The sequence below is a fragment of the Hyphomonas sp. UBA4494 genome (genome assembly GCF_002388935.1).
Taxonomy (GTDB): Bacteria; Pseudomonadota; Alphaproteobacteria; order Caulobacterales; family Hyphomonadaceae; genus Hyphomonas.
The window spans coordinates 1-54502 of the sequence record NZ_DGNK01000031.1 but is presented as its reverse complement, the minus strand read 5'-3'; the positions used below and the strand labels follow the sequence as shown (position 1 = coordinate 54502).

62 protein-coding genes and 1 tRNA gene (1 of these 63 cut by a window edge) are annotated in these 54502 nt (G+C 57.2%); 34 read left to right on the top strand and 29 right to left on the bottom strand.

The window, feature by feature from the left end; all coding sequences use genetic code 11:
- The 3 genes in view from B2P82_RS11925 to B2P82_RS11915 are tightly spaced (each overlapping or abutting the next) and all read left to right on the top strand, a layout consistent with a single transcriptional unit that may run on beyond the window.
- Window positions 1-322, top strand: partial view of a FliM/FliN family flagellar motor switch protein gene (locus B2P82_RS11925; protein WP_206991614.1) — the 3' portion only. Its footprint begins 2 nt before the window's first position; only the last 322 of its 324 coding nucleotides appear in the window; the start codon is cut by the window's left edge — 1 of its three bases falls inside, at window position 1; it ends in the stop codon at window positions 320-322.
- Window positions 306-1088 carry a flagellar type III secretion system pore protein FliP gene (fliP, locus tag B2P82_RS11920; protein ID WP_206991613.1) on the top strand — a complete coding sequence of 261 codons (783 nt, stop codon included), beginning with the start codon at window positions 306-308 and terminating at the stop codon, window positions 1086-1088. Before B2P82_RS11925 ends, fliP begins: the two co-directional genes overlap by 17 nt.
- Complete coding sequence (locus tag B2P82_RS11915) at window positions 1085-2203, top strand: FliG C-terminal domain-containing protein (RefSeq protein ID WP_290497166.1); 1119 nt, start codon at window positions 1085-1087, stop codon at window positions 2201-2203. Before fliP ends, B2P82_RS11915 begins: the two co-directional genes overlap by 4 nt.
- Before the next feature lie 42 nt (window positions 2204-2245).
- Here B2P82_RS11915 and B2P82_RS11910 read toward each other — a convergent pair whose 3' ends face one another.
- From B2P82_RS11910 to B2P82_RS11890, 5 genes are read right to left on the bottom strand one after another with little or no spacing between them, the layout of a single operon-like run.
- On the bottom strand, window positions 2246-3358 hold the full coding sequence (locus B2P82_RS11910; protein ID WP_242517422.1) for a flagellar basal body P-ring protein FlgI: 1113 nt from the start codon (window positions 3356-3358) through the stop codon (window positions 2246-2248).
- Window positions 3359-3360: 2 nt separating this feature from the next.
- Entirely contained in the window at window positions 3361-4341 is a 981-nt protein-coding gene (locus tag B2P82_RS11905) for a flagellin (protein WP_290497164.1), read from the bottom strand.
- Between the two features lies 1 nt (window position 4342).
- The gene (gene flgK / locus B2P82_RS11900) at window positions 4343-5791 is read right to left on the bottom strand and encodes a flagellar hook-associated protein FlgK (protein WP_290497163.1); all 1449 of its coding nucleotides are present in this window, start codon (window positions 5789-5791) and stop codon (window positions 4343-4345) included.
- A gap of 28 nt (window positions 5792-5819) precedes the next feature.
- Window positions 5820-7130: a flagellar hook protein FlgE gene (locus B2P82_RS11895; RefSeq protein WP_034814647.1), complete on the bottom strand. Its 1311-nt coding sequence runs from the start codon at window positions 7128-7130 to the stop codon at window positions 5820-5822.
- A 45-nt stretch (window positions 7131-7175) separates the two neighbouring features.
- Entirely contained in the window at window positions 7176-8030 is an 855-nt protein-coding gene (locus tag B2P82_RS11890; RefSeq protein ID WP_290497161.1) for a flagellar motor protein MotB, read from the bottom strand.
- Window positions 8031-8198: 168 nt separating this feature from the next.
- Between B2P82_RS11890 and B2P82_RS11885 the strand changes: the two genes are divergently transcribed.
- From B2P82_RS11885 to B2P82_RS11850, 8 genes are read left to right on the top strand one after another with little or no spacing between them, the layout of a single operon-like run.
- Window positions 8199-9116, top strand: coding sequence for a FliM/FliN family flagellar motor switch protein (locus tag B2P82_RS11885; RefSeq protein WP_290497160.1), 918 nt, complete (start codon window positions 8199-8201; stop codon window positions 9114-9116).
- 41 nt (window positions 9117-9157) lie between these two features.
- Entirely contained in the window at window positions 9158-10024 is an 867-nt protein-coding gene (gene motA, locus B2P82_RS11880) for a flagellar motor stator protein MotA (RefSeq protein WP_206991607.1), read from the top strand.
- Window positions 10024-11769 carry a hypothetical protein gene (locus B2P82_RS11875; protein WP_290497159.1) on the top strand — a complete coding sequence of 582 codons (1746 nt, stop codon included), beginning with the start codon at window positions 10024-10026 and terminating at the stop codon, window positions 11767-11769. The genes motA and B2P82_RS11875 overlap by 1 nt, the downstream gene beginning before the upstream one ends.
- Window positions 11769-12482 carry a flagellar hook-basal body complex protein gene (locus B2P82_RS11870; protein ID WP_290497158.1) on the top strand — a complete coding sequence of 238 codons (714 nt, stop codon included), beginning with the start codon at window positions 11769-11771 and terminating at the stop codon, window positions 12480-12482. The genes B2P82_RS11875 and B2P82_RS11870 overlap by 1 nt, the downstream gene beginning before the upstream one ends.
- 28 nt (window positions 12483-12510) lie before the next feature.
- Entirely contained in the window at window positions 12511-13296 is a 786-nt protein-coding gene (flgG, locus tag B2P82_RS11865) for a flagellar basal-body rod protein FlgG (protein WP_034814657.1), read from the top strand.
- Between the two features lie 4 nt (window positions 13297-13300).
- Entirely contained in the window at window positions 13301-13708 is a 408-nt protein-coding gene (gene flgA, locus B2P82_RS11860; protein WP_051607784.1) for a flagellar basal body P-ring formation chaperone FlgA, read from the top strand.
- Window positions 13705-14415 carry a flagellar basal body L-ring protein FlgH gene (locus B2P82_RS11855; protein WP_034814660.1) on the top strand — a complete coding sequence of 237 codons (711 nt, stop codon included), beginning with the start codon at window positions 13705-13707 and terminating at the stop codon, window positions 14413-14415. Before flgA ends, B2P82_RS11855 begins: the two co-directional genes overlap by 4 nt.
- Before the next feature lie 9 nt (window positions 14416-14424).
- The gene (locus B2P82_RS11850; protein WP_290497157.1) at window positions 14425-14976 is read left to right on the top strand and encodes a flagellar basal body-associated FliL family protein; all 552 of its coding nucleotides are present in this window, start codon (window positions 14425-14427) and stop codon (window positions 14974-14976) included.
- 45 nt (window positions 14977-15021) lie between these two features.
- Here B2P82_RS11850 and B2P82_RS11845 read toward each other — a convergent pair whose 3' ends face one another.
- Window positions 15022-15690, bottom strand: a complete 669-nt coding sequence (locus B2P82_RS11845) for a flagellar hook assembly protein FlgD (protein WP_290497156.1) — start codon at window positions 15688-15690, stop codon at window positions 15022-15024.
- 12 nt (window positions 15691-15702) lie between these two features.
- A complete protein-coding gene (locus tag B2P82_RS11840) occupies window positions 15703-16986 on the bottom strand; it encodes a flagellar hook-length control protein FliK (protein ID WP_290497155.1) in 1284 nt (427 codons plus the stop codon).
- Window positions 16987-17253: 267 nt separating this feature from the next.
- Between B2P82_RS11840 and B2P82_RS11835 the strand changes: the two genes are divergently transcribed.
- From B2P82_RS11835 to B2P82_RS11810, 6 genes are all read left to right on the top strand, one after another.
- Window positions 17254-17574: a hypothetical protein gene (locus tag B2P82_RS11835; RefSeq protein WP_290497154.1), complete on the top strand. Its 321-nt coding sequence runs from the start codon at window positions 17254-17256 to the stop codon at window positions 17572-17574.
- On the top strand, window positions 17567-17950 hold the full coding sequence (locus B2P82_RS11830; protein ID WP_290497152.1) for a hypothetical protein: 384 nt from the start codon (window positions 17567-17569) through the stop codon (window positions 17948-17950). Before B2P82_RS11835 ends, B2P82_RS11830 begins: the two co-directional genes overlap by 8 nt.
- A gap of 145 nt (window positions 17951-18095) precedes the next feature.
- Window positions 18096-19673, top strand: a complete 1578-nt coding sequence (locus B2P82_RS11825; protein ID WP_290497151.1) for a flagellin family protein — start codon at window positions 18096-18098, stop codon at window positions 19671-19673.
- A 65-nt stretch (window positions 19674-19738) separates the two neighbouring features.
- Entirely contained in the window at window positions 19739-20128 is a 390-nt protein-coding gene (locus tag B2P82_RS11820) for a flagellar biosynthesis regulator FlaF (protein WP_206991598.1), read from the top strand.
- Entirely contained in the window at window positions 20128-20562 is a 435-nt protein-coding gene (locus tag B2P82_RS11815) for a flagellar biosynthesis repressor FlbT (RefSeq protein WP_034814676.1), read from the top strand. The genes B2P82_RS11820 and B2P82_RS11815 overlap by 1 nt, the downstream gene beginning before the upstream one ends.
- Window position 20563: 1 nt before the next feature.
- Window positions 20564-21406: a DUF1217 domain-containing protein gene (locus B2P82_RS11810; RefSeq protein ID WP_290497150.1), complete on the top strand. Its 843-nt coding sequence runs from the start codon at window positions 20564-20566 to the stop codon at window positions 21404-21406.
- On the opposite strand, the gene B2P82_RS11805 is transcribed toward B2P82_RS11810, so the two are convergent.
- Window positions 21403-22725: a FliI/YscN family ATPase gene (locus B2P82_RS11805; protein ID WP_290497149.1), complete on the bottom strand. Its 1323-nt coding sequence runs from the start codon at window positions 22723-22725 to the stop codon at window positions 21403-21405. The genes B2P82_RS11810 and B2P82_RS11805 overlap by 4 nt on opposite strands.
- An 82-nt stretch (window positions 22726-22807) precedes the next feature.
- On the opposite strand from B2P82_RS11805, the gene B2P82_RS11800 reads away from it, so the two are divergent.
- From B2P82_RS11800 to B2P82_RS11765, 8 genes are read left to right on the top strand one after another with little or no spacing between them, the layout of a single operon-like run.
- Window positions 22808-23170, top strand: coding sequence for a flagellar biosynthesis protein FlgB (locus B2P82_RS11800; RefSeq protein WP_242517420.1), 363 nt, complete (start codon window positions 22808-22810; stop codon window positions 23168-23170).
- 3 nt (window positions 23171-23173) lie between these two features.
- The gene (locus B2P82_RS11795; protein WP_290497148.1) at window positions 23174-23557 is read left to right on the top strand and encodes a flagellar basal body rod C-terminal domain-containing protein; all 384 of its coding nucleotides are present in this window, start codon (window positions 23174-23176) and stop codon (window positions 23555-23557) included.
- An 11-nt stretch (window positions 23558-23568) separates the two neighbouring features.
- On the top strand, window positions 23569-23865 hold the full coding sequence (gene fliE / locus B2P82_RS11790; RefSeq protein WP_290497147.1) for a flagellar hook-basal body complex protein FliE: 297 nt from the start codon (window positions 23569-23571) through the stop codon (window positions 23863-23865).
- Window positions 23866-23880: 15 nt separating this feature from the next.
- Window positions 23881-24144 (top strand): flagellar biosynthetic protein FliQ, encoded by a 264-nt coding sequence (locus B2P82_RS11785; RefSeq protein ID WP_034814684.1) that lies wholly within the window; start codon window positions 23881-23883, stop codon window positions 24142-24144.
- Between the two features lie 7 nt (window positions 24145-24151).
- Window positions 24152-26230 carry a flagellar biosynthesis protein FlhA gene (locus tag B2P82_RS11780; protein WP_290480170.1) on the top strand — a complete coding sequence of 693 codons (2079 nt, stop codon included), beginning with the start codon at window positions 24152-24154 and terminating at the stop codon, window positions 26228-26230.
- Window positions 26230-26985 carry a flagellar biosynthetic protein FliR gene (locus B2P82_RS11775; RefSeq protein WP_051607787.1) on the top strand — a complete coding sequence of 252 codons (756 nt, stop codon included), beginning with the start codon at window positions 26230-26232 and terminating at the stop codon, window positions 26983-26985. The genes B2P82_RS11780 and B2P82_RS11775 overlap by 1 nt, the downstream gene beginning before the upstream one ends.
- Before the next feature lie 8 nt (window positions 26986-26993).
- A complete protein-coding gene (locus tag B2P82_RS11770; protein ID WP_290497146.1) occupies window positions 26994-28079 on the top strand; it encodes an EscU/YscU/HrcU family type III secretion system export apparatus switch protein in 1086 nt (361 codons plus the stop codon).
- Complete coding sequence (locus tag B2P82_RS11765; protein WP_290497145.1) at window positions 28076-28411, top strand: hypothetical protein; 336 nt, start codon at window positions 28076-28078, stop codon at window positions 28409-28411. Before B2P82_RS11770 ends, B2P82_RS11765 begins: the two co-directional genes overlap by 4 nt.
- A gap of 23 nt (window positions 28412-28434) precedes the next feature.
- Here B2P82_RS11765 and B2P82_RS11760 read toward each other — a convergent pair whose 3' ends face one another.
- A complete protein-coding gene (locus B2P82_RS11760; RefSeq protein ID WP_290497144.1) occupies window positions 28435-29508 on the bottom strand; it encodes a GGDEF domain-containing protein in 1074 nt (357 codons plus the stop codon).
- A gap of 267 nt (window positions 29509-29775) precedes the next feature.
- Window positions 29776-29852: transfer RNA gene (locus B2P82_RS11755), tRNA-Arg, on the bottom strand.
- Between the two features lie 93 nt (window positions 29853-29945).
- Here B2P82_RS11755 and B2P82_RS11750 point away from each other — a divergent pair.
- Window positions 29946-30713, top strand: a complete 768-nt coding sequence (locus tag B2P82_RS11750) for a thermonuclease family protein (protein WP_290497143.1) — start codon at window positions 29946-29948, stop codon at window positions 30711-30713.
- Here the strand turns inward: B2P82_RS11750 and B2P82_RS11745 are convergent.
- Window positions 30710-31597, bottom strand: coding sequence for an RNA polymerase factor sigma-32 (locus B2P82_RS11745; RefSeq protein WP_034814695.1), 888 nt, complete (start codon window positions 31595-31597; stop codon window positions 30710-30712). The two genes, B2P82_RS11750 and B2P82_RS11745, sit on opposite strands and share 4 nt — an antisense overlap.
- A 201-nt stretch (window positions 31598-31798) precedes the next feature.
- On the opposite strand from B2P82_RS11745, the gene B2P82_RS11740 reads away from it, so the two are divergent.
- A complete protein-coding gene (locus B2P82_RS11740; RefSeq protein ID WP_034814697.1) occupies window positions 31799-32272 on the top strand; it encodes an MmcB family DNA repair protein in 474 nt (157 codons plus the stop codon).
- 5 nt (window positions 32273-32277) lie between these two features.
- Entirely contained in the window at window positions 32278-32715 is a 438-nt protein-coding gene (locus B2P82_RS11735; protein ID WP_206991576.1) for a hypothetical protein, read from the top strand.
- Here the strand turns inward: B2P82_RS11735 and tkt are convergent.
- Window positions 32712-34688 carry a transketolase gene (gene tkt, locus B2P82_RS11730; RefSeq protein WP_290497142.1) on the bottom strand — a complete coding sequence of 659 codons (1977 nt, stop codon included), beginning with the start codon at window positions 34686-34688 and terminating at the stop codon, window positions 32712-32714. The genes B2P82_RS11735 and tkt overlap by 4 nt on opposite strands.
- A gap of 101 nt (window positions 34689-34789) precedes the next feature.
- Here tkt and B2P82_RS11725 point away from each other — a divergent pair, with 101 nt between their 5' ends.
- The 4 genes from B2P82_RS11725 (at window position 34790) to B2P82_RS11710 (ending at window position 36247) form a co-directional block, all read left to right on the top strand.
- Window positions 34790-35071 carry a DUF4164 family protein gene (locus B2P82_RS11725; RefSeq protein ID WP_290497141.1) on the top strand — a complete coding sequence of 94 codons (282 nt, stop codon included), beginning with the start codon at window positions 34790-34792 and terminating at the stop codon, window positions 35069-35071.
- Complete coding sequence (locus B2P82_RS11720; protein WP_034814708.1) at window positions 35064-35372, top strand: cell division protein ZapA; 309 nt, start codon at window positions 35064-35066, stop codon at window positions 35370-35372. Before B2P82_RS11725 ends, B2P82_RS11720 begins: the two co-directional genes overlap by 8 nt.
- A gap of 79 nt (window positions 35373-35451) precedes the next feature.
- Entirely contained in the window at window positions 35452-35664 is a 213-nt protein-coding gene (locus tag B2P82_RS11715) for a twin transmembrane helix small protein (RefSeq protein WP_034814710.1), read from the top strand.
- Between the two features lie 10 nt (window positions 35665-35674).
- Window positions 35675-36247 carry a cob(I)yrinic acid a,c-diamide adenosyltransferase gene (locus B2P82_RS11710; RefSeq protein ID WP_206991574.1) on the top strand — a complete coding sequence of 191 codons (573 nt, stop codon included), beginning with the start codon at window positions 35675-35677 and terminating at the stop codon, window positions 36245-36247.
- Here B2P82_RS11710 and B2P82_RS11705 read toward each other — a convergent pair.
- From B2P82_RS11705 to argH, 6 genes are read right to left on the bottom strand one after another with little or no spacing between them, the layout of a single operon-like run.
- Window positions 36244-37206, bottom strand: a complete 963-nt coding sequence (locus B2P82_RS11705) for an MBL fold metallo-hydrolase (protein ID WP_206993289.1) — start codon at window positions 37204-37206, stop codon at window positions 36244-36246. The genes B2P82_RS11710 and B2P82_RS11705 overlap by 4 nt on opposite strands.
- A 54-nt stretch (window positions 37207-37260) precedes the next feature.
- Window positions 37261-40023, bottom strand: a complete 2763-nt coding sequence (locus tag B2P82_RS11700) for a DUF4175 domain-containing protein (protein ID WP_290497140.1) — start codon at window positions 40021-40023, stop codon at window positions 37261-37263.
- On the bottom strand, window positions 40002-41276 hold the full coding sequence (lysA, locus tag B2P82_RS11695; protein ID WP_290497139.1) for a diaminopimelate decarboxylase: 1275 nt from the start codon (window positions 41274-41276) through the stop codon (window positions 40002-40004). Before lysA ends, B2P82_RS11700 begins: the two co-directional genes overlap by 22 nt.
- Window positions 41277-41279: 3 nt before the next feature.
- A complete protein-coding gene (locus tag B2P82_RS11690; protein WP_290497137.1) occupies window positions 41280-41543 on the bottom strand; it encodes a hypothetical protein in 264 nt (87 codons plus the stop codon).
- 10 nt (window positions 41544-41553) lie between these two features.
- The gene (lptM, locus tag B2P82_RS11685; RefSeq protein ID WP_034814721.1) at window positions 41554-41784 is read right to left on the bottom strand and encodes an LPS translocon maturation chaperone LptM; all 231 of its coding nucleotides are present in this window, start codon (window positions 41782-41784) and stop codon (window positions 41554-41556) included.
- A gap of 6 nt (window positions 41785-41790) precedes the next feature.
- Entirely contained in the window at window positions 41791-43194 is a 1404-nt protein-coding gene (gene argH, locus B2P82_RS11680; RefSeq protein ID WP_242517418.1) for an argininosuccinate lyase, read from the bottom strand.
- A 33-nt stretch (window positions 43195-43227) separates the two neighbouring features.
- Here argH and B2P82_RS11675 point away from each other — a divergent pair, with 33 nt between their 5' ends.
- Window positions 43228-43812 carry a TlpA family protein disulfide reductase gene (locus B2P82_RS11675; protein ID WP_290497134.1) on the top strand — a complete coding sequence of 195 codons (585 nt, stop codon included), beginning with the start codon at window positions 43228-43230 and terminating at the stop codon, window positions 43810-43812.
- On the opposite strand, the gene B2P82_RS11670 is transcribed toward B2P82_RS11675, so the two are convergent.
- The 3 genes from B2P82_RS11670 to rpmE all read right to left on the bottom strand — a co-directional run bounded on the left by B2P82_RS11670 (window position 43801) and on the right by rpmE (window position 45522).
- Window positions 43801-44565: a hypothetical protein gene (locus tag B2P82_RS11670; RefSeq protein ID WP_290497133.1), complete on the bottom strand. Its 765-nt coding sequence runs from the start codon at window positions 44563-44565 to the stop codon at window positions 43801-43803. The genes B2P82_RS11675 and B2P82_RS11670 overlap by 12 nt on opposite strands.
- An 85-nt stretch (window positions 44566-44650) precedes the next feature.
- Window positions 44651-45139, bottom strand: coding sequence for a thermonuclease family protein (locus tag B2P82_RS11665; RefSeq protein WP_290497132.1), 489 nt, complete (start codon window positions 45137-45139; stop codon window positions 44651-44653).
- 164 nt (window positions 45140-45303) lie between these two features.
- Window positions 45304-45522, bottom strand: coding sequence for a 50S ribosomal protein L31 (rpmE, locus tag B2P82_RS11660; protein WP_034814727.1), 219 nt, complete (start codon window positions 45520-45522; stop codon window positions 45304-45306).
- Window positions 45523-45679: 157 nt separating this feature from the next.
- Here rpmE and B2P82_RS11655 point away from each other — a divergent pair, with 157 nt between their 5' ends.
- Window positions 45680-47512 (top strand): ABC transporter transmembrane domain-containing protein, encoded by a 1833-nt coding sequence (locus B2P82_RS11655; protein WP_290497131.1) that lies wholly within the window; start codon window positions 45680-45682, stop codon window positions 47510-47512.
- Window positions 47513-47517: 5 nt separating this feature from the next.
- Here B2P82_RS11655 and B2P82_RS11650 read toward each other — a convergent pair whose 3' ends face one another.
- The 8 genes from B2P82_RS11650 to B2P82_RS11615 form a co-directional block, all read right to left on the bottom strand.
- Complete coding sequence (locus B2P82_RS11650) at window positions 47518-47676, bottom strand: hypothetical protein (RefSeq protein ID WP_198019785.1); 159 nt, start codon at window positions 47674-47676, stop codon at window positions 47518-47520.
- A gap of 71 nt (window positions 47677-47747) precedes the next feature.
- A complete protein-coding gene (locus B2P82_RS11645) occupies window positions 47748-49244 on the bottom strand; it encodes a flavin-containing monooxygenase (protein WP_290497130.1) in 1497 nt (498 codons plus the stop codon).
- Window positions 49245-49342: 98 nt separating this feature from the next.
- On the bottom strand, window positions 49343-50161 hold the full coding sequence (locus B2P82_RS11640) for an inositol monophosphatase family protein (RefSeq protein ID WP_034814734.1): 819 nt from the start codon (window positions 50159-50161) through the stop codon (window positions 49343-49345).
- 8 nt (window positions 50162-50169) lie between these two features.
- On the bottom strand, window positions 50170-50736 hold the full coding sequence (efp, locus tag B2P82_RS11635; RefSeq protein ID WP_034814737.1) for an elongation factor P: 567 nt from the start codon (window positions 50734-50736) through the stop codon (window positions 50170-50172).
- Between the two features lie 118 nt (window positions 50737-50854).
- On the bottom strand, window positions 50855-51535 hold the full coding sequence (thiE, locus tag B2P82_RS11630; RefSeq protein ID WP_290497128.1) for a thiamine phosphate synthase: 681 nt from the start codon (window positions 51533-51535) through the stop codon (window positions 50855-50857).
- A gap of 26 nt (window positions 51536-51561) precedes the next feature.
- On the bottom strand, window positions 51562-51795 hold the full coding sequence (locus B2P82_RS11625) for a DUF1272 domain-containing protein (protein WP_300420576.1): 234 nt from the start codon (window positions 51793-51795) through the stop codon (window positions 51562-51564).
- Window positions 51796-51800: 5 nt separating this feature from the next.
- Window positions 51801-53909: a M3 family metallopeptidase gene (locus B2P82_RS11620; protein WP_290497127.1), complete on the bottom strand. Its 2109-nt coding sequence runs from the start codon at window positions 53907-53909 to the stop codon at window positions 51801-51803.
- Window positions 53910-54014: 105 nt separating this feature from the next.
- Window positions 54015-54502 (bottom strand): beta/alpha barrel domain-containing protein (locus B2P82_RS11615; RefSeq protein WP_524537551.1); only part of this gene is annotated, 488 nt, incomplete at its 5' end.

The window sequence follows — 54502 nt, the reverse complement described above, 5'->3', positions numbered from 1 at the left end:
GGCTATTCCCGAAATGACGCCTTCGGACGAAAACATGATTGAGCAGGATGAGGCCTTGCCGGGCGGCAAAGTCTATCGATCCATCTATAACGTTCCGGTCAATGTGATCGTCTCCATCGGCCAGAAGCGTCTGACCGTTTCTGAAATACTGGATTTGAAACCGGATTCCGTGATCGCGCTCGCAGCGCGCATAGAAGACCCTGTATCTCTTTCGGTAGACAACCGGCTCATCGCGCGAGGCGAGTTGATTGAGACGGAGGAGGGTGGTTTAGGCGTAAAAATCACGGAGATCGCGGAGGATCCCGATGCTAAGGGGACTTGAACACCTGCCGCGATTTGCTGGCGGCTTGTTCATACTAATTCTCCTGTATGCGCTTTCCGGCGCAGCTTACGCGCAATCCGTTGATCCAGCTCAGATAACCATTCCGGATGGATTCCTTGGGAATGGCGGCGAGGGCGGACTCAGCGGCTCTGTCGTACTACTGCTTGTTCTGGTGACAGTGCTCAGTCTGGCGCCAGGCATCGCCATGATGGCGACCTGTCTGCCATTCATGATCATTGTCTTTTCATTTCTGCGTCAGGCCATCGGCGTACAGCAAGCGCCTCCAAACATGCTCATTATGGCGCTTGCCATGTTCCTCACCTTCTTCGTCATGGAGCCAACCTTCATGGAAGCATGGTCTTCAGGCATCTCTCCATACATGGAGGGTACAATTGACGAGGGACAGGCCTGGACGGCCGCGACAACGCCTTTCCGTGAATTCATGACGGCCCGTGTCGATCCAGAAACCATCCCTGTTCTTGCCGATGCGGTGAACCGCCCTGTGGTGGAAGGGGAGGAGCCAACATTCGCTCTGCTTTCGACGGCATTCATGTTGTCCGAGATCAAGCACGCATTTCAGATCGGCTTCGTAATTTTCCTGCCATTCCTTGTTATTGATCTGGTCGTCTCATCTGTTCTGATGGCAGTCGGCATGATGATGGTGCCGCCGACCGTGGTTTCGCTTCCTTTTAAGGTTGGATTCATAGTTCTGGCGGATGGCTGGTTGAAGATAACGGAAGCACTTTTGCGAGGATATGCCGGATGAGTTCGGTCGTAGAGTTGAAACAACCGACCCAAAGGCAGGCTGTAGCCAGAACAGGGCCACAGACTGGTTCCTCGCGCATTGCGGGTCTGACGCGTGCACAGAAGGCTGCTGTGGTCATTGCCATGCTTGGTGAAGCCGAGGCACGTCCCATCGTTGAGCGTCTTGATGACCAGACCATGGCCCAGGTTGCTGCTGCGTTGGAAACGGTTTCCAAACTTCCTCGGGAGCAGCTTGTTGAGATTGCAATCGACTTCCTGAAAGAATTGCGCGCCGCGAGCGGTTCGTTCTCCGGAGGACAGGACAAGGCTCGTGAAGTCATCGCGAACATCCTCGATCAGAAACGCTATGATCAGATATACGGTACTGGCGAGCCACAACAGGAAGTCGTGGTGGAAGAGGTTGGCGATACCTGGGAGCGGCTTGAGAATTATGATGCGCAACAGGTCGCAACCTATTTTCTGACACTGACCCCCAATATCATCGCGCTAATCCTGCGCCGATTGGATGTCGCTGCGGCATCGGAAATTGTCGGCTTTCTGGGTGAGGAGCAACTGGACCCGGTGGTCGGTCATCTGGTCGAGGATGAGGCGCCAGACCCGGAAATCTATTCCGTGCTTGCCCACATGGTCGAGATTGAATTGCTGAACAATACTGAAGCTGGTCCGGGCGCAACCGAAGATACGGCTCACTTGGAATCCATTGGTGAAATGCTCAGCCTTGTCCCGAGCGACAAGCGTGATCGGATCATGGCCTTCCTCAGTAGCGAGCATGAAGGCAAGATGAAAAGCATCGAGCGCGTCATGTTTACCATCAGCAGCCTGCCGGAAATATTGCCCCGAGAAGCTGTTGCAATTGTATTCCGGGAACTTGGCGAAGAGACAATGGTCCAACTCCTTGCAAGTCTCCGCGAGGGTGGATCGGAAGTTTCGGATTATTTGCTCGGCAACATCTCGTCGCGCTTGGCGGACCAGTATCGCCTACAGCTCGAAGACGTGGGAAAAATATCTGCTGAGAAGGGCGAGAAGCTCCAACGTCAGTTCCTGATGTCCCTAATGACCCTCAAGCGGGAAGGGGCGATCAAGGTCGGCAAGCCTGAAGAAGACGAGGCCGAGTAGGGCCTGACACGAATAAGTTCCTGTCCAACTTGTCTTACCAGTTCAACGGATGATCAGGTCTGCGTGAAGGGCGCCCGCTGCTTTCATTGTGCGAATGATATCGGCAGTTTCCTGAGGCGTAACCCCTAGCGCATTCAGCCCAGATATCAACTCTGAGAGTGACACGTTTGGGTTCAGCATCGCAATATTCTTACTGCCGGTCTGGCCGATTGTGATGCGTGAGCGGGGCAGGGCGATGGACTCGCCTCGCGCAAACGGATTCGGCTGGGACACAACGGGGCTTTCCACCACCTTGATAGAGATGTTGCCCTGAGCAATCGCAACTTTGGAAATGGTGACATCCTCGCCAAGTACGATCGTACCGGATTTCTCATCAATCACTATTCGCGCCGGCACAGACACGCTGACGGGCAAGTTTTCGATATCTGCGAGGATACGGGAGGGCGTCCCATTGATCCCGCGAAGGTCCAGATCAATCGTGCCAGGATCACGAGTATAGGCGATCTGGGCACCATAGGCCGAGTTGATGACGTCTTCGATGCGGGCGGCTGTCGTGAAATCCGGATCGCGCAGGGCGAGTGTCAGGCTCTCGCGGTCATTGAAGTCATAGCCGATTTCACGCTCGATGCGGGCCCCATTCGGGATGGCGCCTGCTGTCGGCGTACCACGCGTTTCGCGTGCGGCGGCGGCTTGAACATCAATACCGGAGACGATGATGCTACCTTGAGCGACTGCATAAACTTCATTGTCTGCGCCCTTCAGGGGCGTGAGGATCAGGGTGCCGCCCTCAAGGCTCTTGGCGTCTCCGATCGAGGCGACCGATATGTCTATGGTCGATCCATTACGTGCAAAGGAGGGTAGCGTGGCTGTCACAAGAACAGCTGCGGCATTGTTGGGCTTGATATCCTCACCTTGGACATTCACGCCAAGGCGCTCAAGCATGTATGTCAGCGAGTCTTCTGTGAACGGTGAGTTTCGAACTGAATCGCCCGTGCCATTGAGGCCGACCACGATACCATATCCGATAAGATCGTTTTGCCGCACGCCTTCAACATCGACGATATCCCGAAGGCGGGTTTGCGCATCGGCAGGGGCGGAACCCCCGAAGAGACCAAAGCAGAGCGCGGCGATGAGGAGTGTTTTCCGAAGCATCATTTTTAGCCCAGATAATTCAGGAGTGACAGTTGGGACAGGCGGGCAGTAATCAGATAAGACGCTTCCAACGTCGTCTGCAGCGATTGCAGCTCCGTTGCGGCTTCATACTGGTCTCGCGCAGTCAGATCGTTGAATGACGCAGTCAGTAGTGTTTCTTCCGTGTCGAGCGTTTTTTGTTCGATCGCATTCCGCTCTTCATATACGCCGAGATCTGCCCGTAGATTGGTGATTTGCGTTTCGCTCGACGACAGGCTCAGAGATGTCTCCTGAACAAGCGTTTTGTAACCGTCCAAAGAGGCGAGTGGGCCATCCGGACCCGAGATTGCCAATACGGTCAAATCTCTGATGAGCGACTTGATTGCGTCATTATCTGCGGTAACGCTCTCCGGGTCGGACGCGGTCGTGCTGCCTTGGTAGATATTCTGTAACCAACCGCCTGTTGGCGAGGTAAAATAGTCATCTAGCTGAGTCGCGAAGTCGGCACTGTCGGTTGCGCTATCCGCAATCAGCTCGATGTCAGCCAAAAGTGCGGACTGATCGGAAAAGGGAAGTGTGGATGTAGCGTCTCCTGCGAAGAGGAAGCGGTCTCCATATCGCGCATTCAGAGACGAGAGCGACGCGGACAGGGCGGCCTTTGCGTCCCGTGCTGCAATACCCACATCTGTTTCATGCTCGCCGCCGATAGCGCTCAGCATGTTTGCGGCGATGCCACTTGAACTCTCTTGAACCGTGCCCAGGCTTGTTTGGATCAGCGACAGTCGGCTCGCGCGCAGGTTGAGGACTTCGCGATCAGTTGAGATGTCTGCCAGCGCCTTCTGACCAAGCATGGCCTTACCGATCCGGCCGGATAGATGAAGCGTAAGGTCCTCATATCGACCCGTCGTGGCCTCTGTCGATGTTTTGCCGATCTGGGTCCGCAATTCAGAAATGTGCTGACCGAGGCTGGCAGTCATCAGGCCGGAGGAAATAGAGAAGCGGTCCATATCAGATCTCCATCAGCTTCTGCATCATCTGGTTCGCAATCTCGATGACCCGGGCGTTTGCTGCATAGGCCTGTTCGATTGCTAGCAGGTCCTGCATCTGACTATCGATATCGACACCGGTCTCAGACAATTCGGCCTCAATCAGTAGGTCGTGCTGAGTGGATGCCGAAGAAAGCACTGATTCGTGAGAGATACGGGTTTGTCCGGTGAGTGACGCAACATGTGCAACCAATTCGGTTGCAGAGAAGCCGCCCTGGATACCGTTCGAATTCATCGATTGTATTTTGGTGAAGGCGTTGGACATAGCCGAAAGAATGGAGTTGTCTCCGGGCGGGCCCTCAACTGCGGCGCCGATGCCATCCCTCAATCGCCAAAGGCTACCGCCTTGGGCCGGGTCAACTTGGGCGTTCAGGTCGATGCGACCAGCGAGACCCGGATCGCCCGGCGTGCCTGTGTCGACAAACAGGCCGAACTCGCCGGGTACTTTTGTCGGATCGATCGAGTCATCGGACAAGCGGGTCACAAGATCGTTGGCGATCGTATCGAGTTGGGCCCCAAAATTTGGAAGGTCTGTGTCGCGCAAGGTGAAGAGCGCGCCGAACATACCACTCGATATGGCGGCGTAACTGGACGCACCGGGCGTCAGTTCCTGCCCATTCACCGAGAGGCCCGAAAGTGCACCATTGTCCAGTGTCATATCCGCGCCAAATGAATTGGCGGGCGAGAATTCCAATTGCTTGGCAGTTCCCGCAACGAGGTAGACGCCTTCGACAGTTATGACGTCCACAACGCCACCATCGCGCGGAATCGCTTCGATCGGCAGATATTCTGCGATTGTATCAAGTGTTCTGTCGCGGTCATCCATCAGTGCGGCGGCCTGGGATGTCGAGCGGTCCATGCCCGCCAGCAAACCGTTGAGTTCTTCGACCTGTTTCAGCGCGGCATTTACGACGTTCACGCCGTCTGCGATCTCGCGATCAGCTTCCGAGCGTTGCTGGCTGACCAGTTGCGAGAGATTGTTCAACTCCGTCACAACAGCATTGGCCGAGTCCAGCAAAGCAGCCAGTTGGGTGCTGGACTCCGGAGAAGTGACCGAGGCAGACAGGGCCGCCTCAAACTTGGAAAACTTGCTGAAAAGCCCGGTGCCTTCAGCGTCATCCCCTATGCGGGATGAGAGCACCTGCCATGTGCTGGCCATTAGGCTGGACTGTGCAACATCGCTGGAAATGCTTCGACGCTCTGCAGAGAGCGCAGAATCGGCAGAGCGCGAAATGCCTGAAGCGGCCACGCCGCTGGTGCGGCCGCCAAGCAAAGTTTCGCCCACCAGCACAGACCGCCGGACATAGCCCGGCGTTGATGCGTTTGCGACGTTCGTGGCGACAATGTCGGCCCGAAGGCCAGATACCTTCAGGCCGGATTGTGCTGCGTTGATGGCGTGGGAAATACTCAAAGCAGAGCTCGCCTGTCAGAGTTTCGGATCAGCGCTTCAGATTGGTTGTCTCTTGTAGCATCTCGTCGACCGTCTGCACGATCTTCGCGCTGGAAGAGTAGGCGCGCTGTGTTTCGATCAGGTCAGTAAGCTCCGCAGCGATATCGGTTGTGGATTCCATAAGGGCGTAGCCCTCGATGCTGCCCACCGGCCCGGTCCCAGCGTCCCAGAGGTACAAATTTCCGCTTTCAGCAGAAACACGAAAGGCCTGACCGTCCAATGCCTTCAGTCCGTTCATGTTCGGAACATCACCAACCGGGATCTGGTAGAGGGTCCGGCGGAAGCCGGTATTGTAGATGGCTTGCAGATAGCCGTTCTCGTCAATCTCAACGGACTGAAGGTCACCGATGGGTGCCCCGTCCTTGCTAACCGAAGTTGGTGAGAAGTTGGCGGAGAGCTGAGTGATACCCGCGCTGTCATTCGGTCGGCCGATGAATACCTCGACATCACCGTGGGGCAGATTCAGCGTTACGGTGCCGGTCGTATCATCATAGGTCGCACCGTTGGACGCGGTGACACCACCGGTGTCGATACGGCCGCCATTTACAGCGCTGTCGGAGAAGTTGACGGCCAGATCGCCAATCGAAACGGCCGGGTCGCCTGCGCTATCGAATATCTCCACCGACCAGGCATTGCTTGAGCCTGATGCGGGAACGTTCGGGCTGAATTCCAAAGACAATGTTTGGGCCCGGCCCAGATTGTCGAAGTACTCTATCGGCAGAGTGTAGCTCTCACCCGTTCCACCAGCTGTAGTAGCATCGGCCGGAAGGTTGATGCCGAGTTCGATGCGCGATGTTGGGGAGGCAGTATACTGGGATGCCGCAATGTTGACAGGCTCAAGGTCGGTACCGCTATTACGGCTGACATTGCCGATTTCACCGTCGGAGTTCGCAGGCCAACCAAGCAGGAAGAGCCCGCTCTGCGTCCGGAGGTTTCCGCTTTCATCTGCGTAGAATGAGCCCGTTGGAAGCATCATCAGGCTGCGCTCCGACGAAAGCGAATTCACGCCTGTATTGTCCGTAACCGGAACTAAACCGCGGCCCGAGACCGCAAGGTCGGTTGCGTTGCCCGTAGAGATGAGTGATCCGGTTGCGGCAATGTCCTTGAAGGCCGTAACCCGGACGCCGCCTGCGGCGTAAGCAGAGGACTGCTGTTGCAGAACCATGCTTGAAAAATCAACTTGACTTCGCTTGTAGCCGTAAGTTGATGAGTTAGCGATATTGTCAGAAATGGCGGAAAGACGGCTTGAATTTGAGTTCAGCCCCATCACGCCCGCATTCAGGGATGAAGAAATGCTCATGGTCGACTCCTACGACAGATGTACTCTATCACTGGAGCGGATTTGTTAATAAGCAGATAACCTTGATTCATCTTTGGACTGGCCGTCTGTCAGGATGATGATCGATATCCTTCGGTTTTGGGACGCCGAAGGATTTTCCGGAGCGAGTGGATCAGTATCGGCCCGGCCGGAGACCTCGCGTAACCGTGATGGCATCATGCCTTTTTCGAGCAGAAGCTTGCGGATGACGTTGGCCCTGTCGGTGGACAGGTTCCAATTGTCGTAGTTCGCATCCAGACGGTATTGCAAGCTGTCGGTATGGCCAACAATCTTGATGTCATTACGAAACGCGTCAAGCGAACCGGAAATCGACGCCAGCAATTCCTTAAGCAGGGGAGTGGGGTTGCTGTTGCCAACGGCGAACAGGGGGGAACTATCCGAGTCAATCACTTCGAGCACCATGCCTTCAGGAGACATCTTGATCATCAAGTGCTCGGAAAGCTGTTTGGACTTTTCGCCCAGTTCTTGTCTGAGGTTTTGGAGATTCTGTGCGACTTCTTCCTTGCTGGCGCCGGACTGGGCTTCTTTTCTAGGTGAGTCGACAGTTTGTTGGCGCGTGCCGCCCGTGCCCATCTTGGCGTAAGTGTCTTCGGTGAACATGGAAGAACCGTTCAGTCCATCAGATCCACCGCCTGAGATCCGGCTGATCGGGATAGTCGGGTTGAAATAGTCGGCAATACCTTTTCGCTGATCTTCCGTGGTTGCGTTTAGCAGCCACATTAGCAGAAAGAACGCCATCATCGCGGTGACAAAGTCAGCATAGGCAACCTTCCAGGCGCCACCATGGTGACCGTCACCTTTGACCACCTTCTTGCGCTTGATGATGATAGGTTGCGTATTTGTCGATTTAGGATCGACCATTTGGTGTCCGCCCTGTGTTCAAGAATGTCCGTAGTAACAGGGCGAAATCAAATTACGGATAATCCCGGACGGCCGTTTGATGCGGTCTTGGTAACTATTCAGCAACCAAATTACTGAATTCCTACCAACGGAACTGGTATTCATATTTGCGGGTGTCTTGTGTCTTCTGTGCTGCAGAAAAAGATAGAAGCTGCGGGAGGCTTACCTCCCGCTGTCCGGCTGTGCGACGCGCTCTGGGCAACGTTATCTTCTGCGATCGGCCACTGGGCCAAGGATGTTTACGGCTTAACCATCATTCCATCCATTTCTAGTCAGAAAGTCCTAACGGGTAGCCAACCTGCCCAATCTTTTGAGGGGTCATATGCGTTTGTCTCTGTTTCGGAGGCTGTCGGTCCGGTTGTGGCCGTCGCAATCAACTCTATGGGTGCCCGCAAGTATGCGGCAACGCGGTTGCGTCAGGATGCAAGTACTCTGAAGAGCGCCCCGGACCTGTTTCTGCGGCTTATGTCCGAACATGCTGCGCGCGGATTATGGTCCCGAGTCGTCGCTTCGGCGACGCAGCAAGCGACCGCCAGCCCACCTCATCTCGCCGATTTCTCTGCCTCCGGTGACACATTCAGTCAAGACATCACGTACTTGAGCGTCGTCTATACGCTTGGCGGTGATGGTGGTGAAGACAGCTGGTTGATGGAAGGCGGTGACGATGCGCCAGAGATTCAGCTGGTCTTGAAGATGGATGACGTAAAAAAGCTTGTCCGCACACTTCAGGAGCGTGTGGAGCCAAAGACCGCTCCTGATGAGACTGGTCGGGATGTCCTGCGGGAGCGGATGCGGAGCACGACGGTCGTGCTCGATGCTGTGCTGGAATCCATGCCGATGACGATTGGCGAATGTTCACAACTGGAAGTGGGGCAGGTGATCACGCTACCAAATGCCAAGATGGACAAATTGGTTCTGAGCGCGGACACGGTCAGCGGCTCTTTGCCCATTAGTCAGGGCGAATTAGGTGCTTGGAAAGGTTTCAGAGCGCTCAAGTTGCGTTCGCCGGTTCCGGAAGACGTCATCAGAGAAATTGCGGAAATTTGAATCAGTCCCCGTGTCAGCGGAGGAATCGAAGGAGTTTGTAGGTGAACGCAATAGCAGGTCTGGTTGTCACGGTGGTGATGGTCTTCGGCGGGTATATGCTTGCTGGCGGACATCTGGATATCATCATGCATTCGCTTCCGTTCGAGATGATGATGATCGGTGGAGCAGCCACAGGTGCCTTTCTTGCCGGCAATGACATGACCACGATCAAGCATGCTGGTGGGGACATGGTCGCCGCATTTGCAGGACCCAAATGGAAGAAGTCGGACTATCAGGACCTGCTGTGTCTGATGCACGAACTTCTTAATGTCTTGAAGAAGAATCCAGTGGATATCGAGACGCATATCGAAGCTCCGCAGGACTCTGATATTTTTGCCAAATACCCCAAGATTCTGAAGGACAAGCGCGCGATCGAGATGATCTGCGACACCATCCGTTCCATGATCATGAACTTCGACAATGTGCATCAGGTAGAAGAGCTTCTGGAGAAGCAGCTGGACAGCCTGATCGAAGAGAAATTGCACGGATCGCACGCCCTGCAGAACATGGCCGATGCCTTGCCTGCCCTGGGGATTGTTGCGGCAGTTCTCGGCGTTATCAAGACGATGGCATCCATCGACAAGCCACCGGAAGTTCTGGGCGGCATGATTGGCGGCGCGCTTGTTGGTACCTTCTTGGGCGTTTTTCTCGCCTATGGCATCGTCGGACCATTCGCGACACGTGTGAAACATATTCGGCTGGAAGAACATAATTTCTATTCAATGATTGGTGAGGTCCTTGTGTCGAACCTCCACAAAAACCCGGTCAATATCTGTGTCGAAGTGGCCCGTCGCCACGCACCGACGCGGGTACGCCCATCGTTCAATGAAGTGGAAGAAGCGATCCGGGGGTTAAAGCAGGCCGCGTGATGACGAGTCGCCTCTCCTTGCTAGCCGGGCTCGCCTTGATGGCGGGCTTTTCGGCGTTTGCTGAAGCGCCCGAAACAGCGGAAGATGCCGGGCGTGCGACCGAAGCAGATGAGCTTTCCGTGAATTTTCGAGAGTTCGTTGATGAGGCGATAGGGGAGGGATTGTTGACGCCGGCAGATCAGGCGCCGGTCTCCGCGTCCGCGCCCTCGGAGCCTACGCAATTGTTTCGCGGCCGGTTGTCGCCGACCGACGCTGCTGCGCCGGTAGAAGTCGATTCAGCCTGCATCAGCGACGCCGTCCTCGACCTTCAGGCTTTTGAGGAGTTCTCGACCTACGAACATTTCCTGAATTGGCGTGCTGAGCAGGTTGCCACGGGCATTAGCCTGACGCCAGCAGACGTGGCCATGGCGTATGTATCGATAGGTCTTTATGCTGAGGGGCGCCTTCAGGTGTCGGGGATGGAAGACACTGATAGTCGCTACATCCGCAATCTGTCTCGCCTGCTCGAGGACGGTTCGGTGCCTGACATCGAGCTGTTCGAGCAGGTCGCGGCCTGCAACATGTATGGTGACATCTGGTTGTCGCTTGCGCGCCTGTCGCTGCTCGACGAGAAAGGCGTGGATCTTCTGGACCTCAATCTCATGAGCTATCGGCGGTTGCCGTACCGGCTCAAGGTACGCACGGCCTCATTGGCAATCCCTTCTCTTGATCGCATGGGAAAAACCCTCCTTTCAGAGAAACTGATGGCGGATTTTTCGGCAGAAGAAATCAGACGGTCGCAGCGCCTGGCGTTTACCCGCGCGATGATTGACATGAACCAGGGCGGCATCGAGCGAGAGCGCCAGCTTCGAGAATTCCTCAATGTTCCAGAATTGCGTTCCGAGACAGCAGCCGTCCTCATGCGGCATGGCTTGCCGGTTGAGGCGAGCTTGCAGGACGAACTTGTTGGTGATCTCCTGAAGAATGTCCAGCAACTGCCGCGAGGATCAGATGTTCGCGCAAGTCTGGAGACGATGCTGAAAGGTCCTGGAGAAATTTCTGATTACGAAATGATCTCCGAACTTGCTGAGCTTCCTGCCATGCAGGACCCTGAAACACGCAAACTCTTGGGGAATCAGCTGGCCGCCCGTCTCCAGAAGGATTTTGAAGGTGCCGATCGTCTTGCCAGCCTGGCGGCGATGAGCGCCGTGGGGGAGAATGAAGACATACTTTCTGGCAATTCTGGTCACGATCAGATCGTCGAGTCTGCCGCCCGATTCGCAGGAAATATTGGCCTTTTGAGCGTCATGACAGCCTTGTCGGAAGACATTCCTGACAGCGAAGGCCTCACATCGGAACGGGCAGCCCTGGCCTTCCGCATGCAGGATTTCGCGAGTTTGCGAGATCTCACACAAACCCGATCTGACAATCCCGATGTTATGCGTCTTGCTGCCATGGCTGCTGTGCTGACCAACGACCGGGCCTGGCTCGCCAAAGTTGCCTCGAGAGTTGTGTTGGACACGCCAACCGTGGTCGACCTCATTGAAACAGATGCCGCTTCCGGCAATTGGATCCTACCGGCGGCAGTCTATTCAGCTGCAGAGCGGATTACTCAGGAAGACTATCGGCCGCGTATTGATGCCGTTCTCGCTTTGAAGTTTGGCAAGGCCGAACCGAGGCTCCAGCGTATCAAGTTGAGTGAGATTCCGGAACATCTCGGTCAAATCAGCGCGGCGCTAAATTCGAATTTTCAGGAGATGCCCTGATGTCTAATGCGATCTATGCGGCTCTGACCCGACAAGATGGTCTGCTTCGAGAGATGCAGGTAATTGCCAATAATATGGCGAACTCCAGCACAACTGGGTTCAAGTCCAACCATGCCATTTTTGCGGAGCACATTGCTGCCGTAGGCGACCAGTCTGAGAGCCTGTCCATGGGCAGCCTTGCCGGGCATAATTTCGACCTTTCCCAAGGCGGAATGAAGCATACGGGCGGTCAATTCGATCTCGCCATTCATGGAGACGGATTCTTTGTTCTTGATACGCCGGCCGGCGAACGTCTCACCCGCTCTGGGGCTTTCCAACTGTCAGCAGAGGGCAACCTTGTTGACGCCTTTGGCCACCAGGTCCAAGGGGCCGGCGGCGGAGCGATCGCGATCCCGCAGGAAGTTACCAGAGTTTCAATTGCTCCCGATGGTACCCTTTCGTCTGGCGAAGAAATATTGGGGCAGGTTGCGGTCGTCATGCCCGATGGCGAACTCAATCAAGAGGGCGGCACCATGTTTGCAGCTCCGAATGGTCATCAGCCAATCGAAGAGCCCTCAGTGATCCAGGGCACGCTGGAACAATCCAATGTATCCTCAATCCTCGAAGTATCTCGCTTGATTGAGGTGCAGCGCGCTTATGAGGCTGGTCAGACACTGATCGAGAAAGAAGACGATCGGATCAATCAATTGATCAAGACGATACGCCAGCTGTGAAGCTGGCTTAGAACCGTAGGGGAATGAAATGAAGTCATTGCAGATCGCCGCGACAGGAATGGCCGCTCAACAGATGCGCGTCGAAGTCATTTCGAACAATATCGCCAATATGAGCACGGCGGCCTATCGCCCGCGCACCGCCGAGTTCTCGGACCTCATGTACCAGCAACATCTTACGCCAGGCACGATCACGTCGCAGGTTGGTACCGTCGTTCCGGCGGGTATCCAGCTGGGTACCGGCGTAAAGCCTTCATCGGTGTCCATGGAAATCACTCAGGGAAGCCTCCGCCAAACGGGCGCGGAGCTTGACCTTGCGATTGACGGAACGGGCTTTCTTGAGATCACGCTGCCGTCTGGAGAGTCTGCCTATACGCGGGATGGCAAGCTGAACCGAAGCGCCGAGGGTGAGATCGTCACAATGGATGGATTCCCGCTGGCAGATGGCTTGGTCATTCCGGAGAATGCGCGAAGCGTTGCCATCAGCCGAGATGGCGAGGTGGTAGCCTATTTCGACGATGGATCTGACGGTCAGGCCATTGGGAACATCTCGCTTGTCCGCTTCATCAACGAAAAAGGCCTCGAGGCCATGGGCGACAACATGTTCCGAGAAACCGAAGCCTCCGGTCCGGCTAACCAACTCGTGCCGGGGACTGAGGGGATGGGGCTTCTTCGCCAGGGCTTCCTCGAGGAATCCAGCGTCGACGTGGTTCAGGAGATTTCGGAACTGATCGAAGCCCAGCGAGGCTATGAGCTTAACTCAAAGGTTATTACCGCAGCTGACGAGATGTTGGCTGCCACAACACGAGTGAGGTAACAGGATGATACCAGCTATTGCTTTGGGATTAGGGCTGGCGGCGCAAATGCTTGGTGGCTCGTCGCTCGTGGTCAAGGAAGTTATTCGCGCCGGCGACACGGTTACGGCCGCCAACATATCGACGGAGACGGGTGCTTTGGTCGACACCGATAACCCTCTGCTCGGCCGAGAAGTTCGCCGCACGGTGTATGTCGGACAAGAATTGTCGATGGATGATACGCGCCCCGCACGCCTTGTGCGCCGCAACCAACTCGTGACGGTAAAATTCGTCAGCGGAGCATTGGAAATCACGACGACTGGCCGGGCGATGGGGGAGGCGACTGAAGATGAAGCAGTCGCGATCCTGAATTTGAATTCGAAGAAGATCGTAAACGGTATTGTTCAGAAAGATGGATGGGTGCTTGTGCAATGAAACATTATCTTACATTCACCGCAGCATTCCTTGGCCTCACAGCCTGCGGCTCTGTGCCTTCGGCAGATGCAACATTCGACATGACTGCACCTGCGACCACCATGCCGGCGGTGATGCAGCAGGCCTATGTTGAGCCCGAAGGTACAAGCGATGCGTCGCTTTGGACTACCGCTCCAAATGCTCTGCTCAGCATGCGCCGAGCAAAGGCTATCGGCGACCTGCTGACTGTCGTTGTTGAGATGGACGATCAGGCAAGCCTGCAAAGCTCTCTGTCTCGGAATCGCAATAGCAGCGCTGACGTGAATGTCGATGCGCTGTTCGGTTTGCCGGAGTGGGCAAACGGTGTGCTGCCTGGCGGGGCGTCATTGTCACCTGGCGTCGACTATAATCGTGGGTCGTCAATGGACGGAAGTGGCGCGATGAATCGGGCCGAGAAGATCGCCTTTACGCTTGCGGCACGCGTAGTTGCGATGGAGCCGAATGGCAACCTGGTCATTCAGGGCTACCAGCAAACGCGCGTAAGCAACGAGGTTCGCATGCTGACGGTAAGCGGCGTAATTCGATCACAAGATATCACCCGGACCAATACGGTAACCTATGAGAAGATCGCAGATGCGCAGATTTCATACCTCAACAGCGGTGATGCGACATCGGTTCCGCAACAGCGGATTGGCCAGAAAATCATCGACAAGGTCGTACCGTTCTAGGATCCTGAAATGAAGCAAATCGTTCCTTCCATTGTAGCCTTGCTCGCAATTTCTGCTGGCGGTGGCGGTGCCTATTTTCTGAAGTCCGGTTCCTCCTCTTCGCCGGTGGCTGCGGCTGAGCACGAGAATGATGGCCAGGATAGTGATGAACACGCCGCGCCCAAGAAGGAAAAAAAGGCCAAGAAGGAAAAAGACTCCCACGGAAAAAGTGACAAGCACGGCGCTGCTGACAGTGGCGAAGTGACATATTACAAGTTCACGCGGGAGTTCGTCGTCCCCATGATTGAGGATGATCGGGTGCAAAGCCTGGTGATCCTGAACCTTAACCTCGAAGTCGACACAAGTATTTCGCAAGAGTTGTTTTCGAAAGAGCCCGTCCTGCGCGACAACATCATGACCACTTTGGTGAAACTGAGTAGTGGGGGGCGGACGCTGAACTCTATCACCGATGTCGACAATTACGAGACGTTGCGCGCCATGATCCTTACGAACCTCCAGAACGAGATTCCGAACGGCATTCATAACGTGCTGATACTGGATATGGCCCGTCAGGATCTGTGATCTGCCATTTGCCTGACATAGGCGAGGACCTGCGGGCTTTTTTAGCTAGCTCACAGCCTCGGAATATTTGTTCACGCTCGTAAGGTCGGCCGATAGGTGAGATGAGGTGCCGAAGCGGAGCCCGCCATTCTCGGTTGAGACATCGGTGATGGTGGTAATGATCTGAGGCGCTCCCAATCCGATGTATTCTTCACCTCTGTAATAGTCGATGTTGAACTCGAAAATCTCGTCTGTCGTAATGGTGTCACCGGAATTGGTCTGTCCATTCCATGTGTGGACACCGTCTTCCATATCCAGCTTTTCAGACCAGACAAGCTCTCCCTCCGAGTCCCGCACGGTCAGGTATGCGTCGTCAGCCTCGGTAGGCGTGTTGGCCAGATAGCGGATTTCGGAGCCTGTGTATGGCACCCATGACGACTCAACCGTTACGGTCTCGCCCAGCCATTCACTGGCGAACATTGTGTGGAGTTCCCCGATAAGTGACGAAATTCCACCCAACGCAGAGTTTGTCTGAACCTGCTGTTCAAGCGAGGAAAACGTCGCGAGCTGGTCAACAAACTGTGTCGAATCCATTGGGGAGAGTGGGTCTTGATTCTGAACCTGCGCAGTGAGCAGTTTGATGAAGTTATTGAACTCCTCACCAAATTGTTGGGTGGCTGCCGAAGAGGCAGTCGTCTGCGTTTGCGCGGCGGTGGTCGATTCGATCGTGCTCATGAAGTCGAACTCCTATACCCGTATATCCAGGCCGTTGGTGACGGTTCTGGAGGGGGTGGCTTGTTGAAGGGGGGATGCAGCGACGGCCAAACTATCTGGGTCGCTGTCCAGGGCGTCGGCGTCAGTGTTCGACCAGCTTTGAGCCGGGTTCTGATCAGAGGGTTGCTCGCGAAAGGTCATATCCTGGCTAGACAAGCCGTGCTCGTCGAGGACCGAGACCAGGTCCGGGTGAAAGGCTCGTATTCGGCGAATTGCTTCAGCTGAATCTGCTGTGACCAGCACGTGCTGTAGGCCTTGCGAGTCAAACTTGAATTCAAGAGAGACCCGTCCGAGTTCTGGCGGATCGAGCTGTATTCGCACGCGGTTCGACTGCGTGTCTGATGACAACTCCCGAGAAATGATGCTCGGAATATCGGCGGGTACAGCAACATAATTCGCTTGAGGTTGCGCGGGGGCGACTACGGCTTGCATCGAGGGGGTGGAGATCGTCGGCGTCGTGCTCGTTACGGCTGACAGGCCCAATGTAGATGGTTGCCCGGTGTCAGATGCCGGGCTGGCAAACTCTGTCGCCATTCCGGTTGCAAATCCTTGGACCGGCTCCATAGACCCTAAGGTATTGAGCGATCCTGGCAGGGGGTCAGGTGATTTCCGGTCTTGCGGCGTGCCGTCCTGAGCGGTGTCGCCAGATGGAGCGGGCTGTGGAGTTCCAGCGGTGTTGAAGGTGGTCTTCTGGGGGGCGGGGGAGGGCTCCAACTCGGATTCGCTAGCCGCGTCAGCTAGCGCACCCATCTCAGTGGCTTTCGGAACAATAGCCGATTCGATCAGCGCATCCGGTTCGATGTCAGAGGCCTCTCGAGGCTCGGCTGGGGGTGCCTGAAACTGGAGCGGGTCATCAACGGCGACCGTTGCTGGCAAGTCCTCAATGGACGCACCGGCGCGTTCAGGCTCGGCGTCTGCTAGACCCGGCACAATAGTGGTTTTGGTGCCTGCAAGATCCGAATCAACAATGGTTTTGGCGTCGGGTGCGCGCGGCTCGGACGAAGCCGACGCCTCTATTATTTCCGCGGCATGCGGGACCGGAATAGTCACGTCAGAATCTGTGCCTTTGACAGTGTCCGGATCGACATTTGAGGTGACCAGTGGCGCTGAAACTTCCAAGGCTTCCTCAAGGTTTGCGAAGTCGGTTGCCTCAAGGTCGGCTGGATCAAGCTCTACATCTATGACGTTTTCAGATTCCAGATTCAGAAAGGCGATCGGCGACGCATTTGCGGTGTCAGTGTTTACGCTCGCCATCATGATCTGATCTGGCGCTTCACCTTCAATAGTATCTTGTTCTGCTAAATGCTTCTGAAAAGCCTTGCCTAGTTCTCCATCCGCTAACGGAGATGCATTTGGCGCACCGCCAGATGAATCGACTGCGGACATTCCATCGAAGCTCAGAAAAGGCGTCATAGGTTAATCCAGATTAGGTTTCTCTTAACCCTGTTTGGCCCAACACTGGTAAAATAAGTTTTAAGCAAACGCGGTTCATTTCGCTGCCGCCAGACGTGAGGAGTGAGAGGTATGACAGATATTTCAGGCGCAAGTATGGGAACAGCGCCTGTGTCTGGCACCTCGCCCGCCGGAAACGGCGCAGGCAAGACTGCCATCGAAGAAATCGGTGTGAGGTTCGAACAACTGCTCTGGTCCGAAATGCTGAGTCACACTGGACTCGAAGAGGCCTTCACCCAGTCAGGAGGGGAGGCGGCTTCGGCGTTTTCGCGAATGATCATTGAGGCAATTGCCGAAGATCTCGCCGAAAAGCACCCCTTGGGGCTGAACGCGACCGGCATACCAGCCTCAAGCGAGGGCAACGAACAAATAGGAATTGTTACCGATGACTGACGCCGCGCGCGCCCAACAAATCATGTCTCAGGTCGAAAGCGTCCTGTCAGCCGAGAAGCATCTTCTGCTCTCAGGCCAGGTTCACCGTGTCGTGGAATTGTCTGAAGAGAAGGTCCAGGCCATGACGGCTTTCGAGTCCTTGCTTCAAGAAGCCGGTCAGATGCTGCGAGCGGAAACCATTCAGGCTCGGCTCAGGGGTATTGTACAGGCAGCAAGTGAGAACTCCATTCACTTCCGCGCCGTTCAAAATGGCCTTCAGAACATGGCAACCAGGCTCGGCCGCGTGTCTCAGGACTCCTATGTGGGAGCCTATCAGTCCAATGGATTGCAAACGCCATTTTCAAACGCTACCGGGAATTATCTTAAGAAGGCATGACGGTTAACTGATTGTACACGGGTCCTGTATACTCAGTTACGGCGAACCAAGATGGGTTGCGGGAATTCCCGACGTCAGGACGACGTGAGATCGAACCTAGGCAGCGACATAGCCGCTCGCCTGACGAACATGGGGTACATTCAAAATGTCCAGTATTCTGACCAACAATAGTGCGATGGTTGCGCTGCAGACTCTGCGCGGAATCAACAGCAACCTCGAGACGGTCCAGTCCGAGATTTCGACCGGTAAAAAGGTCGCCACCGCAAAAGACAACGCCGCCATCTGGGCTATCTCGACCGTCATGGCGACGGACGTAGACAGCTTCAACCAAATCACGGACTCCCTGAACAAGGGTTCTTCGACTGTGGGTGTTGCCCGTGCCGCTTCCGAGCAGGTCACCAGCCTCCTGCAGGACATGAAAAACCTGATCGTTTCCGCTCAGGAAGATCTGAATGCTGACGACCGTGCGAAGATCCAGACGGATATCGATGCCAAGCGCACCGCGATCAGCAATATCGTCAACGCCGCTCAGTTCAATGGCCAGAACCTGCTGCAGGGCGACGAGAGCATCAGCATTCTCGCCTCCCTCGACCGCGGTTCGGATGGTTCGGTCTCTGCGACTTCCATCACCGTTGCCCGTCAGGACCTGCAGACATCTGCAGCTGTTGACGCTGCTGATAAGGAATCTGGCGATGCTGGTTTTGTATCGACCGCTGATTCCGCAACTGACAGCACTGTCGATCTCGTAGATGGCGACGCTGGATTCTTGGCCACGGCTCAGTCGGGCGCGATCAGTGATGGTAACGACGCTGATGTCACGGTTGATGCGGGTACTGTGACTGCCGGTGATGAGTTCACGATCAATGTGGGCGGTGCCGACTACACCTATACCGCATCTGCGGATGATACCGCGAATGATGTTGCTGCCGGCCTCAAGGCGCTGATCGATGCCGGTAGTATTGGCAACCTCACCGTCACTGTGACTCCTGGTGCTGATCCGGCTTCCGATGATGCCACCATCAATTTCGCCGCGTCCGGTGGCAACGTTGCTTTTGACGAAACTGGCTTGGCCGCCGAGACAACCGAAAGCGTTATCTCTGATGGTGACACCGTGGACGTTACGCTGGCGGGCGGTACGATTGCTGCGGGTGATACCTTCACGATCAACGTCGGCGACGCTGACTACACCTACACAGCTGTCGATGGCGATACCAACAATGACGTCGCTGCAGGCCTCAAGACGCTGATCGATGCCGGTGGTATCACAGACCTTACGGTCACGGTGGCAGACGCCGCTGATCCAACCGCAGATGCTGCGACGATCACGCTCGAAGCCGACGGTAGCGATGTTGCGGTCAACCTGACCGCTCTCGCGTCCCAGGATGCGGCAGTTGCTGCAGGCGGCCTTGGCGCCATCGCTGACCTGAGCGTTGGAACGACTGAGGATGCTACGGCGGCTCTGAACACAATCGAAGACCTGCTGGATACGGCTATCAACGCCGCAACAGCATTCGGTTCGGCTCAGACCCAGATCGAAGGTCAGGGCGAATTCGTCCAGACGCTGATCGACTCGATGACCGCCGGTATCGGTGCCATGGTCGACGCAGACATCGAAGCGGCATCCGCCAAGCTTCAGGCCCTGCAGGTTCAACAGCAACTCGGCGTTCAGGCGCTGTCGATTGCGAACTCGAACCCGCAGACACTCCTGTCGCTGTTCAGATAATTTCAATAGGACCCAGGCGCTGATTGGCGCCTGGGTCCGCTTACTACCAACACTAGAGAGGGTGCATGCAACAACTGGCTTACAAGGCATATGGTGAGGTCACGAGCCGCACTGCCAATACCGGACAGATTGAATACGCCCTGTTTCAGGACATCACGCAGGCACTTAAGAATGTTGACGAGGTCGAAATGCCAGCGCCCGCAGTCTGGGCCGACGCAATCGATCGCAATATGAAACTCTGGCAAATTCTTTCAACCGACCTGATGAGCGAAGCCAACGAATTGGACCCTGCGCTCAAGCGAAATCTTATTGCGCTTTCTGAGTCGGTCCGCCAGATCAGCTACCAGGTTCTCGCGCGCAAGGCAGAGATCACAGAACTGGTCGAGATCAACGAAATAATTATGCAAGGCCTGGAAGGACAAACTTCCTCACCTGCAAATGTGGCGGCAGAATAATGTCAGGACTTGTGCTCAAACTCGCAGCGGGTGAACGGTTTGTCGTGAACGGCGCCACGTTGGAGAATGGGGACAAGCCTTCCACTGTCCGTGTGGTCGATGACAACGCTCGAATTTTGCGCTGTCGCGATGCGATGAAACCCCAAGAAGTTGATACGCCAACCAAGCGCGTATATTACGCAATCCAATTGATCATTACGGGCGATCTGAACGAAGCCGACGTCCTGCCAGCCATTCTGGAAGAATGCGCTCGGCTAGATGACGTATTCGAAACCATAGACCGCAAATTGCTGAGCGTTTTGCGCTCCATGCTAGATCGCGGAAACTTCTATTCGGCACTTTGCCACCTGCGCAACATCATTGCGATCGAAGCTGAACTCCTAAAAGTCGCTAGTTTGAAACCACAGTTTACCGAGCAGGCGCAGGTCGCCTGACATGGTCTATCAGCCGGTCATCCCGATCACAGGATATGGCGGGTGGAAATTCCTGGAATCCACGCTTGAGAAGCAGATGGAGGGGTTCACCGACTCTGCCAGTATCAAGAACGACCGCGAATACTTTCAAGAAAAGATGTCGTCGCCAATCGCGATGGAAGACTTCCTGTCCGACAAGCGGCTCCTCCGCATCTCTCTCACGGCCTTTGATCTTGGGGGAGAGGAGTGGAAAGTCGGTTACATTCGTCATGTGATGGACGAACAGGCTGATCCCGACAGTACTTTCCTGACCCGCCTGAACAATCAGGCATACAAAGATTTTGCCAGCACTTTCGCAGTGAGTGAGGGTAAAATCTCGCTGTCTGCGGATACGATTTCGACACTGTCAGATAATTTCGAACTGGCCTCTTTCCGGTCCGCCGTTGGCGATGTTGATAATAACATGAAGCTTAGTCTGAATTTCCAGGCGAAGATTGGCAACCTTGTTCGAGAAGAATCGAGCGATTCTGCGAACCTCTATCGTATTCTGGGGGATGTTCCGACTCGAACTGTTTTCGAGACAGCGCTGAATTTACCCACTTCTTGGCAGCAGTTGGACGTCGACCAGCAGGCAGATATTCTGAAAGAGCGCGTATTGAGCGTCTTTTCTATCAGCAAGATAACAGACTTGGCCAATGAGGACGTCATGGACAAGGTAATCCAACGCTTTCACACGATGGACTCGATCGCCAATGGCCAGTCCTCGCTTTCCTCCGGATCTGTGGCGTTGACGCTTCTGAATAATGCAGCTGGCTTCGGATCGACCGCCAGCCAAAACCTGTTTCTCAGCATCGTGTCCAGCTAGGATTTTTCGGCGGCCTCAACAGGGTCCAACAAGTCCTGAAGGTGCTGGAAGGCTTGTGGGATATGTCCAGTATTCGGCTCTGAAACGAAATTGTCCAGCTGCGGGAAGCGTTCGATGGATCGATCTCCGGCTGCGTCATGTCCTCGCTCATACAGATTGGCGCGCAGCATCGGCGCGATTTCTTCATAGAGTGCAATCGTCCGTCGGTAATCCTTGATGATTTTGTTTTCATCTGGTTTGGCCGCATCTGGCAGGCATCTCGAGACACTGCGCAAGACATCAATAGCGGGATACCGTCCGCGTTCGGATATCTCCCGCGACAGGATGATATGACCATCCAGAACCCCACGGACCATGTCTGCTACGGGCTCTTCCATATCCGATCCAGCCACCAGGACGGAAAAGATTGCGGTAATATCGCCTTGGCCTTGCGCACCAGGGCCGGTCCGTTCCGCGACTTCTGCAATGGCGCGTACGGTTGACGGTGGAAAGGCGTTGAGGGCGGGAGTCTCTCCAGCCGAGAGAGATACTTCACGATGTGCTTCGGCAAAACGTGTGATGGAATCAAACAGGAAAAGGACCTGGTGCCCCTCATCCCGAAAATGTTCCGCAGTCGCGATCGCGCAGAGCGCGGCGCGTTTCTTGGCTCCGGGTGGGTCATTGGCAGTCGCAGCTACAATGACCGTTCGGGACAGGACGTCTTTGGGTAGAGTCTTATGGACGAACTCATTCACTTCCCGGCTGCGTTCGCCGATCAAGGCAATGACGACGCGGTCCGCTTTCACGCCAGCGGCGAGCGAGCCAAGGAAGGTAGATTTACCGACACCAGACCCGGCAAACAGGCCCATTCTCTGACCCTGACAGATCGGTAGGATCGTGTCAGTGATCATCCACCCGGTGGAAAGGCGCTGGCCTAGGCTTTTGCGGGTTGTGTTCGCCGGGGGCGATGCTCTCAGCGGGCGGCGAGTGGTGTTGGCGGCTGGTGCTATGGCGCTCTCGCCGGAAATCGTGCCTCGGTAGTCCACGATCTTGCCGAGCCAATGATCACCGGGCTCGACATAGGCTTCCTGTTCCAACACAGCTCGATCGCCAATTAGGATCGCATCAGATTCACCGTAAAGCATTGCTTTCACATGACCGCCGGAGACGGCGAGCACTTCTCCGAACACCTCACCCTGACGCGTGCGAACCCGAATTTCATTTCCCAGGCGGGCAAACTCGCTGATCCCGCCAATCAGAATCAGTCCCGGAGATACCTCCGTGACGGTTCCCCAGATTCGGTACAGGCGATCAGGAAAATTGGGGGTCGGATGCAACAAGTAAACAGATCTCGCCTATTCGTTAACTCTTTCTTCAAATTACCCCGGCAATTCTTCCAAAGTATTAACTAGGAGCGATTCTGTGGCGATTCTCAATCTGGATGTCCTGAATGTTTACAGCGCCATGGCGCGCCATGCTGCTGAGAGCCAGAAAGTATCGGCGACAAATATCGCCCATGCCAACGATCCTGATTACAAGGCGCAACATGTCGAAGCCTTTCAGGACTTTCTCGCGCGGGCTGCATCAAGCGGAGCCGTCGATGCCGGCGACCCAGCTTTCAAGACGTTCGAGACGGATTTCGCAAACTCGCCGAACGGGAACTCTGTAAACCTCGAGCTCGAAATGTTCCGCGCAACCGACGCGCAGGGGCAGCACGAAATGGCGGTCTCAGTCTACACAAAGTCGCTTGACCTCCTTCGCACAGCCATTGGTCGGAAAGGGTAATTCATGGACTCACTCAAAGCCACTATGATGCAGGCTGTTTCCGGTATGCAGCTCCAGTCGAAACGAATCGATATCTCGTCCCAGAATGTTTCGAATGCCGACACGCCCGGTTACCGCCGCAAGATTCTGTCCGTCGAGCAGGCACCGACTGCTGCGGACGCCTTCATTGCGACACGCATCGAGCTCGATCAAACCGAAGGCGAGCGCAGTTATGATCCCGCCAGTCCGCTAGCGGATGCAGAAGGATATGTGACAGCGTCCAACGTGTCGCTGGTCACTGAAATGGCTGATATGCGCGAAGCGAATCGCGGATATGAGGCCAACCTGAACTCGTTCCGGCAGGCGCGAAGCATGTACCAGTCACTTCTCGGTATTCTCAGGCGTTAAAGGGGGGCAGAATGTCCAATGTAAGCATCAGTGCATACGCAGCGCTCGGTTCGATCAAGCCGGCCCAGGTTTCTGACAAACCAGCAACAAACCCGGCTGAAAAGTCGGGGGTGGCAGAGGGGTTCTCGACCTTCAAGGCTGCTCTGCAGGAGGCTGAGCAGACAGCCATGCAGACCGCTGTGTCCGGCGCGGATCCCCATGCCATGGTCGAAGCGCTAGCTCAGGCCGAGTTGGTCCTTGATGCCGCCGTGACTGTTCGGGACAAGGTCGTTGAAGCCTATCAGGAATTGCTTCGGATGCCGGTCTGATCAGGGCGGCCACACATGACCGAACTCGCCATCTTTGAAGTGTTGCGCGGTGCGCTCTGGGCGGCGGCCATGATGGCGCTGCCCATTCTTGCTGTCACGCTGGTGCTTGGGTTTGTAATTGGCTTGCTACAGGCGCTCACCTCCATTCAGGAAATGACGCTTACCTTCGTGCCAAAGATTTTGGCCGTCGTCGTCGTGTTCTTCCTGTCGCTTGGGTACATGACGCGCATTTGCCTTGATTTCTTTAATAATACCGTTCTCCCCATGATTTCGAATTAGGGCCGCCATGCCGACCTCACGCTTCTTCGATTTGTCAAAGCCGACCGCCATCCTCGCGATCGGCTTGATGGCGATTATTCTCATCATGGTATTGCCCGTCCCGGCTTGGGTTATGGACATCGGTCTCACGGCGTCCTTCGCGTTTGCCATTCTGATTTTCACGACCAGTATCTTCATCGAAAAGCCCCTGGACTTTTCGTCATTCCCGAGCGTGCTTCTGGCATCGCTGATGCTGCGCTTGGCGCTGAACGTATCCTCGACCAAACTGATCATCAGCCAGGGCCATACGGGTACCGACGCTGCCGGCAACGTCATCGAAGGCTTCGCCATGTTCATCATGGGCGGAAATCTGTTTGTGGGTCTGGTTGTGTTCGCGGTGCTGGTCATTGTGAACTTCATGGTCATCACCAAAGGCGCCGGCCGAATGGCAGAGGTCGGTGCGCGGTTCGCTTTGGACGCGATGCCGGGCAAGCAGATGGCCATCGATGCCGATTTGGCTGTTGGTGCTATCAGTCATGAAGAGGCGCGCAACCGTCGTCAGAAGGAGCAGGAAGAAGCTTCCTTCCTAGGTTCACTGGACGGTGCGTCAAAATTCGTGAAGGGCGATGCGATCGCCGGCTTGCTCATTACCGCCTTGAACCTCGTTGCGGGCGTCGGCTTTGGCCTTGCCGCACACGGGCTCAGCTTCACTCAGGCGCTGAACAATTACTCCATTCTGACGGTAGGGGATGGTCTCGTTTCCCAAATCCCTTCCGTTATCGTATCAGTATCGGCGGCAATGCTTCTGGCGAAAGGCCGTGAGGACGGTGCGATCGATCTGGCGCTCGGCGCGCAATTGGGTGCGAATGCCACTTCCCTGATGATCGTGTCGGGAATCCTCGCAATTTTCGCGCTGTTTCCGGGTCTTCCGTTTCTTCCTTTCATGCTGGCTGCAGCGGCGTTCGCGGCGGCATCTTTCTATATTCGCCGGCGGGAGCGCGACCTAGCCGCGAAAGCGGAAGCTGGCGAAATTGAAGAGCCGAAAACCAGCCTCGTCATTGGTGACTCTATTCACTCCGACGAGATCCACCTGGAGGTTGCCCCAGATCTGGTGGGCATGGTGCTGCAGGGGGCAGGTGGCTTTGAAAGTCGAATCGACAAGATTCGAAGGTATATTGCAGAAGAATATGGCTTCGTTCTGCCGTCCATCAGGATGACGGACAACCCAACGCTCGGGAAGAACGAATACCGCATTCGAATTCAAGGTGTGCGGGTAGATACAGGTCTTGTGCGTCCGGGCTCGCTGTTGGCGTTGATGGAAGATGGGCAACTGCCACACCTACAGGGTGAGAAGGTCAAAGAACCCGTTTACAAGGCAGCCGCCCGCTGGTTGCCAAGTACAAAGAAGCAAGAGCTGTCTGCTGCTGGTATTCCAGCGGTCGAGCCGACGGAAGTTCTCGCGACTCACATGCTTGAAGTCATTCAGGCAAACTTCACACTCGTCTTTACACGCATGGTTATGCTGGACACGCTGGATGCCTTGACTCATATCAGCGACAGCGAACGTGCTGCGTCCAACAGGCGGTTCCTTGATGAATACATTCCCGGGAAGGTTAGTCCTGAACTTCTGCTATCAGTGCTGCGCCTGCTGCTTGAGGAGCGCGTGTCGATTCGTAATCTGTTCCTGATTGTTGAAACAATTGCCGAGGTCAAAGCCCAGTCAAGCGCGCCGTCGCGCATTGTGGAACTCGTTCGCCAGCGGCTCGGATTCCAAATTGTCGATCGCCTTCAGGACGGTCAAGGCCGCCTTCCGCTGCTCCAGCTCTCCACCAATTGGGAACAAAAGTTCAACGAGCACGAAATCTCCCGCGAGGATGGCGGATCGGATATTGCCCTGCCTCCAGAAATGTTTGGAGAACTGACGACAGCGGTGCAGGCCAAATTGAACGAAATGGCTCAGAAAGGTGTCGTTGCCTCCGTGGCAACCTCGTCCCGTCGGAGACGTTTCCTGCAAACTGTTCTGGCGAGCAAGGGCGTGCGCAACTCCGTTCTGGCGTATGAGGAAATCGGTTCCAAGAGCAAGCCGTACATCGTCGGCGTCGTCTGATGCTGGAAGGACTTCCAATCGGGCCACAACTTTCGGCCTGGATTATCCTTTTCATGCTGATCGTCGCCAGGTTGACCTTTGTCGTATTCCTGATGCCGGGGATTGGCGACCAGACCGTGCCGATGCGTGTGCGCATGTCGCTGTTACTGGGCGTGGCCACCCTGTTTGCCATGTCCGGCATCGTCACGGCACCTGTTGATATCTCAATTGCGAACTTTGTCGGTCTCCTGGGGGCGGAAACCATAATCGGGCTGGGCCTGGGTGTATTGCTGCGCACATCCATCTGGATTCTGAACATGGCCGGATCACTGATCGCCCAAACGATCGGGCTTTCGCAAATGCTCGGCATTGCGCTGGATGCTGAGGCGCAGACGGTGGTCTCGAACATGTTGGCCATGGCGGGTGCCGTCCTACTCTTGTCGGCAGACTACCATGTCAGCGTATTTGTTAGACTCGCTGAAATATACATCGAAATTCCGGTTGGGGGGCTCACGCAGTTCGATCAGTCCTTTGTCATTGAGGGCATGTTCAACGCCATAAAGTTTGCCGTCCTGATCGCTTGGCCCTTTGTGGCGATCAACCTGCTCTACAACATCTCACTCGGCTTTATTAATAAGGCGCTGCCATCGCTGATGGTGGCATTTGTGGGCGCCCCCTTTATGATCGGAGCGGGGTTTGTGCTTCTGGCCATTTCGGTGTCAACTATCCTGATAGTCTGGATGGATCGGGTCTCCGGTTCGATCGGCTGGTGGTGAGGTAGGCAATGGCCGAGGATCAATCAGGTGGTGGCGAGAAGGAGTTCGAGGCCACCGAACAGAAGCGACGTGAGGCGCGTCGCGAAGGGAATGTCGCCCAGTCCAAGGAAGCCAATACGTTTGCCCTGTTCGCTGGCGTTATCATCGCTGCCATCATGTTCAGTGCCGTTGTGGCGGGGGCCATGTTCAGCGAATTTTCCGCATTGATGTACCACGCTGACAGCTATGCGGCGGACGTTTTCAACGACGGTGGCGGAGCAACGAAAGCTTGGCTGGCGCGCACATTGGTCAAGGTGATACCCTTGTTTGCGATCATGGCGGCCCTTGTACTCGCCACGCTGGTTGTCCAGCAATCGATTGCCTTCTCGGCGAAGAAGATCAAACCCGAGTTCAACAAGATTTCGCCAACCGAAAACCTGAAGAAGAAGTACGGCACAAAGGGCCTGCTGGACTTCCTGAAGGATATGGCAAAAATGTTCTTTGCTGGCGGGCTCGCGGCTGTGTTCCTGTACGGGTTTGCACAGCATTACTATGCGAGTAGTGCGGTGGAACTCAGCGATTTCTTCAATTTCACCTTTGGCCAGGTGCTGACGCTGTTCCTTATCTTCGGTGTGTTTCAGTTCGTCCTCGCTGCGATTGACCTGCCGCTGCAGCGTCAGCTGCATTCCAACAAGCTCAAGATGAGCAGAGAGGACATTAAAAAGGAGCAGAAGCAAAGCGAAGGCGATCCTCAGCTCAAGCAGAAGCGGCGCGAGAAGGCGTCCAGCATGAGTCGGAACCAGATGATGCAGAATGTCAAAACAGCGACCGTCGTCATGGTCAACCCGGAACACTATGCCGTGGCCTTGAAATGGGATCCGGAGGGAGGCCGTGCACCCGTCTGTGTCGCCAAGGGTGTCGACCATCTGGCTGCCAAGATCCGCGAAACTGCCATGGCCAATGATATCCCAATCTACCGGGATCCACCGTCAACCCGGTCCATCTACCGGTTGGTAGATATTGACGAGGAAATCCATCCTGACCATTTCGCAGCCGTCGCAGCTGCAATCAGTTTCGTCGATCGCATTCGCAAGCAGACCGGGGGTGCCCAATGACAGGTTCTCGCCCGAAATTGCTCAAGCTCGTCGCGCTGAAGCGTCAGAAAGCGGAGCAATCCCTTGCAATTGTCCAAACCGAGCTGCGCGATCTTGGGAAGCAACTGGATGCATTGCAGGAGGAGTTCGCCAGTGCTGACCGGGCGGGCGGAGATGTGCACGCGATGATGCTTTCAAGCCGATACGGTCATTCCAGACGGGTTCTGCATGATATGGATCGCAAGCGGTCTGAGATTGCGGACGCGCAACAAAGGTTCAACGCTGCGCGAGAGGAGCTCAAACGGATACTGAATTCCGAAGACCAGCTTGTTCAGATGCGTGCGGGATCATGAAGTCGATCATGCTGGCGTGCAAATCAAGCAGCGTTGGAGGCCAGATCGTCTGACTGAACACGATTACGGCCATTACTTTTGGCCAGGTACAATCGCTGGTCAGCCTGCTCGATCAGGCCGTTAACGGTCAAACCCGGCTGGTGCTGGGCAATGCCGAACGAGGCCGTGATGGCGCCGATGGGTGTCTTGGTTCCCTTCAGGACGAGCTTTCTTTCAGACATCTGTTCACGTATGCGATCAATCAACTGGGTGGCCTGTTGCAGGCCCGTTGCAGGTAAGATAATTGCGAACTCTTCGCCCCCATAGCGCGCTACGAGATCCTTGCCCTTGATGTTGTTGGTGACGATTGAGGCAAAAATCTTTAGAATTTCGTCTCCTACCCGGTGACCGAAATTGTCGTTCACGCGTTTGAAATGATCAAGGTCTGCCATTGCCAGACAGAGGCTCGAACCCTGTTTGTTTGCCGCCTCAACTTCAGCGGCGAGGCGTAGGTCGAAGGCGCGTCGATTGTAGATGGAGGTGAGCGGGTCGCGCATGCTTTCATTGCGAACCGCCTCGAGCTCATGTTGCAGGCGTTCGATCTGCTTCATTGAGGCCATTAGACCATCGCTGAGGCGACGACTCTGATCGGTCATCCGACGACTTTCCGACATCAGGCGCGCAACGGCAGAGGAGAGAGCAGCTGACGAGCTTGAATCAGACAGGCCGCGTTCAATCTGCGTCAACGCGACTTCGAACTGGTCGCTGTTTTCCATACTGGTACCCACAAGGTCCAGGATGCTTGAGAGTTGCTGTTCAACTTCCCGTCCGATGTTCTCGCGTTTGGCGTGATCGTCGGTAGGGCGCAAATGCATGTTGTAGACTTCGTCGATTTCATATTGGCAAAGCGCGCCCCGCTCCAGCATTTCGTCGACCGCAACCACAACCTTGTTGTCGGACTTTGCTGCATACGCATACATCAGCGCGAATGTGTTGGGGAATGGCGGCGTGCCATGTTCTGCAATCAACTGGCTGGCAGTATCAGCATGCTCATACACTTTGGCAAAGGCTTGCTGGTCCTCAGGACACACAAATACTGGCGTCTTGGATTCGCTCATCTGAACCCGTCCCCATCGGCAATTCATTTAACGTCGAAGTTTACCTTGCGTATGCGACCTTCAAATATCGTTAAATGTGAACTTTTATTTCGCGGATTTGCGCGAACTATGAACCAGATTTATCTCCAGCTTTCGGCCGTTGTGTTGAGCTTGCAGTAGAAGTCGGATGCTTGTTCACTTGGACGCATGCTGGCATTGTTGCGACGGACTTCACCATCTTCTGAAGTGGTGCTGTCCGATGTTTCCGCTCACATATGAAACTCCGTCTGGCGATCCCGGCGCGATTCGAACGCGCGACCTACAGATTAGGAATCTGTTGCTCTATCCTGCTGAGCTACGGGACCGCTTGAGTAGGGTCGGCTATACGGGAATAACCGGAAGGATTGAAGTCGCCAATTGGCGGCTCTACGCTGCGACGCTGAGGATGGGCGAGTGGTATGGCGCGATTGAAGGTGGGGTTGGTGGTCTGCATGACCCTTGTTGCGTGCGGTGCGCCGGGTCCGCTGGACAGTCTGGAGCCGGGAGAGCGCGGCCGGGTTGTGCGCGTTGTTGATGGTGACACGATCGTTCTCGATACCGGGCAAAGCGTGCGGCTAGTCGGGATCGAGGCGCCTTCGGGAGGTTACCGGGATCGCGCACCACAACCTTATCATACCGAGTCCAAGCGCATGATGGAAGACATGGTGCTCGGCCGGGAAGTCCAGCTCCACTATGGGGGCCTGACGCGTGACCGCTACGACCGGGCACTGGCTCATGCCCAGACTGTTGACGCGCTTGGGCCGACGCTCTGGCTTAACGCCGAGATGGTGAAGAGGGGCGGGGCCCGCGTGCGTGTTTACCCGGACACTGCGGCGGCAAATGCGCCCTTGCTGAAGTTTGAGCGTGATGCGCGTCGCGAGGAGATCGGCCTGTGGCGTGCTGTGGAATACCGCATTCCCTATGCCAGCGATTTACCGAAGGCTTATGAAGGCTTCCAGCTCGTGCGCGGACAGGTATCCGGTATGCGGGGAGCCGAAGGGTTTGGCGCAGTCTGTGACTTGTCGCTGCAGAACTCGGCACTCCGGCTACAGATCCAGACGGCCGCGGCATCTTTGTGCCAAGAAGCGCCGGGGCTGGGTGTATTGGCGCGCGGTTATGTGCGGGGGGACCAGATGGAAATATCCCACCCGCTCAATATTGAATTGGTGGAAACTCCAACCAATTAGGTGCCGGGCAGCAGGCCGGATTCGTCCGGGTCTCCCACAATACGTTCGAGCGCGCGACGTAGTTTGCCGAGTGCCTGATGTTCGATCTGCCGTACACGTTCTTTGGAGATTCCAAGTTCGTGGCCTAGCGTTTCCAGCGTGACGGAGTCTTCGCACAGGCGTCGCTGCATGATGATGTGCGTCTCACGGGGGTTAAGTGCTTTCAGCGCATTGGCGATCCACTCCTTACGGCGTGTCGAGTCGCGCGATTCCATCACCTGTTGCTCAGGAATGGGCGCGGCATCAGGCAGCAAGTCTTGCCATTCACCGTCGCCATCAACGGCCATGGGTGCGTTCAGGGATCGGTCAGACGCAGATAGGCGCGACGCCATGTTCTCAACGTCCCGTTCCGGAACGCCGAGATGTTCGGCGATCCAGGTCCGATTTTCTTTGGTCATCACACCGTCGCCAGTATCATCAATTCGAGCGCGCAGGCGACGCAAGTTAAAGAAGAGAGATTTCTGTGAAGAGGTCGTGCCTGTTCGTACGATCGACCAGTTGCGAAGCACAAAATCCTGAATGGATGAACGGATCCACCAGCTCGCATAGGTTGAGAAGCGCACCTTGCGATCGGGTTCAAAGCGGGCCGCGGCCATCATCAGGCCGACATTCCCTTCGGAGACGAGGTCCGGCATGGGAAGGCCGTAATGGCGGAACTTCGAGGCCATTGCGATGACAAGGCGGAGATAGGCGCGAGTTAACTCATGAAGTGCGCGTTCATCTTCCTCCTCGCGCCAGCGCCGGGCCAGTTCCAGTTCATGCTCGGCTTCCAGCATGGGGGTCTTCATGGCCTTCTTGACGTATGATCGATCCGCCGGGCCATTGGAGCTATAGGCGTTTGCCATGACGGGTCATCTCCTTCTGCGAGGTGGCTTGTTGCCAAACTAACACAGTCTCTACGGGCAAGAGCGCGCGCTGGATCAGATTCGTTCCCGATTTTAATCACTTTATGGAGAGCGCGATCGCCGACGCAGCGCGGGCTTGACCTGTAGGCGGCATCGACCTTACGGTTTTCGGAACATTGGGCGAACAAAATTGAAGGACTCATGACGGAGCTGGCAGATCTTGGTGTTCCGGACACGCGGGCGGGCGAAATCGTCCGGGGAACCCGGCGCTTGCTCGGCGGGCTCGGCTTTTTTGGCGTAACGGAAATGAGCCTAGCCAACAATCGCCGAGCGGACATCGCGGTGATTGGCCTGTCCGGTGAGATATGGATCGTAGAGGTGAAATCCTCAATTGCCGATTTCCGCGCGGATTCTAAATGGCCGGAATATTTGCCCTATTGCGACCAACTCTATTTCGCGGTCGCCAACGATTTTCCGCACGATCTGATCCCGGATGAAACCGGCTTGATCGTGGCCGACGCATTTGGCGGGGCGATAGTTCGGGCGGCGCCAGAAGACAAATTGTCGGCAGCTCGGCGCAAGGCCGTCACCCTGCGACTGGCACGTCTGGCGGCCATGCGATTGACCCAGTCGGCAGATACTGGCTGGACGGCGGCACCGGGCTTGCTTACCTGACCCTCATGAGTCATGCCTTTCCCATTGCGACACGTGTAGAAGACGCCCTGAAGCCGGGCGTGAAGGTGGCGCGTACACGCGCAGAGGCCGAAGCCTTGGTGCCAGAGCACAAGATCGACTCGCTCGCGACCGATTGGATAGATGTCACCGAAGAAGAGGCCGAGGCGTACTTGTCATCACATGCAGGTGAAAATGGCCCACACGGGCATCTCCAAAAATACGAAGACAATGAGGGCAACCCTGTCCTGGCTGTGACCTGGTGGAAGCTGGACGATCAGGCGGGGATCATGCCTTTGCCAAAGGCATCCAAGAAAAAGCCGGCGGCTGAACAGCCGCCGGTGGAAGATCATACCGATGATCTCTATTTCCGGTCTGGCCGGACCAAACCACGCCGTAAACGCTACATTGATCCTCGCCAGATGGACCTATTCAAGACCAGTTAGATCAGATTCTTTACTGCCTCGGCCACCTTGTCTGCGGCGATGCCGAAGTGTTCATACAGTTTCTGGTAAGGCGCGCTCGCTCCAAAACCGTCCATGCCGACAAAGGCACCTTTAGGTCCAAGCCAGCGGTCCCAGCCAAAGCGCACGCCGGCTTCAACAGCCACTTTTGGCAGGTCACCCCCGAGTGTGTCGCGCTGGTATTTCTCGTCCTGCTCGGCAAACAATTCCATGCATGGCATCGACACAACGCGGACATGGATCTTCTCTTTGGCAAGGTCGGCCTGGGCCTGAAGGGCGATCTCCACTTCCGAACCGGTCGCGATCAGCACGGCAGATTCGCGCGACTTCACACCTGATGGCGAGATCACATAGCCACCGAGCGCGCTGAGGTTTTCGTCCGTATGCTCCTTGCGCGACGGTGCCAAGCCTTGCCGGGTCAGTGCCATTGTGGCGGGGCCTTCGGCATTGCTGAGCGCCACTTCCCAACACTCGGCCGTTTCAACGCCATCTGCAGGGCGAAAGACCCGCATATTCGGCATGGCGCGGAGCGAGGCGACTTGCTCAACCGGCTGGTGGGTCGGGCCGTCTTCGCCAAGACCAATGGAATCATGGGTCATGACATGTACCACGCGTGCGCCCATCAGGGCGCCGAGGCGGATCGCGGCGCGGCTATAGTCTGCAAAAACCAGGAATGTGCCGGAGTAGGGGATGATGCCGCCATGCAACGCCATACCGTTCATCGCCGCAGCCATACCGTGTTCGCGAACACCATAATGGACATAACGACCGGCCCAGTCAGACGGTGTCATTGCCGTGGTTGAAGAGGTCCGAGTATTGTTGGACCCCGTCAGGTCAGCTGAACCACCAACCGTTTCGGGCACGAGATTGGTGATGACTTCCAGTGCCGCGCCGCTCCATTGACGGGTGGCTTTCTTCTCGCCGCCTTCCACCACAGCCTTCTTGTGTTTGATGATCGCCTTGGAGAGATTTTTCGGCAGGCGACCGGCCATGGCCGCATTGAACTCACCCTTGTGCGGGGAGGCCATCTGACGCTCTTTCCAGGCCTTGCGAGCCTCGACGCCACGCTCGCCGACTTTCTTCCAGGCTTTTTCGATGGCGTCTGGAATTTCGAACGGCGCATGGGGCCAGTCAATGTTCTCGCGAATGCCAGCAATCTCTTCTGGCCCATAGGGGCCGCCATGGGCCTTTCCGGTTCCGGCGATCTTTGGCGCGCCATACCCAATGATGGTCTTGATGGCGAGGAAGACAGGCTGCTTCTGTTTCTGAGCCCACTTCAGGGCGGCCTCGACGTCTTTCTCGTCATGACCATCCACTTTGCGGGTGATCCAGCCCGAGGCTTCAAGCCGTGCGCACTGGTCGGTGGAGTCAGCGACATCGATATTGCCGTCAATGGTGACTGAATTGTCGTCCCAGAGCACGATCAGGCGGTCGAGTTTCATGTGGCCAGCCAGCGTGATGGCTTCTTGGCTGACGCCTTCCATGAGGCAGCCATCGCCGACGATCACATAAGTTTTGTGGTCCACAAGATCGTCGCCGAAGCGCGCATTCAGGTGGCGCTCTGCCATGGCCATACCGACAGCGGTGGCAATACCCTGGCCAAGCGGGCCTGTAGTCGTCTCTACGCCTTTGGTGACGAAGTTTTCCGGGTGGCCCGGCGTATTGGCGCCCAGCTGACGGAAATTGCGGATGTCGTCCCGGCTAACAGATTTGTACCCAGTGAGGTGCAACAGCGAATAGATCAACATCGAGCCGTGGCCCGCCGACAGAATGAACCGGTCTCGGTCTGGCCAGTCAGGCTGGGTAGGGTCAAATTTCAGGAATTTCCGGAACAGTACGGTTGCAGCATCTGCCATGCCGAGCGGCAGGCCAACATGACCTGATTTGGCCGCCTCGACGGCGTCCATGGATAGGGCGCGGACGGCATTAGCCATGTCGCGGTTCGTGACAGCCATTCTGCTGGTCTCCTTTGGTTTGCGGAAGTCGTAGGCCAGACTAAGGCCGTTGCGTCAAGTCGCTTGGCGGATTGGGATAATACCGTTACTTCATTGTGTATATGAGTGAAATCGATCCTGCCATCCGCCAGCTCGACGAGGCGTTGTCACGACTGGAAGGCGCGCTCGACAGTCTGATGGCCCGCGCCGGCAATCCGGACGTGATCAAAGCTGAGCTTGCCGCTCTCGTTTCTGACCGTTCTGACCTTGCCCGGCAGCTTGATGCGTCGCTGGCGCGTGAGCAGCAATTGCAGGCGCTTGCCGACGAGGCGAGCGAAGCACTTGGCTCAGCCATTGAAGAAGTCCGCGCGGCGATCGGCCGGGAAGGGCAGCAGGATGGCTAAAGCGGATATCCAGTTGCGCGGCCGGTCCTATTCCATTGCCTGCGCGCCCGGACAGGAAAGCCGTATCGAGGCCCTGTCGAAACAACTCGACGCGCGAGTTACCCAGATCGCAGGCGCGGTGGGTGATATTGGCGATGAGCGCCTTCTGCTGATCACGGCGCTGGCCTTGCTGGACGAACTGGATTCAGCGCGCCGCTCAGCGCCCGGCAGCGCCACCAGCGAAGCCAGGGCCGCCGAAGCCCTGGTCAAGGCGGCAAGCCGGATTACGTCTCTGGCGGAACGCATGGAAAGCGGCAGCTGATCCCCGCGACGCTTTGCGCGTGGCAAACCGTCTGTCGCGCTCTATGCTCTCACCTTAATGCTGATTGAAAGGCTGCCTCATGCAAACCATTCTGATGACAGGCTTCTACATCGCGCTTGCGGCGCTGGTAATCGTGCTGGGGCTCGGCATCGCCAATCTGGCACGGACCGATGACAATCAGGCAAGCCGTTCCAACAAGCTTATGCGCCTGCGGGTTCTGGTACAGGCTATCGTGATCGCGCTGCTCGTCGGTCTAGGCATGGTGGTTGGTGCCATCAAGATAGGATTCTGAGGGCAACAACATGGTCAAGCTCGACAAGATTTACACGCGCTCCGGAGACAAGGGAAAGACACGCCTCTCGACGGGTGAGCCTGTTGATAAATGGCACCCGCGTGTTGTGGCCTATGGCACGGTGGACGAGACCAATGCCGCCCTCGGTGTGGCCGCGCTCAAGGCCGAGGGTGATATGCTTGCCGCCATCCGCCGTATCCAGAATGACCTCTTTGATCTCGGCGCCGACCTTGCCACGCCAGAGCGGGGCAAGCCGCTGGAATGGACTCCGTTGCGCATCATTGAAAGTCAGGTGCAACGGCTTGAAACCGAAATCGACGCGATGAACGAGCATCTCGCCCCATTGGACAGCTTCATCCTGCCGGGCGGCAGTGATCTCGCCGCGCACTTCCATGTCGCGCGGACGCTGTGCCGCAGGGCCGAGCGGGAAGTGGCGGAAGTATTTGCGATGGAAGACGAAATCGTCAGCCCTGAGGCGCTTGCCTATATCAATCGCTTGTCAGACTGGATTTTCGTCGCAGGCCGTGTCGCAAACAATAATGGCGCAGATGATGTGAAATGGGTGCCGGGCGCCAACCGCTAGGCGCGCTGTGTCTCTTGCACTTCAGCCATCAGGCCGAACAATTCGATCACGGGTGTAACCACGCCGTCCCCGCGATACTCCCGGTAGAGCGTATCGACATTGACGGCGATGCGTTCGGCGTCGCCCCAGCTTGAATAGTCCCCGAGGGCAATATCCAGCGCAGCGTCGCGCGCACTTAGACCAGCTTCAAATCGCTTGCGCGCTTCTGTGTCGACGAATTTCAGATATTCGGCAACGCGTCGCACACCCGCCTTGTCCGTCACCGGACCATGCCCAGGAACGATAACATCGACATCCATCTCGCAAATTCGGTTGCAAGCGCCGATCCAGTTGGAGACCGGGCCAGCCCACATCAGCGGAGTGCCTTCAATGAACAGGATGTCGCCGGTGAAGACCGTCTTGTCATCCGGCACATGCACCAGCACATCGCCAGCTGTATGAGCCGGGCCGACTTCGATCAACTCAATCGCCTTATCACCGACTTTCATGTCCATTTGGCCTGTAAATGTCTGAGTCGGCGCGCGCTCTTCCACACTATCGAAATCGAACGGCGCAAAGATGTCGGCAAAATAGCTGCCGGCAGGCCCGAGCTGTCCGCCGAGCTTTTTGAACTGGGCCAGCATGGCAGGCGGGACTTCGATCATTTCCCTGGCGCTGGCCTCTGACGTAATTATCTCCGCCTGCGGACAGCAGCCATTGCCATGGCAATGATCGCCATTTGCGTGCGTATTGACGATGACACCAATGTCCTCTGCCGCAAGACCGGTCGCATCCTGCATCGCACCCAGCATGGTGCGGGTAAGCGGCATGTCGAACAGCGTGTCCACGAGCAGAGACTGGTCACCGTCCCGGATCAGGCCAGCATTGGACCAACCCCATCCGCCATCCGGCTGCAGCCAGGCATAGAGCCCGTTTCCCAGATCCTTCAGGCCATGTGTATAGGTCCAGCGTTCAGCCATCATGTTCTCCCGTCCTCGCCCGCATCAAGGCAGGGAATGGACGGGAGGGCAAGGTCAGAACCGGTCGAGCAGGCGGCGAAGGTATTCGCGCTCTTCCTCATCATCGGATTCATTGTAGCGTTGGCGCAATTCTTCCAGGATGTCCTTGGCGCGCTGGCGTTCGGTGGCGTCCGGAATATTGACCTCTTCACCGCTGTTTCCCGGCCCGCCCGATGGGCGCCCAAATGGGTCGCTTTGCTGGGCGTCCTGTCCGTTGCGTTCTCGCTCCAGCGTGTCGAGCCGTTCGGCAAGGTCACGCGAAATTTCAGACAAGGCATTTGTTGCCATTTCCTGATTACGTGCCGCCCTGCGCTCATTGCCACGCTCAAGCGCATCTTCAGCCTGTCTCTGGGCGCGCCGAATATCTTCCAACGCGTCCGGATCGACCCGGCCTTCCAGGGCGTTCTCGCCCTCGATTCCGGCGCCCAGACCCTGTTCGCGGGCGAACTCCTCAACCAGCCGTCCCAGCCGGGCTTGTCGCTCGGCAAGTGACTCCGATTGTCCGGGCCCTCTACCTTCGCCCTCATTGCCTTCGGCAAATTCGCCGCCGCCGCTACCGGGGCGTTCGCCGTTCTCCTCGCCGCCGCCTTGTGGGGCTTCAGTCTGACCGCTACCGGCTTCTCCGCCACCGGGTTGACCGGAATCCTGTCCCTGCTGCGTGCCAGACTGTTGCCCGGACTGCTGGCCTGGCTGTTGGCCGCCCTGTTCCTGTCCAGACTGGCCGGGACGCTCGCCGCGTTCCTGGGCCAGCGTGTCATCATTCAGCTGGCGCTGTTCCCGCAGGATTTCCGACAGACGCCGCATGGCATCGGTCAGTTCCTGTTCTTCGGGTGGCAGGTCTTCCTGTTCGCCATCGGCTTGCTGACCGGGCATGCCCGGCATGCCACCCGAGCCGGACTGACCCTGCTGGAATTCGAGATTCTGCAGCATGTTCGTGATGTCGGAAAGCAGCTGCCGGGCCTGATCCGTTGCGCCGGTCTCCGTGAGGTCCTGCAGCGCATTCAGCATGTCTTCGAAATCCTGCCCGCCGAGATCGGGCCCACCGGACATCGCTTCCTGATCCATCTGCATTTGCGGCTGCTCGCCGCCATTCGCGATAGCCTCGGCCATCTTAGCAGCGAGGTATTCATTGGCCGCATCACGGAAGGCTTCCATCCGCTGCTGGATCTCGTCTTCAGAGGCCCCGTCCCGCAAGGCCTGCTCCAGTGCACGCCTCGCCGCTTCCAGCCGTCTCAGGGCATCTGCGGCGCTGCCATACTCCGCGCGCAGAGCTAGTGCCCAGAGCAGGGGATCAACCTGTTCGGCGTCATCCTTCGTGGCCGCTGCATCCAGAATACCCTTGGCTGTCCGGAAGGTGAGGTACACGCCCTGATCGCGAATGTAACGCTCGCCTTTATAGGTCATGGCATCGAGCATCAGGGCGGCCTTCTGGATATCAGGCGGCGCGGTCCCGAGGCGGTTTGACGCCGTGACATTCAGTGCATCCTGGCGCAATGCGTCTTCATTCTTTGCCAGCTCTGCATAGTCGCGAGGTTCGCGCAGCACAGTCACACGCACTTCCTGAGCAACGCGCGCGATCGGATCGAGAAACAGTTTTTCCGGCAGCTTGAAGTCGACCGGTTCGCTCAGGCCGGTCTGTCCCGCCCCATCTGTGGCGACCAGGCGCAGCGTCACCGGCATACCAGCCCAGCGATGACGGGTCAGGTCCAGTTGGGTTATGTCCTCGGCCGATGTCGGCGCCGCACCAGATAACGGCACGGCGACATGGTCTGCTTCATTTGGCGCAGCTGGATTTGGGGTTTGCAGAGTGATCCGCAATTCCAAGGCCGAGACGCCATAGTCATCAGAAATCGACCAGGAAATTTCGGTCCGGTCTTGCCGGCCCATTTCAGGCGCTTTCACGAAGCGGGCCTCAGGGGCCTCATCAGGCGAGGTCAGTAGGCGCCAGCTTGCGCGCTCGCCCCACCAGTTTACCGACAGGCGCGTGTCTTCCATGATCCGGGCGCGGGCTTCAAAGGCGCCATCGGGGGTCGGTTCGAATTTCTGCTTACGTGTCGCTTCGCCCTTCAGAACCAATTTCGGCGTGCTATGCGCTTCGGTGCGCAAGGTGACTTCCGAGCCCTCCGGCACGCGGACATTTTGCAGCTCCGGCGTGAGGAAAATAGGTGCGCGGCCCGTGTGTTCAGGGGGCGTGATCCACGCTTCGACCAACATGCCGTCTGCACCAACCAGGGCGCCATAATCTGGAAACAGGGCGCGATGCAGGCGGGCGCTCGCATCCGTACCCGCAAAAACACCCATCAGGACCAGAAGCGCCGGAAGGACCGCGCGCATCCAGTATGGATCAAGGCGGCTCCACTCGCGCGACAGGGACGGCAGTTTCAGGCGTTGGGCTTCTTTCAACAGGCGCAGGCGATGCTTCTGCCACAGCTTCTGGGATCCTCGGCTCGCGCTCGCCGGGCGGTCGGTTAGCGACGAGACAGGCCGCAAGTCTGACTGTCGGTCGAGCAGGCGAGCTGCATCCTCGCGGCTGACAGGCGTATAGCGCCGTCCACCTTGCAGGATGAAGAGGATAGACCCGCCGAGAAACAGGATCGTCGCCACAGCGGCCATGGCCGAGCCCATGCGATCAATGACGCCCGCCAAGGCGATGGCGAGAAAGATCGCAACAAAGGTCAGGAAGGGCCAGAACGCCTTGAAAAAGGCGTAGACCGTCAGCTTCCGCCGCGTGGCGGAAACCTTGGCGTTGAGCGCCTTCATGCCGTCTTTGTGAGCCAATCAGGAACCTTTTCGAGGGCGATCATTTCTTCAAAGTCCGGTCGGCGACGGATGATGTCAAATGACGACCCGTTTACCAGCACTTCCGGAACCAGCGGTCTTGCATTGTAAGAGGATGACAGCACAGCGCCATAGGCACCTGCAGACATGAACGCGATCCGCTGACCGGGGCGGACAGCAGTCATTTCGCGGCCCTTGGCAAACTTGTCGGTCGACTCGCAGATCGGGCCAACCACATCGTAGGTCTTGCGCTCTGCGCCTGCACCAGCCTGATTGAGTGGCAAAATGTCGTGGTGCGCATCATAAAGCGCCGGACGCATGAGGTCGTTCATGCCTGCATCAATGATCAGGAAATCCGTCTCCGGCGCGGCTTTTTCATAGAGAACCGTGCTGAGCATGACGCCTGCATTACCCGTGATCACGCGGCCGGGCTCTAGAATGACCTGAACGCCGAGATCCTGTGTCACCTCAGCGATCATCGTCGCGTAATCAGATGGCGGGGCTGGCGCGTCGCTGTCCTTGTAGGGGATGCCCAACCCACCGCCGAGATCGATCCGGCCGATATCATGACCGTCCTCGCGCAGGCGTTTGGTGAGGCCCACCACCTTTTCGAACGCGGCGCGCATCGGGACAAGATCGCCGATTTGGCTGCCGATATGTACATCAACGCCCACAATCCGGATGCCGGGCAGGGTGGCGGCTTCAGCATAGAGGTCTTCCGCATCGCTCCACGGCACGCCGAACTTGTCGCCTTTTTTGCCGGTAGAGATATTCGGATGACCGCCGGCCGCGACATCCGGATTGACCCGGATGGCCACAGGCGCTTCTGCGCCGGTCATGCTGGCAACCTCTGACAAGCGCCGAAGCTCTGCGGCACTTTCGACATTGAACTGGTGAATGCCTGCACGCAGTGCCAGCTGCATTTCCTCGGCGGTCTTGCCGACACCTGAGAACACTATCCGCTCGGCCGGGATGCCTGCCCTGAGGGCGCGCTGCAACTCGCCGCCGCTGACCACGTCTGCGCCGCAGCCTTCGCGGGCAAGTGTCGACAGGACGCCAATATTGCCATTCGACTTTACCGAAAAGGCGATCAGGCAATCCTGCCCCTCAAACGCCGCCGCGATGACGCGGGCATGTCGCACCAGGGTTGCGGACGAATACACATAACAGGGTGTGCCGACCTCATCTGCAATCTTGTTGAGATTCACGCCCTCGCAATGAAGGCTGCCATCCTGATAAGTAAAGTGGTGCATGAACTACTCGATTTCGCCGAGCGCGCCATTGTCTATGGGCGTCGTCGGTTTGGCGTCTGGGATGACGCCGCCCCATTGATTGGTGATCGGGCCGTCTGGTTCGGTTGTGTCGAGTTCCGTTGCCACCGCGACCGGTTCAACCGTTTCGACGGGTGCAACGGCTTCGACGACCAGAGTTGTAGGCTGGCTCTGGCATGCGGCGGCGAGGCACAAGGCCGTAATGCCGGCGATCCATCGCACGGCGAAGATTGGCTTGGGTGATTTCATGGAATGCTTCCTACGCGCCGCCGAGCAATTCATCATCGGCTCCGGTATCGCTGCCTTCGTCTTCACGGTCCGGTAGGCTTGGCAGATTGTTCTGATTCTGGTCCGGCAATTCAGCGGGTTCCAGACCATCGGTTTGCTCACCCCAAAGTGGGTCTGGGCGTTTCAAATCCCCGGTCAGGCCACACGCGGCCAGATTGGCAGATGCGAGCAGCGCCGCAGCGAGAAGAAGAGGGCGTTTCATCAATGACTACTCCAGTCGAAGTCTCTGTTTCCACTGTGCCACTTGTTCGGCAACGCGAACAGGGCTTGTAGCGCCATAAGATGTCCGAGATGAGGCAGACGCCTCAACTGTCAGCACATCGAATACCGCATCGGTAATTTCGGCGTTCACGCTCTGCATGTCGGCCAATGTCAGATCTGACAGATCGCAGGCTTTCTCCTCAGCCTTCGCGACCAATTGGCCCGTGACATGGTGGGCATCCCGGAACGGAAGACCCAGCTCACGGACCAGCCAATCAGCAAGGTCGGTGGCGGTCGAAAATCCCTTCGCGGCTGCCGCGCGCATATTATCGGGTTTGAAACGGATCGTCTCGATCATGCCGGTCATGGCGCGAACACAAAGATTATAGGTGTCGAAGGCTTCAAAGGTCAGGCGCTTGTCATCCTGAAGGTCCTTGGCATAGGCGAGCGGTAGTGCTTTGACCGCGCCCTGCAGGGAGCTGTAGAGGCCGGTAATCAGGCTCGCCTTGGCACGGATCAGTTCGGCAGCATCCGGATTGCGCTTTTGCGGCATGATGGACGAACCGGTCGACCAGGCGTCGGTGAGCTGCGCAAATCCGAACTGTGCACTGGTCCAGAGCACGATCTCTTCGGCAAGGCGGGACAAATGCGTCGCAGCGATGGACAGGGCCGCCAGGGCTTCCAGTGCAAAATCGCGCGCCGACACCGCATCCAGCGAATTGGCCATGGGGCGGGCAAAGCCCAACGCTTCCGCGGTCATGTCTCGGTCGATGGGGAATCCGGTGCCAGCCAGCGCCGCAGAGCCCAGCGGGCACTCATTCAAACGCTCGGCACAATCGAGCAGGCGCGAGCGGTCGCGTTCCAGCATTTCGGCATAGGCCAGCAAATGATGGCCCAGTGTGACGGGCTGTGCGGTCTGGAGGTGCGTGAAGCCCGGCATCACGGTTTCTGTATTCTCACCGGCGCGACTGACCAGAGCGCTCTGCAGGCCAGCGACCAATTGCATGGCCTCGTCGAGTGCGCCGCGGGTCCAGAGGCGAAAATCGGTGACGACCTGGTCATTGCGCGATCGCGCCGTGTGCAGTCGGCCTGCGGGTTCGCCAATCAGCTCCTTCAGGCGCGCTTCGACATTCATATGAATGTCTTCGAGCTCCCGGCGGAAAGGGAACGATCCGTTCCTTAATTCCTCGGCAACCGTATCAAGGCCGCCTTGAATGGCTTCATTGTCGGCCTCGGAGATGATGCCCATTTCAGCCAACATGTCAGCATGGGCGCGGCTGCCGGCGATATCTTCAGCGGCCATCCGGCGGTCAATGTCGAGGGATGCGTTGATTTCTTCCATGATGTCGGTCGGGGTCGCGGCAAAGCGTCCGCCCCACATTGTCTGGCCTTTGCCTGTCGTCACTGCCATATCCCTTCAAACTCGTGTTGGAGACCGCGCCCCATGACCCGTCTGGCCTATATCGCCCTCTTCTTGATCGGCCTGATCGCAATTGTCTATGCGCTGATGAGCGCAGGGGGTGGAAAACCTTCAGAAAACAGGTTGGAAGCCTATGCGAGAGGCGAAATCGAGAAACTTGATTTCTCTCAGGCTGGAACATCCGCCTCAAACGCGCCCTTCTATCTGGAAGACGGCTCAGCCGTTTCGCTGGATGCGTTCATGGGGAAAGTCATTCTGGTGAATTTCTGGGCCACATGGTGTGCGCCCTGTGAAAAGGAAATGCCGTCGCTCGGAGCGCTTCAGACCGCGCGGGGCGGGGACCGGTTTGAAGTGGTTGCGATCAGTGTTGATGCCCAAGAAGATCTTTCCTATGCCGCGCAGCGCCTCGGTGAACTGGGTGCGAGCAACATCACGTTCCATAGTGCAACGCCGGAACAGTATGAGATCGTTTACGATAGTGGCGTTCAAGGCTTTCCCACGACGATCCTGTACGATGCGAGCGGCGTGGAGATTGCGCGTCTGGCCGGGGATGCCGACTGGAGTTCGATCGAGGCGGTCGGGTTTGTCGATGCGTTGCTAAAGAATTGAGGCGGCAAGCCGGGCCCGGGCGATCTGGGTTCCCATGGCCGGTTCAGGCGCAACCGCATCGACCATGACCGGACCGTCGCCGGGCCACATGCGGACCAGCAATTCCAGTTCCAACACCAGGTCATCCGCGCCTTCCATATTACGGGCCACATCGCGCGCAGCCGCCGCATAGCCATATGCCGCTTGATAGGCCGGGGCGCGGTCAATCGCGGCATCAATAACGCCGACGCCATATTCGTCGCCGCAAAGTTCCAGCAGGAAGAGAACAAGATCCAGCTGTTCGAGGCCTGTTGCCTCCAGCGTCTCGGCAAGGTTGGCCTTGGCGGCGATGAGCGCGTCTTCAACGTCCTCTGCGGGTGTTCCGGCTGTTGCGGCGGCGTGGACAGTCTCATAGAGGCCGGTGTCGAAGCCAAATTCGCCAAATCCGTTGCGTTCCGATTGGGTTTCAAGCGACACCGCGTGATTGAGTTGCTCCGCTGCGAGGTCTGGCGCGCCCGCGCGGTAGAGTGCCAAGCCCGCCTCGATATGACCGGCGAGTACAGCGACGCGCTTATCTGCCGTCAGGATGCGTACGCCGACCGACGTGCTGACTTCATTGCCTGTCAGGGCGCGGTCCGTTTCGATTTGCAGTGAATTTTCTGGTGGCGCGGTTTCCGGTGCCGCCGTGCGGGCCGGGGACGGGTCATTGCACGCGGACAGGACCGCGTTACCAAGCAGGACAGATGCGGCAGCGACCGTCTTCCGGGAAATCATTTTTGGCGTGGCTCCTGTCGTACGGTCTGGGCAGAACCTAGAGACAGGAACGCTACGGGGCAATGCAGCGGCCTGGTTTGCAGAACTACGGGCTGACTTGGCCAGATGTTGTCAATCTACGGTGCGGGCTGCACCAGTCGGGCTTTGGAGCACCGCCATCATAGTCCCAGACTTGGTGGCTGCCTTCGGCCACAAGGCGCGTGGCGAGATCTTCACCATCGATGCTGATATCAACGACGAGCCGCTTGTATCGGTCGAGACCATAATCGCGTGTCACAGCTATTTCCTTGCCACGAGTCAGTTCGATCACCCTTTCCTTGGCGATATAACCTTGTTCGCGTTCGGCTTCGCAGTCGGCCCCGCCAAGCTGTTTCAGACTGCGCGTCTCAGGCGCGTCGACACCATGCAGGCGGAATTTGGTGCCGTCTGGCAGGCGCCCGGAATCGCCGTCGGACCAATAGACGAGGCCGTCCTGTTCGATAGCGGCCTGAGCTGCCAGCGCGGCTGCACCGCCGAGGCCGGCAAGGATCGCCACGGAATACAGTACAGATTTGACTTGAATGCCGCGCAACATGTTCGTGCCTCCTGAAAGTGTGAGGCGCACGCTGGCGATGGCGGGTTAAGCGAGGGTTAACCGGTCAGATGTGGGGTCAGTTTTGGAAATAGGGACCAAACGGAAAAACCCCGGCTAAAAGGCCGGGGCTTTCCACTATACGCATCATGCGAAGCGAAGAACGCTTACATGAAGCCTTTGAACTTGTCTTTGAAGCGCGAGACGCGGCCGCCACGGTCGAGCATCTTGCCGTCGCCGCCGGTCCAGGCCGGGTGCGATTTGGAATCGATGTCCAGAACAAGGCGGTCGCCTTCGCTGCCATAGGTGGAGCGCGTCTGATATTCGGTTCCGTCTGTCATCACTACGGTGACGAAGTGATAGTCGGGATGACCTTCTTTTTTCATGGCCTTCGCCTCTCTTGAACTCTAAGGACAACCGCGCTGCCATCGCTTGGGTGCGCGGGCTTGTCTCAGCCTGTTTTCGAAGTGGCGCGTGTAACTGAAAGACGCGACCTCTGCAAGAGGCTGCTGGCAGGGAATCTGAAAGGACTTATAGACGGGCATGACCGATACAGACAGCTCCTTCACAGAAGACCGCCGTGCAACAGAACCAGCAGGCGGCGAAGCGATCAACCGGCCCAAGGCAAAGTCGTTGAAACCACTGGCCTTGCTGATGCCCTATGTCGCCCGTCATTGGGTGACCGTGTCCATCGCACTCGTATTCCTGGTGGCGGCGGCGGCCGTTAGTCTCGCGATACCTTTGCTGCTCGGTAGCGCCGCGGATGCGGGCCAGGCCGCGCAGGGCAGCGCCGAGGAATTGTTGGCGCTGGTCGACCGCGCATTTCTCTGGGTTGCGCTGGCGGCCATTCTGTCAGGCGTGCTTGGCGCGATCCGGTTCTATTTCGTGTCGCGCTTTGGCGAACGGATTGCGGCCGACCTGCGCAAGGATCTTTATGCGCACCTGCTGAAACTGTCGCCCCGCTATCATTCGCAGATGCGGTCTGGCGAGGCGGTGTCGCGCCTGACAGCAGACATCACGCTGATCGAAACCTTTCTTGGCTCGTCGGCGTCATTGGCCGCACGGACGCTGCTGACCACCACGGGCGCGCTGACCATGATGCTGGTCGTGAACTGGAAGCTCGGCCTCACCTTGCTGGCCATGTTGCCGGTGGCCGTTCTGCCCGTCATGGCGATTGGCCGGGTGATCCGGAAGATGTCGAACCGGGCGCAGTCACGACTGGCGGATGCGGGCGCGGAAGCTGCCGAGGCGCTAGACGCAATCGAACTGGTTCAGGCCTATAATCGGGAACAAAGTCGGCTGGGAGCATTTACCGAGGCGGTCGAGGCGACGTTTGATGCGGCGATGCGCCGGATCGGGGCGCGGTCGCTGATGATCGTTTTGGTCTCTGTGCTGCTGTTTGGCGGCTTTGTGGGTGTGCTCTGGATGGGTGCGCGGGCCGTCGCAACTGGGTCCATGAGCTTTGGCGATCTCGCCTCCATGGTGCTCTACGCGCTTTATGCAGGATCGGGCTTTGGCATGCTGGCGGAAGTCTATGGCGAAGTCATGCGCGCGGCCGGCGCGGCCGACCGTGCCGCTGAAGTGCTGAACGTTGAACCCGAAATCACCGCACCAGAAAACCCTGTTGCCCTGCCGGGCAAGGTGACCGGCGCGCTTGCCTTTGAGGATGTTACTTTCCGCTATGGCGATGAAGCTGTCTCGGCGCTTGATCATTTCTCCCTGTCGGTAAAGCCGGGCGAGTTTGTGGCGCTTGTCGGGCCGAGCGGTGCAGGCAAGACTACGGTCTTTCGCTTGGCCTTGCGCCTGTTCGATGTGCCATCAGGCACGGTCACTCTTGACCGAGTTTCAGCCATGCAGGCTGATCCGCGTGACTGGCGTCAGCAATTTGCCTATGCGCCACAGGAATCGGCGTTGTTCACAGGCACTGCAGCGCAGAATATCGGCTTTGGTACCGACACGCCTGACGAGGCCTTGCTTGAGCAGGCTGCTCGCATGGCTGAAGCGTTCGACTTCCTGGCTGAAAAAGATGGGCTTGCGACGGATCTTGGCCAGAAGGGGAGAAGTCTGTCAGGTGGCCAGCGTCAGCGTATTGCGCTCGCCAGAGCGCTTGTGCGCGATGCGCCGGTGCTCCTGCTGGATGAAGCAACCTCAGCGCTCGATTCCGAAAGCGAAGCGGCTGTGCGCCGGGCCATTTCCAACGCCGCCGAGGGCCGCACGACACTGGTGATCGCACACAGGCTCTCCACGGTGCGCCGGGCTGACCGGATCATCGTGATGGAACATGGACGCATCGTCGAGGAAGGCAGTCACGAGGAACTCGTGACCAGGGGCGGCCTGTATGCCCGCCTCGCTGAATTGCAGTTTGCAGAAGGTTGATGGACCTATTTCTTACGGAGTTTCTTGACCTTGCCATCAATCGTGAAGGCGAAGGCAAGTGACAGAACCAGCGGGACCCAGATGGGCAGTTCTCCCAGCCCCGGCGCATCCAGCGCCGCCGCGAGATGATCGTCTACGCACCACCACAACAGCCATAGCCACATATCTTTGTTCCCTTCATCAAGACTCTATATTTTCAATATAGGGAGCCCGACAAAAGAAATATAGCACAACGCTATTCTGCGGCTTGCAAGACGGGCGGCTTACTGATGGCCTCTTCGGCCTTTGTGAAATCCATCACGCCATCGGCGATTGGCCCCCGGCGCAGGTTCTTGACGTCAGCGCTGTAGTTCTGGTGCAGCTTCCACGGTTTTTCCGTGTGCTGGCGGGGGAACTGGTCCATGACGCGTTGGAAATACCCGGATGAGAAGTCCACGAACGGTTCGGTCTGGTTGGGATATTGTTCAAGTTTCGGCATGGCCGACGTGTAGCCATGCTGGTCCATGTAGTTCAGAAGGCGGCAGACATATTCAGATGTCAGGTCGGCCTTCAGGGTCCATGAGGCGTTGGTGTAGCCGAAAGTGACCGCCAGATTTGGCATGTTGGAGAGCATCACGCCCTTATAGTTCAAGAGCCGTCCAGCATCTGTGCGGGTGCCATCAACGGACACGTCCACGCCATTCATGAACTGCAATTGCAGGCCGGTCGCGGTGACGACGATGTCGGCCCCGATCTCTTTGCCGGATTTCAGCTTTATCCCGTTGTGGGTGAACGTCTCGATGTGATCGGTCTCGACGCTCGCCTTGCCAGACTTCAGCGCATTGAAAAGATCGGAATCCGGCACGAGGCATAACCGCTGTTCCCACGGGTTGTAGGACGGATTGAAATGGGTCTCGACTGGATAGTCCGGGCCGAGTTCTTCTTTCACCATGCCGATCAGCCGCTCGCGGGCCTTGTCGGGATTTGAACGGGTCTGTTTGAAGAAAAATTGCTGCAGCAGGACATTCCGCCAGCGGATGAAGGAGTAGGCCCAGCTGTCAGGTAGTATCTTGCGCAGGAAATTGGCGAACTTGTCTACCGCCGGGCGCGAAACAACATAGGTTGGCGAGCGCTGGAGCATGGTGACGTGCGCAGCCTTGTCGGTCATGGCAGGCACCAGTGTCATGGCGGTCGCGCCAGATCCGATGATAACGACTTTCTTGCCGGAATAGTCGAGGTCTTCCGGCCAATGCTGCGGATGAATGAATTGGCCCTTGAAGGCGTCTTCGCCCGGGAAGTCCGGCCGATAGCCCTCGTCATAGCGGTAGTAGCCGCCGCACATGAACAGGAAACGGCACGTCGTGATTGAACGCGCACCAATTTCATCCTCGTGCGTCACATGCCAGGCTTGGTCTGGCGTGGACCAGTTGGCGGCGACGATGGCTGTGTTGAACTTGATGTGGGGTGTGACGCCATATTCGTTGGCGGTGTCCGCGACATATTTCCGGATCGAAGGCCCATCGGCAATGGCCTTCGCTTCGGTCCACGGTTTGAAGTTGTAACCGAGCGTATGCATGTCGCTGTCAGATCGAATACCCGGATAGCGAAACAGGTCCCAAGTGCCGCCAATTGCGCCACGCTGCTCGAATATCTGATAGCCGAGGCCTGGGCACTTCTTTTCGAGATGAACCGCGGCGCCGATGCCGGAAAGGCCCGCTCCGATGATGAGAACGTCGGTATCGGTATGTATCATGACTGCTTCCTGCCCATTTTTTCAGCCTATAAGGCCAAAAAATGACGCGGGTGTCACGATCTTTCTGGTGTCAGGAGGCCTTGCCGCTACGGAAGGGTTTAGTCCGCTTTCCGCGCGAAGGCCGCAGCATGGCGCAGCTGCTGTTCGATCAACGGATGGAGCTCTTCATTGGCAGCCAGAACCGAGCCGGTCTTCATGAAGTCGCCGCCATCGATTTCGGCAACGGTTCCACCCGCTTCGCGCACCAGCACGATGCCTGCAGCAATGTCCCAGGGTTTCAGGTCGCGTTCCCAGAATCCGTCAAACCGTCCCGCGGCGACGTAAGCGAGATCCAGAGCTGCGGAGCCATAGCGGCGGATGCCAGCGCATGCGGGCGTCATCGCAAGCATTTCGCGGGCAAAATTCGCGTGCATTTCTTCGGCTTTGCCGTGCCAGGGCGTTCCGGTGGCCACCACAGCCTCATTGAGGCGGGTGCGAGCGGCAACACGCAGCTTGCGGTTCTCCAGCCATGCGCCGCGTCCGGTCTCAGCCCAGAAGATCTCGTTCTTCGCGACATCATAGACCACTCCGGTCAACAGCTTGCCTTCGCGTTCGAGCGCAATGGAGACAGCATAGTGCGGCTGGCCGTGCAGGAAGTTCAGCGTACCGTCGAGAGGATCCACGATGAATCTGTTCGACTTGTCTGTGCCTTCGACAATGCCCCGTTCTTCCATGACAAAGCCATAGCCGGGCCGCGCCTTCGCGAGCGCTGAGTAGATGATCTCTTCGGCGCGATGATCGGCGTTGGAGACAAAGTCTGCTGGGCCCTTCTTGGACACTTGCAGATTTTCGACTTCGCCGAAATCACGGGCAAGCGAACGGCCAGCTGCACGTGCAGCGGCGATCATGACGGTGCCGACGGGGGAGGGTTTGGACATGGGAGTTCCTAGTCGGAGCGACGGAGATAAGTGGAATCGGCTGTCTGGACGACAATGCGTTCGCCGGTACCGACAAAGGGCGGAACCATGACCCGGACGCCGCCGTCACAGATTGCGGGTTTGAAGCTGTTGGCAGCCGTCTGGCCTTTCACAACCGGCTCGGTTTCCTGAACTTCGAGGATCACCTGTTCCGGCAGATCAACACCAATCGGCGTCTCGCCATAAAACTCAATGGAGACGGTCATGCCGTCCTGCAAGAAAGCGCCCTGGTCGCCGATAAAGTCTCGCTGGATCGCGATCTGTTCAAAGCTTTCCTGGTCCATGAAGGTGAAAGCGTCATCGTCCGCAAACAGGAATTGATGGTCTTTCTGCTCCAGACGGACCTTCTCAACGGTCTCGGAAGAACGGAAGCGCACGTTCGATTTCGATCCATTCAGCAGGTTGCGCAGTTCGACCTGATTGAACGCGCCGCCCTTGCCGGGCTTGACCGACGCCGTCTTCAGGGCGCGCCAGACCGTGCCGTCATGCTCGATGACGTTGCCGGGCTTGATTTCATTACCATTGATCTTGACCATTGGGGCGTGTCCTTTTGAAGGTTTGGCGGGGGCGTAAGCCTTTGGCCCGAAACGGTCAAGCGGGCGGAGTGTTAATGCGGGACCGGTTCATGCAGGGTTTTACAGCGAGCTTGCAGCTTCAGGCCTTCGATGCATCGAGCCGGTCAAGAAGCGCATTGAAGTGGGCAATCGCTACCGGCGCGCCTTCAGGATGATCCCAGACCCCGGATGAGACCGCGAGGAAATCAGCGCCAGCTACAGCGAGCGGCTCGGCGTTTTCGACTGTGATGCCACCAATCGCGACACAGGGCACTTCCATGCTTTCCTGCCATATTTCCAGAAGGTCCGGATTCGCCTCGACCGTATCGGTCTTGGTACGGGTCGGGAAGAACGCACCAAAGGCGACATAATCTGCGCCAGCCTCGCATGCCTGCATCGCAGCATGACGTGAGTTCTTGGCGGTTGCGCCGACAATCATGTCCGGGCCGACGATCTCCCGGGCTTTCTTGATCGGCATGTCATCCATCCCGACATGAACGCCATCTGCACCTATCTCGACGGCAAGTTCGGCGCTGTCATTGACCAGCACGGCAACGCCGTAGGCCTGGGCCATTTCTGTAACGGCTGCGCCAACGGCGCGGGTGGCGTCGACGTCGATCTCGCCGGTATCAGCCTTCAGGCGCAGTTGGAGACAGGCGACATCGCCCGCTGACAATGCCGTTTCCAATAGGGCTGCAAAGCCCTCCACATCTTCGATGCGGGGCGGAGTTATCAGGTAAAGCCGCGTGCGCGGGCGGACATAATCTTCAGTCTTACTCATGGCGCGCGCTATAGCGCAGCGTAGGTCTAGCCGGAAGCCTTCAAAACCCGTTGAGTGCTGGCGGGGTAGGCGTCGAGTGGCTTGCCGCGCCGCATCGGCCGGGGCTCTAGGTCGCCGCCGCAGTTCGGGCAGCGACCATCGAGAGGACCGTCCATGCAGTCAGAGCAGAACGTGCATTCGAACGAACAGATAAACGCTCCGGCTTCATCCGGCGGCAAATCGGTATCGCAGCGTTCACAGTTCGGACGCATCTCCAACATCACTGCTAGTCCTTTTCAGCTTCCACACGGGGTGCGGACGCCGCGGCGTCGATCAAGTGCTGTTCATACGCTTTAGGCGACCAATCGCGCCCAAGGAAATCATGCACGAGTTCGGCGGCCGGTTTTGATGATCCGGCGCTCAGGACCAGTTCCCGATAGCGTTCAGCGGTGACTTCGTCGCGCAAGCCGTTTGCTTCGAACTGCTTGAACATGTCTGTCGCGATCGCGAGTGACCATTGATAAGTGTAGTAGATCGCAGAATAGCCATCGAGGTGCCCAAAGCTGGCATACCGATGGAGGTCCGGCAGGGTCTCGAACGGGCTGAGGCCAGCTTCCTGTTCAAGCCAGATCTTCTCGAAATCGACCTCAGAGGGTGGGCGATTATAGTAATTCATCGAGACGCCGGCATAGGTCAGCTGACGGAGCGTGCCGAGGCCGGTGCCGAAGTCACGCGCGGCGTTCATCTTCTCGACCAGTTCGACGGGAATGGTTTCGCCGTCGGAGTTTACGGCGAACTTTGCCAGCGTGTCATAATCCCACACCCAGTTTTCCAGCATCTGGGACGGGGCTTCAATGAAATCCCATTCAAGGCTGCTCATGCTGAGATTGGCGTAGTCTGGTTGGCCAGAGAACATCGCATGGATGAGGTGGCCGAATTCATGGAGGAAGGTTTCGACCTGTCTATGCTCCATCAGACCGGTCGTATGATCGCCCGCAGGGAAGTTGCACATCAGTGAGGCAACTGGCACGCCTTCAGATGTTGGGCCGAACCGAATGGGGAAGGCGGCCGCGTGTTTGAACTTGCCCTCGCGCGGATGCATGTCGAGGAAGAAACGGCCGACCAGTTCGCCATCCTTGTAGATTTCGTGAGCGGTTACGGTTTCCTGCCAAATCGGAGCATCGGTCCAGTCACGTATCTCGACTTCGAACAGGTCCTGTACCAACGAAAATATGCCTGACCGAACGTCATTGTAGGCGAAGTACTGGCGCACTTCCTGGGCGTCGAGCGCATAGTCGGTTTGGCGAATCTGTTCCGAAAGATAGCCGCTGTGCCACTGGCTGACCTGCGTCGCGTCGGGATTACTGTTCTGTTGAAAAGCCAGCAGGCGTTCGTATTCGATTTCAGCGGCGTTTCGGGCGGCGGCTTCGACACCGTCGAGGAAGTCGATGGCAACCTCTGGCGAGCCCGTCATCTTGTCTTCGGTGATATAGGCCGCGTAATTTTCATAGCCCAGCAATTGTGCAAGTTCGTAGCGCTTCTCGAGCAGTTTCCGGAGTGGCTCTACATTCTCCGGATACGCACGGTTGGCCGAGGCAATGAAGAGAGATTTCTTCAAATCTTCGTTCGGGGAGTAGTTGAAGACAGGCATCAGGTCCGGATAGTTGGTCGTGATGACGATCTTGCCATCCTCATTGGGCGTGTGGGCGTCGATATAATCCTGTGGCAGTCCCTCCAGCGCGTCGACTGAATCGACTTCGACCTGTCCGACAATTTCGCGAAGGTTCTTGTTGAACTCAGTGCTGATCTGCGCCAGTTCGGCGTTCAGTTCCTCTACGCGCGTTCGCGTCGCTTCGTCCTTGTCGACACCGCTGCGCCGATAGTCTCTCAGAATGCGGGACAACATGAGGGCGGAGCGATCATCGAGTGCATCGGCATCAATTGCGACCATGCGTTCGTAGATGGGGCCGGACAGGGAGAGCGTCGAGATGATGCTGGCTGTGTCTTCCTGACATGCGCTGCCGACTTCCCTCAACGCTTCGTCCGGGTTTGCTTCGGCCACGATAGCCGCTTCTCCATAGCCAACCGAAAAGGCGACATTTGTCAGCAAGTCAAAATCCTGAATGTCCTGAACACCGGGCGGCGTGTCGCGGGTTTCAAGATCAGTGATGAACTTTCCGGCGAGCAGCATCGCATTCTCGCAACGGGATTCGAACACTTCCGCAGAGGCCGGATTGACGACGAGCTCGGCCACCATCGCGCTGGCTTCGTCCTGCAGGCTTGGCGTGTTTGCCTCTGCCTGTTCCAACGCTGTCGGCTCGACGGTTGCCATGCAAGAAGCAGCCGCCAGGAGCGACAGCGCGGATACCGCGCCTGTTACGGTGTGTTTGATCATGCCTTTAAGTCCCCACTCGATTGGCGAACAAAAAAATGCCGCCTCATGCTTAACATGGGCGGCACTTTGCTTTCGCGTCAGGCACGAGTCTAGGACAAACTCGGCCTATCCGGCGCTAGATGCCGCACAAATGCGATCAATCGTGGCGGCAAGCGTGGAATTGAACTCTTCGTCGCTTTGCTGGGCCGAGAGGCCTTCGGTCAGGGCGCGGGAGAAGCTGGCAATCATGCCGGAGTTATTGGCAAGCTTGGCGCAGGCATCTTCGCGAGAATATCCACCGGAAAGCGCGACAACGCGCATCACGCGCGGATGATCGACTAGCGACTTGTACTGGTTTGCTTTGGTCGGCAGGGACAGTTTCAGCATTACCTGCTTGTCCTCGCCCAGCGCGTCGAGCTGCTTGGTGATCTCGGCCAGGAGAATATCCTCGGCCTCGGCCTTGTCGGCAATCGTGATCGTGACCTCAGGCTCGATGATCGGCATCAGGCCGTGGCCCAGGATCTGGCGGCCAACGTCAAACTGCTGTGCAACGATGGCAGCGATGCCTTCCTGGTTGGCGGCATTGATAACCGAGCGCATCTTGGTGCCGAAGA

What these genes read in the sequence shown, in the direction of transcription:
- fliP (WP_206991613.1), top strand. Translation starts at nt 306, where the DNA reads ATGCTAAGGGGACTTGAACACCTGCCGCGATTTGCTGGCGGCTTGTTC.
- B2P82_RS11915 (WP_290497166.1), top strand. Translation starts at nt 1,085, where the DNA reads ATGAGTTCGGTCGTAGAGTTGAAACAACCGACCCAAAGGCAGGCTGTA.
- B2P82_RS11910 (WP_242517422.1), bottom strand. Translation starts at nt 3,358, where the DNA reads ATGATGCTTCGGAAAACACTCCTCATCGCCGCGCTCTGCTTTGGTCTC.
- B2P82_RS11905 (WP_290497164.1), bottom strand. Translation starts at nt 4,341, where the DNA reads ATGGACCGCTTCTCTATTTCCTCCGGCCTGATGACTGCCAGCCTCGGT.
- B2P82_RS11895 (WP_034814647.1), bottom strand. Translation starts at nt 7,130, where the DNA reads ATGAGCATTTCTTCATCCCTGAATGCGGGCGTGATGGGGCTGAACTCA.
- B2P82_RS11890 (WP_290497161.1), bottom strand. Translation starts at nt 8,030, where the DNA reads ATGGTCGATCCTAAATCGACAAATACGCAACCTATCATCATCAAGCGC.
- B2P82_RS11875 (WP_290497159.1), top strand. Translation starts at nt 10,024, where the DNA reads ATGACGAGTCGCCTCTCCTTGCTAGCCGGGCTCGCCTTGATGGCGGGC.
- B2P82_RS11870 (WP_290497158.1), top strand. Translation starts at nt 11,769, where the DNA reads ATGTCTAATGCGATCTATGCGGCTCTGACCCGACAAGATGGTCTGCTT.
- flgG (WP_034814657.1), top strand. Translation starts at nt 12,511, where the DNA reads ATGAAGTCATTGCAGATCGCCGCGACAGGAATGGCCGCTCAACAGATG.
- flgA (WP_051607784.1), top strand. Translation starts at nt 13,301, where the DNA reads ATGATACCAGCTATTGCTTTGGGATTAGGGCTGGCGGCGCAAATGCTT.
- B2P82_RS11855 (WP_034814660.1), top strand. Translation starts at nt 13,705, where the DNA reads ATGAAACATTATCTTACATTCACCGCAGCATTCCTTGGCCTCACAGCC.
- B2P82_RS11850 (WP_290497157.1), top strand. Translation starts at nt 14,425, where the DNA reads ATGAAGCAAATCGTTCCTTCCATTGTAGCCTTGCTCGCAATTTCTGCT.
- B2P82_RS11845 (WP_290497156.1), bottom strand. Translation starts at nt 15,690, where the DNA reads ATGAGCACGATCGAATCGACCACCGCCGCGCAAACGCAGACGACTGCC.
- B2P82_RS11840 (WP_290497155.1), bottom strand. Translation starts at nt 16,986, where the DNA reads ATGATGGCGAGCGTAAACACTGACACCGCAAATGCGTCGCCGATCGCC.
- B2P82_RS11835 (WP_290497154.1), top strand. Translation starts at nt 17,254, where the DNA reads ATGACAGATATTTCAGGCGCAAGTATGGGAACAGCGCCTGTGTCTGGC.
- B2P82_RS11830 (WP_290497152.1), top strand. Translation starts at nt 17,567, where the DNA reads ATGACTGACGCCGCGCGCGCCCAACAAATCATGTCTCAGGTCGAAAGC.
- B2P82_RS11825 (WP_290497151.1), top strand. Translation starts at nt 18,096, where the DNA reads ATGTCCAGTATTCTGACCAACAATAGTGCGATGGTTGCGCTGCAGACT.
- B2P82_RS11820 (WP_206991598.1), top strand. Translation starts at nt 19,739, where the DNA reads ATGCAACAACTGGCTTACAAGGCATATGGTGAGGTCACGAGCCGCACT.
- B2P82_RS11815 (WP_034814676.1), top strand. Translation starts at nt 20,128, where the DNA reads ATGTCAGGACTTGTGCTCAAACTCGCAGCGGGTGAACGGTTTGTCGTG.
- B2P82_RS11810 (WP_290497150.1), top strand. Translation starts at nt 20,564, where the DNA reads ATGGTCTATCAGCCGGTCATCCCGATCACAGGATATGGCGGGTGGAAA.
- B2P82_RS11795 (WP_290497148.1), top strand. Translation starts at nt 23,174, where the DNA reads ATGGACTCACTCAAAGCCACTATGATGCAGGCTGTTTCCGGTATGCAG.
- fliE (WP_290497147.1), top strand. Translation starts at nt 23,569, where the DNA reads ATGTCCAATGTAAGCATCAGTGCATACGCAGCGCTCGGTTCGATCAAG.
- B2P82_RS11785 (WP_034814684.1), top strand. Translation starts at nt 23,881, where the DNA reads ATGACCGAACTCGCCATCTTTGAAGTGTTGCGCGGTGCGCTCTGGGCG.
- B2P82_RS11780 (WP_290480170.1), top strand. Translation starts at nt 24,152, where the DNA reads ATGCCGACCTCACGCTTCTTCGATTTGTCAAAGCCGACCGCCATCCTC.
- B2P82_RS11775 (WP_051607787.1), top strand. Translation starts at nt 26,230, where the DNA reads ATGCTGGAAGGACTTCCAATCGGGCCACAACTTTCGGCCTGGATTATC.
- B2P82_RS11770 (WP_290497146.1), top strand. Translation starts at nt 26,994, where the DNA reads ATGGCCGAGGATCAATCAGGTGGTGGCGAGAAGGAGTTCGAGGCCACC.
- B2P82_RS11765 (WP_290497145.1), top strand. Translation starts at nt 28,076, where the DNA reads ATGACAGGTTCTCGCCCGAAATTGCTCAAGCTCGTCGCGCTGAAGCGT.
- B2P82_RS11760 (WP_290497144.1), bottom strand. Translation starts at nt 29,508, where the DNA reads ATGAGCGAATCCAAGACGCCAGTATTTGTGTGTCCTGAGGACCAGCAA.
- B2P82_RS11750 (WP_290497143.1), top strand. Translation starts at nt 29,946, where the DNA reads ATGGCGCGATTGAAGGTGGGGTTGGTGGTCTGCATGACCCTTGTTGCG.
- B2P82_RS11745 (WP_034814695.1), bottom strand. Translation starts at nt 31,597, where the DNA reads ATGGCAAACGCCTATAGCTCCAATGGCCCGGCGGATCGATCATACGTC.
- B2P82_RS11740 (WP_034814697.1), top strand. Translation starts at nt 31,799, where the DNA reads ATGACGGAGCTGGCAGATCTTGGTGTTCCGGACACGCGGGCGGGCGAA.
- B2P82_RS11735 (WP_206991576.1), top strand. Translation starts at nt 32,278, where the DNA reads ATGAGTCATGCCTTTCCCATTGCGACACGTGTAGAAGACGCCCTGAAG.
- tkt (WP_290497142.1), bottom strand. Translation starts at nt 34,688, where the DNA reads ATGGCTGTCACGAACCGCGACATGGCTAATGCCGTCCGCGCCCTATCC.
- B2P82_RS11725 (WP_290497141.1), top strand. Translation starts at nt 34,790, where the DNA reads ATGAGTGAAATCGATCCTGCCATCCGCCAGCTCGACGAGGCGTTGTCA.
- B2P82_RS11720 (WP_034814708.1), top strand. Translation starts at nt 35,064, where the DNA reads ATGGCTAAAGCGGATATCCAGTTGCGCGGCCGGTCCTATTCCATTGCC.
- B2P82_RS11715 (WP_034814710.1), top strand. Translation starts at nt 35,452, where the DNA reads ATGCAAACCATTCTGATGACAGGCTTCTACATCGCGCTTGCGGCGCTG.
- B2P82_RS11710 (WP_206991574.1), top strand. Translation starts at nt 35,675, where the DNA reads ATGGTCAAGCTCGACAAGATTTACACGCGCTCCGGAGACAAGGGAAAG.
- B2P82_RS11705 (WP_206993289.1), bottom strand. Translation starts at nt 37,206, where the DNA reads ATGGCTGAACGCTGGACCTATACACATGGCCTGAAGGATCTGGGAAAC.
- lysA (WP_290497139.1), bottom strand. Translation starts at nt 41,276, where the DNA reads ATGCACCACTTTACTTATCAGGATGGCAGCCTTCATTGCGAGGGCGTG.
- B2P82_RS11690 (WP_290497137.1), bottom strand. Translation starts at nt 41,543, where the DNA reads ATGAAATCACCCAAGCCAATCTTCGCCGTGCGATGGATCGCCGGCATT.
- lptM (WP_034814721.1), bottom strand. Translation starts at nt 41,784, where the DNA reads ATGAAACGCCCTCTTCTTCTCGCTGCGGCGCTGCTCGCATCTGCCAAT.
- argH (WP_242517418.1), bottom strand. Translation starts at nt 43,194, where the DNA reads ATGGCAGTGACGACAGGCAAAGGCCAGACAATGTGGGGCGGACGCTTT.
- B2P82_RS11675 (WP_290497134.1), top strand. Translation starts at nt 43,228, where the DNA reads ATGACCCGTCTGGCCTATATCGCCCTCTTCTTGATCGGCCTGATCGCA.
- B2P82_RS11670 (WP_290497133.1), bottom strand. Translation starts at nt 44,565, where the DNA reads ATGATTTCCCGGAAGACGGTCGCTGCCGCATCTGTCCTGCTTGGTAAC.
- B2P82_RS11665 (WP_290497132.1), bottom strand. Translation starts at nt 45,139, where the DNA reads ATGTTGCGCGGCATTCAAGTCAAATCTGTACTGTATTCCGTGGCGATC.
- rpmE (WP_034814727.1), bottom strand. Translation starts at nt 45,522, where the DNA reads ATGAAAAAAGAAGGTCATCCCGACTATCACTTCGTCACCGTAGTGATG.
- B2P82_RS11655 (WP_290497131.1), top strand. Translation starts at nt 45,680, where the DNA reads ATGACCGATACAGACAGCTCCTTCACAGAAGACCGCCGTGCAACAGAA.
- B2P82_RS11650 (WP_198019785.1), bottom strand. Translation starts at nt 47,676, where the DNA reads ATGTGGCTATGGCTGTTGTGGTGGTGCGTAGACGATCATCTCGCGGCG.
- B2P82_RS11645 (WP_290497130.1), bottom strand. Translation starts at nt 49,244, where the DNA reads ATGATACATACCGATACCGACGTTCTCATCATCGGAGCGGGCCTTTCC.
- B2P82_RS11640 (WP_034814734.1), bottom strand. Translation starts at nt 50,161, where the DNA reads ATGTCCAAACCCTCCCCCGTCGGCACCGTCATGATCGCCGCTGCACGT.
- efp (WP_034814737.1), bottom strand. Translation starts at nt 50,736, where the DNA reads ATGGTCAAGATCAATGGTAATGAAATCAAGCCCGGCAACGTCATCGAG.
- thiE (WP_290497128.1), bottom strand. Translation starts at nt 51,535, where the DNA reads ATGAGTAAGACTGAAGATTATGTCCGCCCGCGCACGCGGCTTTACCTG.
- B2P82_RS11625 (WP_300420576.1), bottom strand. Translation starts at nt 51,795, where the DNA reads ATGTTGGAGATGCGTCCGAACTGTGAACGCTGCGATACCGATTTGCCG.
- B2P82_RS11620 (WP_290497127.1), bottom strand. Translation starts at nt 53,909, where the DNA reads ATGATCAAACACACCGTAACAGGCGCGGTATCCGCGCTGTCGCTCCTG.